This window comes from Neoalteromonas flava, from assembly GCF_002807685.1.
GTDB classification, from domain to species: domain Bacteria; phylum Pseudomonadota; class Gammaproteobacteria; order Enterobacterales; family Alteromonadaceae; genus Alteromonas_E; species Alteromonas_E flava.
On record NZ_PEAX01000008.1, the window covers coordinates 56,962 to 114,632 of the forward strand.

Annotated in this window: 60 protein-coding genes (2 of these 60 only partly in view); 38 read left to right on the top strand and 22 right to left on the bottom strand. The window is 46.7% G+C overall.

Features of this window, described 5'->3' with window-relative positions; translation table 11 throughout:
* Both hslV and hslU read left to right on the top strand, forming a co-directional pair.
* A protein-coding gene (gene hslV, locus CSH92_RS16030) for an ATP-dependent protease subunit HslV (protein WP_100658664.1) crosses the window boundary here: on the top strand, positions 1-510 show its 3' portion. Its footprint begins 15 nt before the window's first position; only the last 510 of its 525 coding nucleotides appear in the window; the start codon falls outside the window, past its left edge; the stop codon is at positions 508-510.
* A 30-nt stretch (positions 511-540) separates the two neighbouring features.
* The gene (gene hslU, locus CSH92_RS16035; protein ID WP_100658665.1) at positions 541-1,869 is read left to right on the top strand and encodes an HslU--HslV peptidase ATPase subunit; all 1,329 of its coding nucleotides are present in this window, start codon (positions 541-543) and stop codon (positions 1,867-1,869) included.
* Here hslU and CSH92_RS16040 read toward each other — a convergent pair.
* The 6 genes from CSH92_RS16040 to CSH92_RS16065 form a co-directional block, all read right to left on the bottom strand.
* Positions 1,859-2,782: an ATP-grasp domain-containing protein gene (locus CSH92_RS16040; RefSeq protein ID WP_164084775.1), complete on the bottom strand. Its 924-nt coding sequence runs from the start codon at positions 2,780-2,782 to the stop codon at positions 1,859-1,861. The two genes, hslU and CSH92_RS16040, sit on opposite strands and share 11 nt — an antisense overlap.
* 55 nt (positions 2,783-2,837) lie before the next feature.
* A complete protein-coding gene (locus CSH92_RS16045; protein ID WP_100658667.1) occupies positions 2,838-3,059 on the bottom strand; it encodes a hypothetical protein in 222 nt (73 codons plus the stop codon).
* Between the two features lie 165 nt (positions 3,060-3,224).
* Positions 3,225-3,482: a hypothetical protein gene (locus tag CSH92_RS16050; protein WP_100658668.1), complete on the bottom strand. Its 258-nt coding sequence runs from the start codon at positions 3,480-3,482 to the stop codon at positions 3,225-3,227.
* Positions 3,483-3,548: 66 nt separating this feature from the next.
* A complete protein-coding gene (locus CSH92_RS16055; protein ID WP_100658669.1) occupies positions 3,549-3,776 on the bottom strand; it encodes a helix-turn-helix domain-containing protein in 228 nt (75 codons plus the stop codon).
* Between the two features lie 31 nt (positions 3,777-3,807).
* Positions 3,808-5,985, bottom strand: coding sequence for a peptidase domain-containing ABC transporter (locus CSH92_RS16060; RefSeq protein ID WP_100658670.1), 2,178 nt, complete (start codon positions 5,983-5,985; stop codon positions 3,808-3,810).
* On the bottom strand, positions 5,985-7,256 hold the full coding sequence (locus CSH92_RS16065) for a beta-barrel domain-containing protein (RefSeq protein WP_100658671.1): 1,272 nt from the start codon (positions 7,254-7,256) through the stop codon (positions 5,985-5,987). The genes CSH92_RS16060 and CSH92_RS16065 overlap by 1 nt, the downstream gene beginning before the upstream one ends.
* Before the next feature lie 500 nt (positions 7,257-7,756).
* Between CSH92_RS16065 and CSH92_RS16070 the strand changes: the two genes are divergently transcribed.
* Complete coding sequence (locus tag CSH92_RS16070; RefSeq protein ID WP_100658672.1) at positions 7,757-9,301, top strand: hydroxymethylglutaryl-CoA reductase; 1,545 nt, start codon at positions 7,757-7,759, stop codon at positions 9,299-9,301.
* A gap of 180 nt (positions 9,302-9,481) precedes the next feature.
* Here the strand turns inward: CSH92_RS16070 and CSH92_RS16075 are convergent, their stop codons facing one another.
* From CSH92_RS16075 to CSH92_RS16090, 4 genes are all read right to left on the bottom strand, one after another.
* Entirely contained in the window at positions 9,482-12,832 is a 3,351-nt protein-coding gene (locus CSH92_RS16075) for an amidohydrolase family protein (protein WP_100658673.1), read from the bottom strand.
* 136 nt (positions 12,833-12,968) lie between these two features.
* A complete protein-coding gene (locus CSH92_RS16080; protein WP_240612848.1) occupies positions 12,969-14,507 on the bottom strand; it encodes a DUF3369 domain-containing protein in 1,539 nt (512 codons plus the stop codon).
* 306 nt (positions 14,508-14,813) lie between these two features.
* Positions 14,814-16,163 (bottom strand): glutathione-disulfide reductase, encoded by a 1,350-nt coding sequence (gorA, locus tag CSH92_RS16085; RefSeq protein WP_100658674.1) that lies wholly within the window; start codon positions 16,161-16,163, stop codon positions 14,814-14,816.
* 221 nt (positions 16,164-16,384) lie between these two features.
* Complete coding sequence (locus CSH92_RS16090; RefSeq protein ID WP_100658675.1) at positions 16,385-17,773, bottom strand: HD domain-containing phosphohydrolase; 1,389 nt, start codon at positions 17,771-17,773, stop codon at positions 16,385-16,387.
* A 205-nt stretch (positions 17,774-17,978) separates the two neighbouring features.
* Between CSH92_RS16090 and prlC the strand changes: the two genes are divergently transcribed.
* From prlC to CSH92_RS16125, 7 genes are all read left to right on the top strand, one after another.
* Positions 17,979-20,012: an oligopeptidase A gene (gene prlC / locus CSH92_RS16095; protein WP_420807516.1), complete on the top strand. Its 2,034-nt coding sequence runs from the start codon at positions 17,979-17,981 to the stop codon at positions 20,010-20,012.
* Positions 20,009-20,698 (top strand): DNA-3-methyladenine glycosylase I, encoded by a 690-nt coding sequence (locus tag CSH92_RS16100; RefSeq protein ID WP_100658677.1) that lies wholly within the window; start codon positions 20,009-20,011, stop codon positions 20,696-20,698. Before prlC ends, CSH92_RS16100 begins: the two co-directional genes overlap by 4 nt.
* 248 nt (positions 20,699-20,946) lie before the next feature.
* On the top strand, positions 20,947-21,735 hold the full coding sequence (ubiE, locus tag CSH92_RS16105; protein ID WP_100658678.1) for a bifunctional demethylmenaquinone methyltransferase/2-methoxy-6-polyprenyl-1,4-benzoquinol methylase UbiE: 789 nt from the start codon (positions 20,947-20,949) through the stop codon (positions 21,733-21,735).
* Complete coding sequence (locus CSH92_RS16110; RefSeq protein ID WP_100658679.1) at positions 21,735-22,364, top strand: ubiquinone biosynthesis accessory factor UbiJ; 630 nt, start codon at positions 21,735-21,737, stop codon at positions 22,362-22,364. The genes ubiE and CSH92_RS16110 overlap by 1 nt, the downstream gene beginning before the upstream one ends.
* 8 nt (positions 22,365-22,372) lie before the next feature.
* Positions 22,373-24,007 (top strand): ubiquinone biosynthesis regulatory protein kinase UbiB, encoded by a 1,635-nt coding sequence (ubiB, locus tag CSH92_RS16115; protein ID WP_100658680.1) that lies wholly within the window; start codon positions 22,373-22,375, stop codon positions 24,005-24,007.
* Between the two features lie 345 nt (positions 24,008-24,352).
* On the top strand, positions 24,353-24,562 hold the full coding sequence (gene cspE / locus CSH92_RS16120) for a transcription antiterminator/RNA stability regulator CspE (RefSeq protein WP_100658681.1): 210 nt from the start codon (positions 24,353-24,355) through the stop codon (positions 24,560-24,562).
* A 358-nt stretch (positions 24,563-24,920) separates the two neighbouring features.
* Positions 24,921-26,102 (top strand): acyl-CoA dehydrogenase, encoded by a 1,182-nt coding sequence (locus tag CSH92_RS16125; RefSeq protein WP_100658682.1) that lies wholly within the window; start codon positions 24,921-24,923, stop codon positions 26,100-26,102.
* Between the two features lie 22 nt (positions 26,103-26,124).
* Here the strand turns inward: CSH92_RS16125 and CSH92_RS16130 are convergent, their stop codons facing one another.
* The 5 genes from CSH92_RS16130 to ubiD form a co-directional block, all read right to left on the bottom strand.
* Positions 26,125-27,135, bottom strand: a complete 1,011-nt coding sequence (locus CSH92_RS16130) for a type 2 periplasmic-binding domain-containing protein (protein WP_100658683.1) — start codon at positions 27,133-27,135, stop codon at positions 26,125-26,127.
* A gap of 91 nt (positions 27,136-27,226) precedes the next feature.
* Entirely contained in the window at positions 27,227-28,078 is an 852-nt protein-coding gene (locus CSH92_RS16135; protein WP_100658684.1) for a DUF2797 domain-containing protein, read from the bottom strand.
* Complete coding sequence (locus tag CSH92_RS16140) at positions 28,078-29,484, bottom strand: M28 family peptidase (protein WP_100658685.1); 1,407 nt, start codon at positions 29,482-29,484, stop codon at positions 28,078-28,080. The genes CSH92_RS16135 and CSH92_RS16140 overlap by 1 nt, the downstream gene beginning before the upstream one ends.
* A 131-nt stretch (positions 29,485-29,615) precedes the next feature.
* Positions 29,616-30,311, bottom strand: coding sequence for an NAD(P)H-flavin reductase (gene fre / locus CSH92_RS16145; protein WP_100658686.1), 696 nt, complete (start codon positions 30,309-30,311; stop codon positions 29,616-29,618).
* Positions 30,312-30,366: 55 nt separating this feature from the next.
* Positions 30,367-31,836, bottom strand: a complete 1,470-nt coding sequence (ubiD, locus tag CSH92_RS16150; RefSeq protein ID WP_100658687.1) for a 4-hydroxy-3-polyprenylbenzoate decarboxylase — start codon at positions 31,834-31,836, stop codon at positions 30,367-30,369.
* Positions 31,837-31,960: 124 nt separating this feature from the next.
* Between ubiD and CSH92_RS16155 the strand changes: the two genes are divergently transcribed.
* From CSH92_RS16155 to CSH92_RS16180, 6 genes are all read left to right on the top strand, one after another.
* Positions 31,961-32,479 carry a hypothetical protein gene (locus tag CSH92_RS16155; protein WP_100658688.1) on the top strand — a complete coding sequence of 173 codons (519 nt, stop codon included), beginning with the start codon at positions 31,961-31,963 and terminating at the stop codon, positions 32,477-32,479.
* Positions 32,480-32,492: 13 nt separating this feature from the next.
* The gene (locus tag CSH92_RS16160) at positions 32,493-32,735 is read left to right on the top strand and encodes a TIGR02647 family protein (protein ID WP_100658689.1); all 243 of its coding nucleotides are present in this window, start codon (positions 32,493-32,495) and stop codon (positions 32,733-32,735) included.
* A gap of 144 nt (positions 32,736-32,879) precedes the next feature.
* Positions 32,880-33,506 (top strand): tetratricopeptide repeat protein, encoded by a 627-nt coding sequence (locus tag CSH92_RS16165; RefSeq protein ID WP_100658737.1) that lies wholly within the window; start codon positions 32,880-32,882, stop codon positions 33,504-33,506.
* A 75-nt stretch (positions 33,507-33,581) separates the two neighbouring features.
* Positions 33,582-36,017, top strand: coding sequence for a ribonuclease R (gene rnr / locus CSH92_RS16170; protein WP_100658690.1), 2,436 nt, complete (start codon positions 33,582-33,584; stop codon positions 36,015-36,017).
* A 2-nt stretch (positions 36,018-36,019) separates the two neighbouring features.
* Positions 36,020-36,760, top strand: coding sequence for a 23S rRNA (guanosine(2251)-2'-O)-methyltransferase RlmB (gene rlmB, locus CSH92_RS16175; protein ID WP_100658691.1), 741 nt, complete (start codon positions 36,020-36,022; stop codon positions 36,758-36,760).
* A 1-nt stretch (position 36,761) separates the two neighbouring features.
* Positions 36,762-37,289 carry a DUF1569 domain-containing protein gene (locus CSH92_RS16180; protein ID WP_100658692.1) on the top strand — a complete coding sequence of 176 codons (528 nt, stop codon included), beginning with the start codon at positions 36,762-36,764 and terminating at the stop codon, positions 37,287-37,289.
* Between the two features lie 206 nt (positions 37,290-37,495).
* On the opposite strand, the gene CSH92_RS16185 is transcribed toward CSH92_RS16180, so the two are convergent.
* Both CSH92_RS16185 and CSH92_RS16190 read right to left on the bottom strand, forming a co-directional pair.
* Positions 37,496-37,714, bottom strand: a complete 219-nt coding sequence (locus tag CSH92_RS16185; RefSeq protein WP_100658693.1) for a hypothetical protein — start codon at positions 37,712-37,714, stop codon at positions 37,496-37,498.
* Positions 37,707-37,928, bottom strand: a complete 222-nt coding sequence (locus CSH92_RS16190) for a hypothetical protein (protein ID WP_100658694.1) — start codon at positions 37,926-37,928, stop codon at positions 37,707-37,709. Before CSH92_RS16190 ends, CSH92_RS16185 begins: the two co-directional genes overlap by 8 nt.
* 243 nt (positions 37,929-38,171) lie before the next feature.
* Between CSH92_RS16190 and CSH92_RS16195 the strand changes: the two genes are divergently transcribed.
* A complete protein-coding gene (locus CSH92_RS16195) occupies positions 38,172-39,689 on the top strand; it encodes a hypothetical protein (protein ID WP_164084776.1) in 1,518 nt (505 codons plus the stop codon).
* Positions 39,690-39,716: 27 nt separating this feature from the next.
* Here the strand turns inward: CSH92_RS16195 and CSH92_RS16200 are convergent, their stop codons facing one another.
* Complete coding sequence (locus tag CSH92_RS16200) at positions 39,717-41,291, bottom strand: sensor domain-containing diguanylate cyclase (RefSeq protein WP_100658696.1); 1,575 nt, start codon at positions 41,289-41,291, stop codon at positions 39,717-39,719.
* 222 nt (positions 41,292-41,513) lie between these two features.
* On the opposite strand from CSH92_RS16200, the gene CSH92_RS16205 reads away from it, so the two are divergent.
* Entirely contained in the window at positions 41,514-42,071 is a 558-nt protein-coding gene (locus CSH92_RS16205) for a hypothetical protein (protein WP_100658697.1), read from the top strand.
* An 86-nt stretch (positions 42,072-42,157) separates the two neighbouring features.
* Here CSH92_RS16205 and CSH92_RS16210 read toward each other — a convergent pair whose 3' ends face one another.
* Positions 42,158-42,367, bottom strand: coding sequence for a hypothetical protein (locus CSH92_RS16210; protein ID WP_100658698.1), 210 nt, complete (start codon positions 42,365-42,367; stop codon positions 42,158-42,160).
* Positions 42,368-42,384: 17 nt separating this feature from the next.
* A complete protein-coding gene (locus tag CSH92_RS16215; RefSeq protein ID WP_100658699.1) occupies positions 42,385-42,690 on the bottom strand; it encodes a hypothetical protein in 306 nt (101 codons plus the stop codon).
* 373 nt (positions 42,691-43,063) lie between these two features.
* Here CSH92_RS16215 and rplN point away from each other — a divergent pair, with 373 nt between their 5' ends.
* The 17 genes from rplN to rplQ all read left to right on the top strand — a co-directional run bounded on the left by rplN (position 43,064) and on the right by rplQ (position 51,567).
* Positions 43,064-43,432 carry a 50S ribosomal protein L14 gene (gene rplN / locus CSH92_RS16220; RefSeq protein ID WP_100644285.1) on the top strand — a complete coding sequence of 123 codons (369 nt, stop codon included), beginning with the start codon at positions 43,064-43,066 and terminating at the stop codon, positions 43,430-43,432.
* A gap of 12 nt (positions 43,433-43,444) precedes the next feature.
* Positions 43,445-43,759, top strand: a complete 315-nt coding sequence (gene rplX / locus CSH92_RS16225; RefSeq protein WP_100658700.1) for a 50S ribosomal protein L24 — start codon at positions 43,445-43,447, stop codon at positions 43,757-43,759.
* 17 nt (positions 43,760-43,776) lie between these two features.
* Entirely contained in the window at positions 43,777-44,316 is a 540-nt protein-coding gene (gene rplE, locus CSH92_RS16230) for a 50S ribosomal protein L5 (RefSeq protein ID WP_100658701.1), read from the top strand.
* 11 nt (positions 44,317-44,327) lie between these two features.
* Complete coding sequence (rpsN, locus tag CSH92_RS16235) at positions 44,328-44,633, top strand: 30S ribosomal protein S14 (RefSeq protein ID WP_100658702.1); 306 nt, start codon at positions 44,328-44,330, stop codon at positions 44,631-44,633.
* 12 nt (positions 44,634-44,645) lie between these two features.
* Positions 44,646-45,038, top strand: coding sequence for a 30S ribosomal protein S8 (rpsH, locus tag CSH92_RS16240; protein ID WP_100658703.1), 393 nt, complete (start codon positions 44,646-44,648; stop codon positions 45,036-45,038).
* Between the two features lie 13 nt (positions 45,039-45,051).
* Positions 45,052-45,585: a 50S ribosomal protein L6 gene (gene rplF, locus CSH92_RS16245; RefSeq protein ID WP_100658704.1), complete on the top strand. Its 534-nt coding sequence runs from the start codon at positions 45,052-45,054 to the stop codon at positions 45,583-45,585.
* A gap of 12 nt (positions 45,586-45,597) precedes the next feature.
* Positions 45,598-45,951: a 50S ribosomal protein L18 gene (rplR, locus tag CSH92_RS16250; protein WP_100644395.1), complete on the top strand. Its 354-nt coding sequence runs from the start codon at positions 45,598-45,600 to the stop codon at positions 45,949-45,951.
* A gap of 9 nt (positions 45,952-45,960) precedes the next feature.
* Positions 45,961-46,461, top strand: a complete 501-nt coding sequence (gene rpsE / locus CSH92_RS16255) for a 30S ribosomal protein S5 (protein WP_100658705.1) — start codon at positions 45,961-45,963, stop codon at positions 46,459-46,461.
* Positions 46,462-46,467: 6 nt separating this feature from the next.
* Positions 46,468-46,647 carry a 50S ribosomal protein L30 gene (gene rpmD, locus CSH92_RS16260; RefSeq protein ID WP_100644263.1) on the top strand — a complete coding sequence of 60 codons (180 nt, stop codon included), beginning with the start codon at positions 46,468-46,470 and terminating at the stop codon, positions 46,645-46,647.
* Between the two features lie 3 nt (positions 46,648-46,650).
* The gene (gene rplO, locus CSH92_RS16265; protein WP_100658706.1) at positions 46,651-47,085 is read left to right on the top strand and encodes a 50S ribosomal protein L15; all 435 of its coding nucleotides are present in this window, start codon (positions 46,651-46,653) and stop codon (positions 47,083-47,085) included.
* Between the two features lie 5 nt (positions 47,086-47,090).
* Positions 47,091-48,410 carry a preprotein translocase subunit SecY gene (gene secY / locus CSH92_RS16270; RefSeq protein ID WP_100658707.1) on the top strand — a complete coding sequence of 440 codons (1,320 nt, stop codon included), beginning with the start codon at positions 47,091-47,093 and terminating at the stop codon, positions 48,408-48,410.
* Positions 48,411-48,446: 36 nt separating this feature from the next.
* Positions 48,447-48,560 (top strand): 50S ribosomal protein L36, encoded by a 114-nt coding sequence (gene rpmJ / locus CSH92_RS16275; protein ID WP_013343810.1) that lies wholly within the window; start codon positions 48,447-48,449, stop codon positions 48,558-48,560.
* 153 nt (positions 48,561-48,713) lie between these two features.
* Positions 48,714-49,070, top strand: coding sequence for a 30S ribosomal protein S13 (rpsM, locus tag CSH92_RS16280; RefSeq protein WP_100644257.1), 357 nt, complete (start codon positions 48,714-48,716; stop codon positions 49,068-49,070).
* Positions 49,071-49,085: 15 nt separating this feature from the next.
* Positions 49,086-49,475, top strand: a complete 390-nt coding sequence (gene rpsK, locus CSH92_RS16285; protein WP_100658708.1) for a 30S ribosomal protein S11 — start codon at positions 49,086-49,088, stop codon at positions 49,473-49,475.
* A gap of 24 nt (positions 49,476-49,499) precedes the next feature.
* Complete coding sequence (gene rpsD, locus CSH92_RS16290) at positions 49,500-50,120, top strand: 30S ribosomal protein S4 (protein ID WP_100658709.1); 621 nt, start codon at positions 49,500-49,502, stop codon at positions 50,118-50,120.
* 20 nt (positions 50,121-50,140) lie between these two features.
* Positions 50,141-51,130: a DNA-directed RNA polymerase subunit alpha gene (locus tag CSH92_RS16295; RefSeq protein ID WP_100658710.1), complete on the top strand. Its 990-nt coding sequence runs from the start codon at positions 50,141-50,143 to the stop codon at positions 51,128-51,130.
* 38 nt (positions 51,131-51,168) lie between these two features.
* Entirely contained in the window at positions 51,169-51,567 is a 399-nt protein-coding gene (gene rplQ, locus CSH92_RS16300; protein WP_100658711.1) for a 50S ribosomal protein L17, read from the top strand.
* Positions 51,568-51,629: 62 nt separating this feature from the next.
* Here rplQ and CSH92_RS16305 read toward each other — a convergent pair whose 3' ends face one another.
* A complete protein-coding gene (locus CSH92_RS16305; protein ID WP_100658712.1) occupies positions 51,630-53,171 on the bottom strand; it encodes a methyl-accepting chemotaxis protein in 1,542 nt (513 codons plus the stop codon).
* Between the two features lie 382 nt (positions 53,172-53,553).
* Positions 53,554-54,363 (bottom strand): hypothetical protein, encoded by an 810-nt coding sequence (locus CSH92_RS16310; RefSeq protein WP_100658713.1) that lies wholly within the window; start codon positions 54,361-54,363, stop codon positions 53,554-53,556.
* A 230-nt stretch (positions 54,364-54,593) separates the two neighbouring features.
* On the opposite strand from CSH92_RS16310, the gene CSH92_RS16315 reads away from it, so the two are divergent.
* The 3 genes in view from CSH92_RS16315 to CSH92_RS16325 are tightly spaced (at most 19 nt apart) and all read left to right on the top strand, a layout consistent with a single transcriptional unit that may run on beyond the window.
* Complete coding sequence (locus CSH92_RS16315; protein WP_100658714.1) at positions 54,594-55,613, top strand: acyltransferase family protein; 1,020 nt, start codon at positions 54,594-54,596, stop codon at positions 55,611-55,613.
* 19 nt (positions 55,614-55,632) lie between these two features.
* Complete coding sequence (locus CSH92_RS16320) at positions 55,633-57,081, top strand: lipopolysaccharide biosynthesis protein (protein WP_164084777.1); 1,449 nt, start codon at positions 55,633-55,635, stop codon at positions 57,079-57,081.
* On the top strand, positions 57,078-57,671 hold the 5' portion of the coding sequence (locus CSH92_RS16325; RefSeq protein WP_164084778.1) for a glycosyltransferase family 4 protein. The gene runs 540 nt beyond the window's last position; 594 of the gene's 1,134 nt are visible here — the first part of the coding sequence; the start codon lies at positions 57,078-57,080; its stop codon lies beyond the right edge, outside the window. The genes CSH92_RS16320 and CSH92_RS16325 overlap by 4 nt, the downstream gene beginning before the upstream one ends.

The following is a 57,671-nucleotide window of genomic DNA, read 5'->3' on the forward strand; positions in this document are numbered from 1 at the left end:
TCTGTGCGACGTGATAACCAGGTCGTCATCGCTGGAGACGGCCAGGTCTCCTTAGGTAATACGGTGATGAAAGGTAATGCCCGTAAAGTACGCCGCCTCTATCATGATAAAGTTTTGGCTGGTTTTGCCGGTGGTACTGCTGATGCTTTTACCTTGTTTGAGCGCTTTGAAAGCAAACTAGAGCAGCACCAAGGACACTTGACCCGAGCCGCCGTTGAATTGGCCAAAGATTGGCGGACTGATCGCATGTTACGACGCCTAGAAGCGCTATTGGCGGTCGCCGATCATACAGCTTCCTTCATTATTACTGGCAACGGTGATGTGGTGCAGCCTGAAGATGACCTGATCGCGATTGGGTCGGGCGGCCCCTATGCACAGGCTGCGGCAACAGCTTTATTGAAAAATACACAGCTTAGTGCTGAAGAAATTGCACAAAAGAGTTTATCTATAGCTGGGGATATTTGTGTGTACACCAACCACAGTCAAACTATCGAAAGTTTAAGCTACTAATCCCGAGCTACAAAAAGAGAAGAATTAATTATGTCGGAAATGACGCCAAGAGAAATCGTTCACGAGTTAGACCGTCACATTATCGGCCAACAAGACGCCAAGCGAGCGGTATCAATAGCATTGCGTAACCGCTGGCGACGCATGCAGTTGGAGCCAGAGCTACGTCAAGAAGTTACCCCAAAGAACATATTGATGATTGGTCCTACTGGTGTAGGTAAAACTGAAATAGCACGGCGCTTAGCCAAATTGGCAAATGCACCGTTTATTAAAGTTGAAGCTACCAAGTTCACTGAAGTCGGTTATGTGGGTAAGGAAGTAGAGTCGATTATTCGCGATTTAGCGGATATTTCGGTAAAGCTCACCAAAGAACAAGAGACTGCTAAGGTTAAGTTTCGTGCCGAAGAAGCTGCTGAGGAGCGTATTTTGGATGCGCTGATCCCTCCGCCGGAGAATTCGTGGGGTGAGAAAGAGGATGTGCCGAATAAATCGACACGCCAGGCCTTCCGTAAGAAGCTCCGCGAAGGGCAGCTTGATGATAAAGAAATCGAGATCGATGTGGCACAGCCACAAATTGGTGTCGAAATAATGGCTCCACCGGGCATGGAGGAAATGACCAACCAATTACAAGGCATGTTCCAGAACCTGTCCGGTTCGCAAAAAAAGAATAAGAAATTAAAAATTAAAGACGCTTTCAAATTGTTGGTTGAAGAAGAGGCATCTCGCCTTGTTAATCAAGAAGAGTTGAAAGAGAAAGCACTATTTAATGTCGAGCAAAACGGCATTGTGTTTATCGATGAAATCGACAAAATTTGTAAGCGAGAGGGCACTGGCAGTGCAGACGTATCGCGCGAGGGCGTGCAGCGTGATTTGTTACCGCTGGTAGAAGGCTCCACTGTATCGACCAAACACGGTATGGTGAAAACCGACCATATTTTGTTTATCGCGTCAGGGGCATTCCAGATGAGTAAACCATCTGACCTTATCCCAGAGCTACAGGGTCGCTTGCCCATACGAGTCGAGCTGGCGGCGCTTAAGGTTGAGGATTTTGTACGGATCCTGACTGAGCCGAGCGCGTCACTGACAGAACAATATGTCGCTCTGATGAAAACTGAAGGAGTTGATGTTGAGTTTGCAGAATCTGGCATCGCTCGTATTGCCCATGCTGCATGGCAAGTAAACGAAAAAACCGAAAACATTGGCGCTCGTCGTTTGCACACTGTACTCGAGCGTTTGATGGAAGATATTTCCTTTGATGCCTCGGAGCGCACCGGTGAAAAATTTGTCATCGACGAAGCCTATGTGAATAGCCATCTTGAGGCTCTGGTCGAAAATGAAGATTTAAGCCGTTTTATCTTGTAGCGGGCATACGGCATTCATTATACGGTTCCAGTAGTAAGTCGATAAATGTTTCGGTCAACGGGATCCCAGTGCCTTTCTCAGCTTCGATAAACATCGGGCTGGGATTGGCTTCTAGAAAATAATAGCGGCCTTCGTGGTCACAGCGCCAATCAATTGCACTCCATTGCATTCCGAATGAGTAGGTTATCCGTCGAGCAAGATTTTTCACCGGATCAGGAATCGAAACTGCTCCTGCGATAGTGTAATTGTCATCGCGGAAATCCACTTCAGCGCTATTGAATTCGATACTGAAGATGTCATTGCCGATGACGTAAGTACGAATATTGGTACCAGGGATGTATTCTTGCAGAGTGACAGGACTGCTCTGCAACACACTTTCGAGATATTCCTGGCTACGGTGGTCGGGTTGTACAAACTCGGTAAATGCCCCGCCATGGACTGGCTTGAATATCGCTTCACTGTGGCGCAGCAAAAAATGAAATGCAGCATTAGGACAATTGCCCGTAAACGATTTTGGAATTGTTGCCCCCATTGCCTTAGCGAGTTGCAGCTGGCGCGGCTTCATTTTGTGATTTTGAATGGATGCGTATGGGTTTATCCAGTTCAGACTCGGCTCAGCGAAGAATGTCTGTAGCATACTGATGGCATCTTGCGTGGCTATGCTGTTTTTGGTGCTAAGTGGCATAAGACTGCGCCAATACACCGAACAAATTTGATCAAAGTAAATGACTTCATGCGCAATCACAAGATGCCCATCCCCTAGGTTAGGGCTATAGCCAATCTGGCTGTAGCGGGGAAACAGTTGGGTATCAAAGACACGTGTTTGTCGGTTCCGTTTAGCCAGTTGCACTTCCACATGCTGTACGTGCGGATCGTCGCCATCACCAATGATTAAAGTTATCGGGGTTCGCACGGGGTGCTCCATTACATATTGCTGCAGGCCCGCAGGCCTGCAGTTTTGGTTACTATCAGGTTAAATCGGGCTCAGGCACGTATCCACCATCCTCGCCCAGTGCTTGGGTGTAGTATGTGGGGGGTCGGAGTAATTCGCGTTGAATTGCGCGCGCTTTACCATCATTCGGGCTCGTATTTGGGGTGGAATTGTCTGAAACCTTTGCACCTGCATTTACAGTCGTAGCAGTTTCTGCATCTAGAGTAGCAGTGCAAGGCGTAGCAAAAGGGTGTCGCATAGTAGTTCTCCAATTTTAAACAATTGAAGGATGCTGGCATTGAGCATGCAGCTTCAACACAGCTCCTTGTGTTTTCTCGCATTGCGAGAGTTCACACCTTGTGAACATGCCTAGATTAGCAGTTGTGACCCCGAGTGCTACTGGCCCTATGACTAGTCTTTGGGCTTATTGCATGCGCTCTTGCAGTCGAGGATCAGCCTGAATGCTGTCATGGAGGCCTTGCATGTAACTGTATTTGACCATTGAATAAGTGCCAATTACCCAAATCGTGTTGTAGACAACGGCGGTAAGCAAAAATGGGGGCGCATGGCGTGTGGCCAAAAAGTAAAAAAATAGGAAAACGCTGGCAATAATGAAAAGCATTATGGAATAGCCAATTACTAAATAATGCAAGCGGTGAATTTTGCCAAGTGGATTATCCATGTTACGTCCTTTGGGATTGAGTGATAAGGCCTGAGTACAGCTTAAACTCAGGTGCTCTGGTAGAGGTTAGGCTGCATCGGCATTATCGTACAATGCTTTAAAATACGCTGCCATTAAACTCGCACGATTAGTAATGTCCAGTTTGCGATAAATATTCGCGCAATGAAACTTTACCGTTCGCTCACTGATAAAAAGTTCACGTGCGATCAGTTTATTGGGTAAGCCTTCCATGATTTTCATGGCGACTTGGAGTTCACGCCGTGAGAGTTGTTCTAGTTGCGTTGATATAGTCATATTAGTCTCCTGGTTCTTCTTCCATTGAAGGTTAGGTTGGTTTATTAATCAGCGAGTTAGGCTCAACCTGCCGCAGCTCACCATTGATTAATTCATAAATCACATCTGCTTGTTGTAAAGTTTGCAACCGGTGTGCAATGAGTACGCGGGTAATCTTCAAGTTTGCGATATTGGCTGTGACCTGTTGTTCATTGGTCAGATCGAGATGGCTCGTCGCCTCGTCCAGAAACAAAATAGCGGGTTGGCGGTAGAGTGCACGAGCCAGCAGTATGCGTTGTTTCTGACCACCACTTAAAGTCGTTCCCATATCACCGACTAAGGTGTTGTATTGCATTGCCATAGTCATTACATCGTCATGGATACAAGCGACTTGAGCGACAGCGACAACTTTGGCCATGTCGACTTGTTCAGCAAAACAGGCAATGTTGTCAGCAATTGAGCCTTGTAATAGTTGATCATCTTGCATCACTGCGGCAATACGTTGGCGGTAGTCAGGTGATTGCTGAAGCGGTTGCTCATCTATTCGGACATTGCCTTCTTGCACCGCAAGTAAGCCCATCATGCATTTCATCAAGGTTGTTTTGCCGCATCCGCTGGCGCCTATGATAGCCACAGTTTGTCCTGGTTCAACGCGCAAAGACACTCGTGAGAATAGGGGGGCTTCCACTTGGCTATGGCGGTAGGTGATATCATCAACACTCAATGCTCCTGACCCCTGTGCTATTGATTTTAGACTGTTTGTGTAGCCAGAGTGATTTGGACTTAACGCACCAAGAAGAGGATCTTTTGGAGTGTAGACAATATCACTGAGGCGCGCGAAGTGCAGGTCGAGCATCTTAAAATCGATCCATTGTGTGATCAGGCTGTCCATGGCATTAATAAAGCGCGACTTATAGCTGATAAATGCATATAGCATTCCCACCGATAGCACACTGTCCATTACTGCAAGGGCCGCAAGATAAATGACAAGAAGATTCTCCAGACCAAATAGCAGCTGATTAATGCTTGCAAAACTAATATTCCAGCGACTGATTTGAATGTGTTTATTCATGCTGTTAGTGAGCTTATTCAGCCATTGATTCTGGCGTTGATTTTCTTGCGCGAACAACTTTACCGTTTGCAGCGCTCGAACTGACTCCATGAAGTGGCTGTTTTCATTCGCGGCAGCGACGATGGCTTCTTCATTTAAGCGTCGAATAGGGCGATAAAAGGTATATCGTACCAGTGCATAGAGCATAACAATGGCAATCACCACGGTTGCCAGTTTTACACTATAAATAAACATGACAATCAAAGTGACTGCCGCCATGAGCCCGTCCACAATTGCGGTGATAAGGCCGGTGGTAAACATTTCTCGAATTGCTCGCAAAGAGCCGAAGCGACTGACAATGTCGCCAACATGCCGTTTTAAGAAGTAATCCATCGGCAGTCGAATGAGGTGCTGAAACACGTTGCTCGACATTTGCAAACTGAGCCGATTGGACAAGTAAATAATACTAACTTGACGGAGCACTGAGACACCGACTTCTATCACCAGTAATAAGCCAAAACCTAGAGCAAGCGTGGTCAGGATCTGGTGGTTACTGCTTACAATGACATCATCAATCACGATCTGCATATAGAACGGGCTTGCGATTGCGAACAGCTGGAGCATTAACGAAAGCATGAGGATGATCACTAAACTACGCTTTAGGCCATGAATGCGTGACCAAAAGTGCTGCAACGTCAATTGTTGGCGCTGTTTTTGTGGAGTGAAGTCTTGATTCGGTGAAAGTTCTAATGCGATACCGGTAAAATGCTTGTCTGCCTCTTGCCAAGTCAGTTGTTGCTCACCACAGGCAGGATCATTGATCGTCAGCAAACGCTTGCGCGAGTTGACACTGACCAACACGACGAAATGATTCATATTCCAATGCAAAATACACGGTGTTTGCAGGGCAGCTAATTGTTCAAGTTCGAGTCTGAGTGCTCTGGAGCTAAAGTTTAAATGACTAGCAACGTCCATGACTTGTCGCAGAGTTGCTCCGTGCGCAGAAAGGGCAAACCGATGGCGCAATTGAGTTAAATCTGTTTGATAGCCATAGGTACCGGCAAGCATTGCTAAACAAGCCAACCCGCATTCACTGGCTTCTGTTTGCAATACCAAAGGTACTTTGGGTTTGGCTCGAAACGAGAACCAAGGAGAAAAATCAAGTGCTGCAACTGTCATTATAAGCGTCCTTGCAAACTGAAAATGGGTTCAAGCAACCATTCCAATAAAGTACGTTCGCTGGTGGCGATATCTGCGCTAAAGGTCATGCCTGGCTTCAACCTAACTTGCTGACCGAAAGCGTCGATAATGTCCTGCTGTAGCCTAGCACGAGCCACATAGACGGGCTCGTTAATAGCCACTGGTGCTTGGTTTAGTTCGTTGGGCAGGAGCACTGAAGCAGCAATTTCAGTTAATTCGCCCTGAAACAAACCAAACTTTTGGTACGGAAACGCATCATAGCGGATTTCAATGGACTGGCCGGCTTGCGCAAAACCAATGGCTCGGATAGGTAGCAACAGACGCGCCTCATAGTGACTATTTGGCGGCACAATATCGAGCACGTGCTGTTGAGCTTTAACCGCTTGCTCAACACTCACTTGAATACTGGTCACGAGCCCGCTGCGGTTGGCGATTAAATTGGAAGAACGTTGCCCTTGTAGTTGGAGAATTTTTTGCATCAACTCACTCTGCTCGCGGGTACGTTGAGTCGCTGCGCTGGCTTGTTGTTGCGGCAGCACTAAACGCTCTTGCTGCAGTTGCTCTAATACGCTTTGCTGGTTTGACCGCGTTAATTGCAAGGCGTGTTGTTCACTTTGCAAAGAGAGCTGCTGCTCACGTAATAACTCTATGTCATTGGCTCGGATTAAACCCTTTTCAAGTAAGCTCTGAAAGCGTGCTATCCGCTGCCCAACAAGGGTGATTTGTTGAAGCAATGTCTTCTCTTGACCTGCCATGTGGGTAAGCGCAACCCGAGCATGGTTGATCTTTTGCTGCAGCACCGTCTCGTGTAGTTCATCGATTTCTGCTTGTCGTTCTATGAGTTTCTGCAATTCTTGCAATTGTTGCTGATATTCAGTCAATAACTGAGCTTCTACAGTTTCGCCAGAAGGCAAAGGGGTCGCGTGTGAAATAGTCATCAACACGTCGCCTTTCTCAACGATTTCTCCTGGTTTCACATAGACCTGGGTAATAATTCCTGGCTGCAATGAGGTGAAGTGCCGGGCAATGCCGCCTGAAGGTTCTATCCAGCCGACCACTCGCTCTTGACGCGCGTAGTTGTGCGTCGACAGAAAGACAATAACAACGAGCAGCCAAGCAATCAGCACTAGCGTGATTACACTGTGCGATAATCTAGGCAGTACTAAAACATCACCATGTAGGCGATTGTTCTGGTGCGCCACAGCATTCGCTCTGAACAAGCTCCTCTCTGTTGTCTTATTGGTTGTCATTTTGCTCCTCGCAAAAATCTGTTGATGGTGAGTTATCCATCCTTGGATTATTTGGCGAACCCTGCCATTTCTCACTTCATCCTTGTTGCACCCAACACTATGGCTAATCGTCCGTAATTATTAGCGAACTCCCTGACATCACTTCCCTGACATCTCTTTGTTCTTTCCATACCACTGGGTACAGTGGACCGTTGTCATTCACGCTCCTTGCGATACTGCTACAACTCTCCCGCCAGCATTCCGTGCTGACGAAATTAGATTAGGTGGTGATGGTTTTTTGTACTACATGCGGAGGGACTCGCAAACAGCAGACTGCTAAGGCAGTGCTTTTTGTCTCGATGTTTAGACCCATGTCCTAATTTTTAGACTAGGTGTTATTGTTTTAAATCAATGTTTTAGCTAAGAAGTTATGACAAAAAGGGCAATAAATTAGGGATGTGCTATACCTTATATTTCACCGCTAACCTTATGTAAAACAGGTACCAGTAACGAGGTCATTTATGTTTATACCCAGTATTTTGCTTAAACAGTTGTATACCCATGGGAGTCTTACCAAGACCGATTCGGGCATTAGTTTCATGTTAAAAAACCGCCTAAAAGATGCGGTTGTTAATGAACTTCATTGGGTCAGTATTGACGGTAAGCAAATCGACAACGACAAAGTTAAAATTCAAGTCGGGCCTGACTCTGTGTTAACGGTTGAAGAGATCAACAACGGTCCTGATATCCCCTTCGAATTAAAGCAAACCTATACTGTATTTGTTGAGTTTGACGCCGACGTTAGCCATGAGAAACGTAAAATCGGGATTTCATTTAAAGCCAGTCCGTTTGGAAAATTGAAATTTGAAGTTGAAGATGTTGTGTCTGCAAGCGATAAAAAGCCTTCGCATATTCCGCGTGACCCACATGATGATTACGGTCCTGCGATGATCAAAGCCCGTCAAGAATATTTTGCTTCACGTACCGGCAACAGCATTAATCATGTAGGCAAATATTCTATTGATCCTAACTCGTTAAAAGGCAACGTAGAGCACTTTATTGGTGTTGCCCAAGTTCCCATCGGTATTGCTGGCCCTGTGACCATCGACGGTGAATATGCCAAAGGAGATTTTGTGGTGCCGCTGGCGACCACGGAGGGCACGTTGGTAGCGTCTTATAATCGTGGTATGAAGTTACTTAATATGAATGGTGGGGTCAAAACGACGGTGGTTGATGATTGTATGCAGCGAGCGCCTGTTTTCGTCTTTTCTGATGCCCGCGGCGCCCGTGACTTCGCCAAATGGTTGCAGGAGAATATAGCAATTGTGCGGCAAGAGGCTGAGGCCACTTCTAGTGTGGCGAAGCTCACCTATATTGATACTTACTTATCGAATAAATTTGCATTTTGCCGCTTTAACTATCACACCGGAGACGCGGCTGGCCAGAACATGGTTGGTCGGGCAACGTTTGCCGCCTGCGGTTGGATCTTGGATCACTACCCAGGTATCGAAAACTTTTACTTAGAAAGTAACTTTGCTACCGACAAGAAAGCATCGCAGATCAATATCATGCGTACGCGGGGTAAACGGGTAACCGCCGAGGCCACAATTAAACGTGAGCATTTGTTGAATGTTATGCGGGTTGATCCAAAACAGATTGATTACCATGGTCGCGTGGCAGGTATTGGTTCATTTTTATCAGGCGTGAATAATACCGGTTTGCACTCGCCTAATGGGATCACCGCAATGTTTATAGCTACGGGGCAAGATGTGGCGAACGTCTCGGAGTCATCAGCCGGCATTTTGTACTCTGAACTTACCGATGCGGGAGACTTATATCTTTCATTGACTATTCCTTCATTGATAGTCGCAACCTATGGTGGCGGCACAGGTATTGGCACTCAAAAAGAGTGCTTGGAGTTACTCGACTGCTTTGGCCGTGACCGGTGTAAGAAATTTGCTGAGATTGTGGGTGCAGTCGCACTTGCGGGAGAGATATCTCTGGCTTCAGCGATTTCTTCGCAAGATTGGGTATCGTCACATGAGCAGTATGGACGCAACCGTTAAGAGGCCTTCTTAATAGCCACAGAATATGTGCATTAATTCGAGCCAAAAAAAGCCCTCATATTTTTTTGAGGGCTTTTATTTTTGCTAGTTCTGACTAAGGAACTTGGTTAGTAACGGCGCCTATTAATAACGCCGCTTACGTTTTTTACCAACAATCTGACATTGCCAGATTAGGTTCACTTAGTGTTTCCAATGATATTTGTGAGCTTTCGCCTCAACTTCGCTAGCTGTTTCAGCAGGCATAAACAATTGGTTATTGCGCTCGAAGAAAAACGGCATGCGCTTTTGCTTACTGCCCACTTCGTTCATGGTTGCCGCTTCGTACACTCGGCCGTTAAGCACTGTGTAAGTAACATATTCACTGCGGCTCAGATCATTGAGCACATCACCTTCAATGACCGCCAAGTCAGCTAATTTACCTACTTCGATGCTGCCCAAATCTTTATCCATGCCTAAATGGACCGCACCGTCAATCGTGCCGCCACGCAGCGCTTCCCAAGGTGTGAAGCCCCCTTGCTCCATGATCCATAATTCCCAATGTGCAGCCAAGCCTTCGCGTTGACCGTGGGCACCGATATGCACACCGACACCATTGTCTCGCAAGACTTTGGCGTAGCTGGCAATATCTATATGGTTGTATTGATTATCCGGCGCCGTTGGGCGACGGATGGAACGGCTTTCTATTAAAAAGTTGGGGGTGTAACGCATTAACCGCTCGTTTTTCCATACTTCGGTGCGGTCATACCAATATTCTTCTCCCATGAGTCCGCCATAGGAAACCACGAACGTTGGGGTATAGCCGAAACGCGTAGCTTTCCAAAGTTGAGTCAGGTCATTGTAACCATGGGCAATAGGTAAGGAGTGCTCTAATCCAGTATGACCATCCACTAACATTGAGATGTTTTGCTGGAACTTACCACCACCCTCAGGTACTACCATCATATTTAATTCACGCGCGGCTTGCAGTACTTGCTGACGTTGATCGCGACGCGGCTGGTTATAACTTTTTACTGAAATCGCACCGACATCCTGTAGGCGGCGAACATGGAAGTAAGCATCATCATAATCGTTGATGATGGCTTTGTAACCTAATGCCTCTGCACCGTAGAGAATAGTCCCTGTCGAGTAAATGCGCGGTGCAACAATTTTCCCTGCGCGTTGCAACTCTGCCGCAGCCATTATTTCGGTGGTGTCATTCGATGGGTCATGAATGGTAGTCACACCAAATGCCACATTTGAGTATTGGCTCCAGTTTTGTTGCGGGATAATTTCATTGCGGCCTTGCGCCCCATGAGCATGGGTATCAATGAGCCCTGGAATAACAGTATGACCAGTAGTATCAATGACTTTTGCTGCTTGCGGAATATCAACCGATTGTCTATCGCCAACAGCAACGATCCGATTGCCTTCGATCAACACCACACCATTCTCAATGACTTCTTGAGATTGGTTTGCATCACGCATGGTTACTACCTGACCGCCAACCAATGCAATCGTCTGGTTAGGCACGTCAGTGCGTTGACTAAAGGCTAAATTTAGGCCGTTTTCTTCGGCCTCAGGTAAGTCCTCAGCACCGCCGACAAATTCAAATGCCTGCTCAAGCGCACGTTCGAAGTAATAGGGGCCGTGGAACCAGCCAACACGAGTGTTGTCGGGGGACCAGTTCAGATACTCGCCGGCCCGCGCCGACAGTTGCTTGACCGGTAACGAGGTCATATCTGGTCCGATCGTAACCTTCTTACCATTATCTGCAAATGGAGCAACGTATGCGTTGTACTGATTTACAAAGGCTACCCATTGCTTATCATGTGACAAACGATATTCGCTGACTTGGTCGGCACCATACAAATGCACACGCTTGTCTTCACCATTTAAGTCTACGGACGAAAACTGGGTTTCTGGATACGGTGTTCCACCGACAGATTCGGTGAAGTAAACTCGCGAGTTATCGCCTGCAAAATGTGGATTTATACCGGATTTTGCAACACGCTTGGTTGTTTCTTTATCCAAGTTAAGAACGTAAATACCGCTGTCGACTGAATGGGTCGGATCCAATAAATAACCGCCACTGAACTTACGATAAGTAATGAGTTCGCCGTCGGTAGAAAAGCTTGGTTCAATATAATGACCTGGTCCTTGGCTAACTACTTTACCTTTACCACCGCGTGCCGAGACCACGCGAATGTCGCCAAGCGATTGATCATTCCATGTCGTGTATACAATCTGTTTGCCATCGTTGGAATAGCGCGGAAAGTACTCATCGTGCTCATTTTGTTTAGTCAGACGCTTGACCTTGCCAGACTTAATATCATGCACATACAACTTACCCAACGCTTGGAACACTACCGATTTACCGTCGGGAGATTTTTGCGACCAACGAATGGCTTTAACGTCAAATTCCTTTGGCGCAACATCCACAGGAAAGCGCACAGCATCGGCATACTGCAGTTCCGCCTTTACCGTTACGTCTAAGGTCGTAATTTGCGGCGCATCAGGCTGACTCTTGGCCACATCTATACGATGGAATTTACCGTCGGTCCAAAATACAATTTGTTTGCTATCTGGTGTCCAATCAAAATAGGCGTAATAGCCTTCGCTACCAAAGCCTTCTTGCATGTCACGCTCCATACCTAAATAAATCGGCGTTTCAGAGCCAGTGGCAATGTCTTTGATGAATAGAGCAGTACGATCCGTCACGCGGCGAATATAAGCGATAGATTTACCGTCCGGTGATGGTGTTGCTACCACTGCGCCGCCGCTACCAGAAATATAGCGTTCTTCTTCGCCAGTTGTGCGGTCGAAGCGGGTAATTGCAAAGATCGATTTTAGCGGGTCGCGATTGTAGCTGAACGTACTACCTGGACTAATGTCTTGGGTGTAATAGATATACCGACCATCCGGCGAGAAGGCTGGATCGGCTATGTTTTTCTGGTCGGCTTTGCCATTTACGCGCTCTTTGATGGCAAGACCGCTGCCACCGCTTTTGTGATACAGCCAAATTTCACCCGCTGGAATGCTGCGGCTAGACATGATCCCTTTGGTCGCAGCAATGTATTGTCCATCCGGACTCCACGCAGGCGAGTGAATAATATTTTTTTTCTCTTTGGTGACTTGGCGTAGATTTGTGCCATCAATATTCATCACCCAAACGTTACTTAGACCGTCGCGATCGGAGATAAACGCCACTTCTTTGCCATCTGGGCTAACCGCTGGATGAATGTTCCAGGCAAAGTCTTGAGTTAGTGCTTTGGCTTCGCCACCGTCTGCGGAGACAATATAGATGTCGCCAAGCATATCAAAAACAAAGTGCTCTCCATCGGGAGTCACGTCGAGACTGGACCACGTAGTTTCATTGGTTTCAAAGGATACGGTATTGAGTGGAAAGGGGGGATTTAATATATCCCACTCTGCATTTTCTTTATCTGCGGTAGTCCCCGCATGATTGTCAGCGTGGCTAGGCAAAACACTGGTAAGCGTCAGGCAGAACGCCAACCAGCTGGCCAAACCCATGTGTCGTTTAGGTGTAGTCATGATAGTTCCTGGATTTTTTTAATTTGCACCTGTGATCAGTGCTTATACGAGCGTCAGCTCAAGAGTACCGCTATACAGTAACACAGCTTCCACAAAATCAAATCTATGCTTGCGCTAGATTGCGTGGTTACCGCGATTAAGTTGGGTCAGGGAAGCGTGTTCTGATTTGAGTAAACTGTTCTAAATTTTCCAATAATAGGTCAACCAACTGGGGGTCAAATCGCTTACCTTTTTCGTGTTTAAAATAGCCGACAATATCATCAAGTGACCATGGTTCTTTATAACAACGGGCGCTACCCAATGCGTCAAACACATCAGCGATTGCCGAAATGCGCCCAGCAATGTCAATATTTTCACCGCTCAGGCCATTAGGGTATCCACTGCCGTCCCAGCACTCATGATGCTCATGGGCGATGGTAGCGCCAAGATGTAAAATTGGATTGTCACTTTTAATCAGCATGTCATGCCCAATCGCGGCGTGGGTTTTCATAATTTCCCATTCTTGCTCGGTGTGCTTGCCAGGTTTGTTCAAAATGTAGTCAGGTATACCGACTTTGCCTACGTCATGTAATGGTGAGGCAAGCTTGATCATTTCCGCATCATATTCACTCATACCATAAAGCTTGGCTAGCATATGGCTTATATGTGCGACACGCTTAACGTGACTGCCGGTTTCCTTAGAGCGCATTTCGACCGCTTCGCCAATCAAGTATGACAATTCTCGTTGCGATTCTTTGATCGTCTCACGCAAGTTAAGGTTTTCATGCGCAACTGCGATGTTGTGAGCAAAATATTCTAGGAGGTGATGTTGCACAGGATCTATAGCATTGTCGCGTGACACATAGAGCAAATTTTCGGTGCCCCTATTGGTCGTAAAATACCCAATAAAATAGCTTTCCTCATGCATGCTGCGTTTTTGTTTTATGGCTTCTGCAATTCTGGCCAAAATGGTCGGATTGATATTTTCACTTGCACTGCAGTCGCCTTGGTTATTCGCCAAGACATTAAGTCCCGCCGTCGGTTCTTGACCGTGTTTATGAGTGACTGCGCAGCAAACAATGTCTTGCGATTCCAGCCCCAGTATCACCGCAATCTGGCGTAAGATGGTGCTAGCAAACTGCGGTAAGGTGTCACACTCGATAAACTCAGCCGTGGCCGCAATGATACGTTCTAGACCACAGCGATGGCGCTCGATAATTTTGATGTCGCGGTAGCTACGCAGGGCGGAAAATGTGACCGTTTTTAACCGTAAAGCGGTTAATTCAGTTTTGTTTTTGTAGTCGTTGATGTCGTAATCACGGATGACACTTTCTTCTGGTGCCTCACCCGGCTGACCTGTGCGCAACACCAAGCGAATGGTGTGGTTGTTCAGCTGTTCCCGGGTCCACTGGATAAATTCCAGTCCCGCATTATTGGTCTCCATGACTACGTCGACAATCGCTAACGCGATGTCGTGATTGTCGTCGCTGGATAAAATCTCTCGTGCCTCTTTGGCAGAATAAGCGCTGATACAGTCAATGCGTCGGCCATCAAACTCGATGTCTGATAAAACCATGCGCGTAATAGTGTGGATTTCAGGCTCATCATCAATGACTAACAACTTCCATCGAGCACCTTCAGGAAGCATCGGTTCTTGATATTCATCACTAGCAAAAACGAGTTCGTCGTCCATCATACCTTCTTACGACTGCTTACGTGATTTAACTATAGAATATGGTTACGAAAGCGCGAATATTTTAGCTCAAAACTTGAACGTTACTGGCGAGTCATACGCTATTGAGTTGCGCAAAGTTGAGCCCTCATCTTACGATTTTTATCGCTCGCATGTAATTTTCTCAACGAATGTGTTGAAAACTTTGTATAACCGCGCTTTAAGCTAACTTGGGTTTAGAATTAAGTGAGGATAGGCTGAGGATTTTAGTTGTATTCAGGGGCTTAGATAAATCTTGTCCGCAGCACAGTGTGCTGCGGACAGCTTGTATTAAGTCATTGTCACAAACTCTTCGGCGCTGGTGGGGTGAATAGCCACACAGGCGTCAAAATCAGCTTTAGTCGCGCCCATTTTCATCGCGACGCCAAAGCCCTGTAAAATTTCGTCCATGGCAAAACCAATGCCGTGTAGACCCACGACTTTTTCTTCAGGTCCAGCGCAAATAAGCTTCATCTTGGTTATCTGACGATGCGATGTCACCGCGGTATACATGGCAGCAAAACTCGATTCATAGACATTGATGTTGTTATCGCCATAGCGTGCGATAGCTTCTGGTTCAGTTAAGCCGATGGTTCCGATGGGCGGATGACTGAACACCACAGTAGGTATCAGTTCGTAATCCATGTGTGCATCAGGTTTATTATTAAACAATCGTTCCGACAGCAGACGCCCCGCTTTTACTGCGACTGGGGTTAAGTCAATTTTGCCAATACAATCACCCACGGCATACACGCCTTCGGCATCAGTATTTTGGTATTTATCGACCAGGATGTGGCCACGAATATCGGTTTTAACATCAGTGTTTTCTAGGCCGATTTTGTCGGTAGCTGGACTGCGTCCAATCGCCCAGATCAAGCAATCGGTTTCAATCCGCTCACCATTGGTTAACACCACACAAAGAGAGCCGTCATCTTGTTTGACGACTTCTTTAATCACATGGTGCTTATGCAGGCGTGGACCATCCATTTCGATAAGCTCGGTTAAGGTTTCAGTCAACATGGGGTCGAAGGATCGCAGCGGCGCATTTTTACGCACCACCAAATGAGTTTCGCTACCTAAACTGTGCATCACTCCGGCTAACTCGACAGCGATATAACCGGCTCCGGCCACCACCACCCGTTTGGGCTGTTCTTGCAGCGCAAAGAAACCATCTGAGGTTATGCCGAGTTCAGCACCAGGCACATTGTCGATATTGGGGCGGCCACCTGTCGCAATGAGGATATGTTTGGCACGATACTGCTCGCCATCAACTTCAACGGTGTGATTATCAACAAAGCGGGCAAAACCCTCGATGCGGGTGATTTTATTGTTCGCTAGGACACGATCGTAAGAACCATGGATCCGCTCGATATAAGCTTCGCGACTCGCTACCAATTGTTGCCAATTGAATTGATTGACGGTCACATCAAAGCCGTAGTCCTTGGCATAGACATTAATAGCTTCAGCGACTTGAGCACCGTACCACATGGCCTTCTTGGGCACACAGCCTACGTTTACGCAGGTACCACCAATCTGTTTGGCTTCGATTAAGGCCACGCGCTGACCGTATTTAGCAGCTCGATTAGCAGAGGCAATGCCACCGCTTCCACCACCAATACATATGTAATCAAACTCTTTCATGTCGCTCCTAAAGATAAACTTTGCATGCTGATACAGATAGCTTTACACAGAAAATTCTTTCAAACAAAAAAGTTTGTCGGCATTTGGGTATAGGGTTGCGCTGATTTATTCTTGCGTTCTTGAGCTATCCTTTAGCCGTCCTTGCTATTGAGAGGCTGTTACTGGATCCGACCAGCGTTTACTAACCAATTAACTGACTTAACCCGAGGCCAATATCTGTCTTATTGCGGTTCGCTGGGATCGGACGGCTCCCTTTCAGCATTGCTGGCAAGCGATTCTTGTGGGTTATTTTGAGGACTAGTTTTCGTACTGCCATTTTCGCAATTCTCTGTCGCTTCCTGCGTTTTTTCTTCATCAACAATATCAATCGACAGTGCCAAATCCCAACCTGTCTCAATGTGGATTAGCTTGGCAATGCTTGCTTCGGTGAAGACGTGTCCTTGAGGCAACAACAAAAAGTGCTCCGCGTTATACAAATCACTACGTAATATCATACCGGGCAAGAGCTGACGCGTTGTCAGCTGACCTTCATGAGCAGTGGCAAGCAACTTGATGTCCTGTTGAATGAACTGCCTTAAAATACTTTTGTCGTATTTTACGCCTTGATATTTTTGCATTTCTTTACGGGAATCTTTTGCCGAAAGCTTACGCGGTAAAATACGCCCGGTACGGTAACGCCAATAGTCGCGGCAGATAGCAATAATTCGAGCTCCGGTGGGCGGGCTCGGTTTGGCATGCACAGAGTCGAATTGTTTAGCGATTAATTCGATTTCGCTTTCGAGTGATACCAGTGGTGCGAGGATTAGCTTTGCTTGCTCAACCTGACTGATATAGCGTTGTTGTTGTTGAATATTTAATTCGGCAAAAGGGCGATCAATAATATCAGCTGGGATCCCAATGAGACCAATCTCACAAATTAGTCCTGCAAGTCGGATAACAAATTGATCTTTAGTATTTAAACCGAGGGTTGCCGCCAGCTGCTGGGCTGACTCACTGACTTGCCGGGCAAATCCACCATCGATACTGGGGTGCGAAACGATCAAGTTATATAGTACGCGCTCTAATGCTTGCGAATGTTGTTGCGTGCTGTTGAGGGCTGCTTTGATTTGGCGGGTACGCAGCTTTACTTTGCTGCTGAGTGTTTGATTAATCGTGGCAAGACGTTCGTTTTGCGCGCGGGTAAGCGCGAGAAGACGTGCATTTTCATTGCGCAGATGTGAGCGTTCAATACCCTCAGCGATACTTTCTTTTAGTACCTTGTCCTCCCAAGGCTCAAGCAAATAGCGATGAACTTTATTATCATTGATGGCTTTGAGCATAGCATCTACGTCGGCCCGGCCATTGAGTATAATCCTAAAAGCATTAGGCTGGATCTGGGCCGCTTGGGCTAGAAATTCAGCGCCATTGGCGCCCGGCATGCGCATGTCAGCAATAATAACATCCACAGATTTCGATGTTAGCAGCTGTAATGCTTTAGCTGGCGAATCGGTAAGCAAGAGACGTGCGTTTAGCTGCGGTAATACCTTGCGAATAGCCCCTAAGCTATTGGACTCGTTATCTACCGCTAATACCACGGGTTGTTTAGCGGCTTGTGCCGACTGCGCATTCACTACACTTCTCCATTGTCTTAACCTTCAGGATAGTGCGAAATGACAGGGAGTACCAGCCTTTGGAGTAGCCGGGTATAAGCATGTTGTTGGATACGCGGTGTCGCTTGCTAGCATTGGAACTCAAATTGGACGAATACCGCGGCATTGTTTTTTTCGATAATGTCCTTACTTATTGAGCATGCAATAGAATTAGAGAGTGACCACTTTGAACCCGATCATTGAATCTCAACAACAGCCTTTACCCCATTTTTCGGCAATCCAACCTGACCAGATCAAAGCTGCAGTCGAAGCATTGATTGAAGAATCCAAAAAGGTGATTGAAGAGGTGGCAGCACAGACTTCGCCTACCTATGCATCTGTTGTTGAACGCCTAGAGGCACAAGATGATCGCTTGAGTCGATTTTGGTCACCTGTTTCGCACATGAATTCTGTAGTGAGTTCTGAGGCGCTGCGACAAGCTCACGATAGTTGTTTGCCGCTGTTGTCAGAATACGGAACCTGGGTAGGTCAGCACGCGGGTTTGTATAAGGTTTATGTTGCGCTCAAAAATAGTGAAGAATATGCAACGCTCGATCAGGCAGCTCAAACAGCGATTGACAATACTTTGCGCGATTTCAAATTGTCCGGAGTGGCACTGTCAGGGGAAGCTAAGCAACGTTACGCGGAGATCCAAGCTCGTCTGAGCGAACTTGCCTCGACGTTCAGTAATCATGTTTTAGACGCTACCATGGCCTGGACCAAACTTATTACACGGGAAGAGGAATTGACTGGGCTGCCAGAATCTGCTTTGGCGGCGGCAAAGCAAGCCGCAGAGCGCAAGGAGAAGCAAGGTTGGCTGTTCACTTTAGATATCCCGAGTTATCTCCCGGTAATGATGTATTGCGACAACCGCGAGCTGCGTGAAGAAATGTATCGAGCTTATACCACGCGTGCTTCAGAGCTTGGTCCTAACGCAGGCCAGTTTGATAATACAGCGATTATTAATGAAACCTTGAAGCTACGCGAGGAAGCGGCACAGTTGCTAGGTTTTAGTCATTATGCTGAGCGTTCATTGGCAACCAAAATGGCGGATACGCCTGAGCAGGTGTTGCAGTTTCTGAATGACCTTGCGCGCCGTTCAAAGCCACAAGCGGAGCAAGACTTACACGATATCCGTGAATTCGCGCAATCAGCCTATGGAGTGAGTGACCTACAAGCGTGGGACCTAACCTACTACAGTGAAAAGTTGAAACAACAGCGCTATGCCATATCTGACGAGCAATTGCGGCCGTATTTCCCAGAGCACAAAGTGGTCAGCGGTCTGTTTGCGGTAGTGCAAAAGCTCTATGGACTGCGTATAGAACAGCGTGAGAACGTGGATGTCTGGCATACCGATGTGAAGTTTTACGATATCTTTGACGCTGACGATAATTTACGCGGTAGTTTCTATTTCGATTTATACGCGCGCGAAGGTAAACGTGGCGGTGCTTGGATGGATGAGTGCCGGGTTAGGCGTAAAACTGATGACGCAATGCAAACGCCAGTGGCCTACTTAACGTGTAACTTCAATGGTCCTGTTGGCAACAAACCCGCACTGTTTACTCATGATGAAGTAGTAACACTGTTCCATGAATTCGGTCATGGTATTCACCATATGCTAACTCAGGTTAGCGTCGCTGGCGTTTCTGGTATTAATGGGGTGCCATGGGATGCTGTAGAGTTGCCTAGTCAGTTCCTCGAAAACTGGTGTTGGCAAGAAGAAGCGCTGGCATTGATTTCTGGGCATTATGAAAGCGGCGAGCCATTACCTAAAGAGTTGCTCGATAAAATGCTCGCAGCACGCAATTTCCAAAGCGCGATGCAAATGGTGCGGCAATTAGAGTTTAGCTTATTCGATATGGCAATACATGCTGCGCCCGCGGCGGATGTCGATGTTCAAGCTATATTAAATACCGTGCGCGATCAGGTAGCGGTGGTTAAGCCACCTGAGTTTAATCGTTTCCAGCATAGTTTTGGACATATATTTGCCGGTGGTTACGCGGCAGGGTACTACTCTTATAAATGGGCCGAAGTACTGTCATCAGATGCCTTTAGCCGGTTTGAAGAGGAGGGGATTTTTAATCCACAAACCGGTCGAGATTTCCTGACTAACATTCTGGAAAAAGGCGGGAGTCAACCGCCAATGGAATTGTTTACGGCGTTTCGTGGGCGCGAGCCTCAGGTGGATGCACTACTCAGACACAGCGGGATTGCCGCGTGAGTAGCGAGAAATTTGCCGCCATTTATGCTCGTGCGGCAAAGCGTAAAGGCGGTGAGCAAGCCCTTGAAAAGTTGCTCGGCGAACCATTAGCGCCAAAAGAATTAGCCCAAGTGGGAGACGACCGCTTTCTCGCTGAGTTCACTAAAAAGGTATTTCAATCCGGATTTGTTTGGCGCGTGGTGAGACAAAAATGGCCGGATTTCGAGGAACTCTTTTTTGGTTTTGATATTGAGAAAGTCTTGTTGATGCCAGATGAAATGCTAGAGCGCAAAGCGGCTGACCCTCGGATCATTCGCAACTACAACAAGGTTAAAACCATTCGTGACAATGCCCTTATGATCGCCGACGTGCGGCAACAACATGGCTCCTTCGCCAAGTTTGTGGCGCAATGGCCAGCGGATGATGTAGTTGGTTTGTGGGACTATCTAAAAAAGCGTGGCGCACGTTTGGGTGGCAACACCGGACCTTATGCCCTGCGTTTTTTAGGTAAAGACACATTCTTGCTTAGCAAAGATGTTGAGGATTATTTTACCCAGCATAAACTTATTGAAGGCTCCGCACGTTCCAAGCGCAGCCTAACGACGATCAATCAGACTTTCCTTGAATGGCAGCAACAAAGTGGCCGTTCGTTACAAGCCATTAGTCAGGTGGTGGCATTTAGTTGTGGCGATAATCACATCAATTGAGCGATTTCTGGGGTACTTCATTAGCCGTTGAAGTCAGCGTAATCGCATGGATACCAGGTTGAATCGGCAACCCTGTGGTTAGTTGCCCTTTACTCTGTAATGCTCTGCGCTTAGTGCCAGAGCATGGTCAATTAAGCTGGAGTATTCATGATTTCAAGTTCATAAAATCACTTTTATTGCTGTCGTTACCCAGGGCTTTTCGATAGACTTAGGCCATTAAAGTTTCACAGCTTAGTTGAGCATTAGACATGACGTCAGAAACCCATTCGGCCCAAACCGACAATCAAGCCCCGGCAAGCGAAACTACCCATTTCGGTTATAAGCAAGTCGCGACTCAGCAAAAAGCCTCTATGGTGGCTGAGGTTTTTGACTCCGTTGCCGCCAAATACGACTTAATGAATGATTTGATGTCAATGGGGATACACCGCGTTTGGAAACGTTTCACCATTGATTGTAGCGGTGTGCGAGCTGGCCAACGAGTGCTTGATTTAGCGGGTGGAACTGGCGATCTGGCAGCTAAGTTTTCACGTTTAGTCGGAGCCAACGGACAAGTTATTTTGGCTGATATTAATCGTGAGATGCTCAAAGTTGGCCGCGACAAACTGCGTAATATGGGCATTGTGGGCAACCTTGATTATGTTCAGGCCAACGCTGAAGCTTTGCCTTTTCCGGATAATCATTTTGATTTAATTACCATTGCGTTCGGTTTACGTAATGTTACCGATAAAGATAAGGCGTTAGCGTCGATGTATCGGGTGTTGAAGCCAGGCGGACGATTGTTGGTGCTGGAATTTTCAAAACCGACACAAGATTGGTTAAGTAAAGTGTATGACGCCTATTCATTTCACGTATTGCCTAAAATGGGGCAGTTAGTCGCCAATGATGCTGATAGTTACCAGTATCTTGCTGAATCGATCCGCATGCATCCTGACCAAGACACTTTAAAGGGCATGATGGACGCGGTTGGCTTTGAGCAAACCGAATACTTCAACTTGACCGGTGGAATTGTCGCGCTGCATCGAGGATTCAAGTTCTAATGCCGACCGCACAGGTGCTGCACGCAATTGCCGAGGCAGTGGTTAATCCTTTGCTTAAACTGGATCCTGAATCACAGGCACGGATAGATAAATTGCGCGGCAAGCGCTTAATCATTTGGCTCGACGAGCTGGCGTGGCCAGTTGAGATGGTGTTTGAGCAGACATTATCAATTCACCAAAGCGAGCTAAGTTGGGAGCAAGCTCAAGCAGCACTCAGTGACGAGCAATGTTTGCTGAAAACCGCATTGAGCGTACTACCTGAATTAAAAGACACGCGGAAGATCACGCAACTGATCCGCGCTAACAAACTTGACCTGTGTGGAGATATGCAGATCGCACAGCATGTCAGTCAATTGTTTCTGCAGTTATCGATTGATTGGGAAGAAGTACTTTCGCAGCATATCGGTGATGTGCCGGCTTATCAGATAATGCGAGGATTAGAGCGCGCCAATCACCAAGCAAAGCAACACGCTAGCCAACTGGGTGAAATCATTAGTACCGCGCTTATTGATGAGAAACGCCTTGCGGTGCATCGCTTGCAGGTGCTTCATCATGGTGATCAGGTCAGTGATATCCGGGACGCAGTGGCCCGCTTAGAATCCCGAATTCAACGCTTAGAGTCAAAGTAGTAAAGGTTATGCGGTTTTTCAGACTATATAAAATCAATAAAGTCTTGCTCCAGCATGGTCTGGATGACTGTATTCCCAATCGTTTTATGCCTTGGTATGCGCGTATGGCGCGACATGGGTTGTTTTGGATCAGGAATCAGCATAAGAATGAACCGCAAGGTAAGCGCATCCGTTTGGCGTTGCAAAGCCTTGGGCCGGTATTTATTAAGTTTGGGCAAATGTTGTCCACGCGACGTGATCTATTACCGCCTGATATCGCTGATGAGCTAGCGTATTTACAGGATAAAGTTCCTCCCTTCGATAGTCACCAAGCTCAAGCGTTGATCAAGCAAGCGTTGGGTCTTCAGCATATGGATGAACTTTTCAGTGAGTTTGATCCACAGCCTCTAGCTTCAGCATCTATCGCGCAAGTGCACGCAGCGAAATTACGAGTGGATGATAAAGATGTTGTGGTTAAAGTTCTGCGTCCTGACATTGAGGGCACTATTGATGCGGATATTGATCTCCTGCAGAGCTTTTCCCAGCTGTTACAAAAGTGGCTACCTGACGGTAAACGATTGCGTCCAGTAGAAGTGGTTGCCGAATATCGCCGCACTATCAAAGATGAATTAGATTTACTCCGCGAGTCAGCTAATGGGATCCAGCTAAGCCGCAATTTCATTGATTCTGAGGCGCTATATGTGCCGCACATATACAGTGATCATTGCCGTGAAAACGTGTTGGTGATGGAACGCATCTATGGCATTCCGATTGCTAATGTCGAGGCGCTCAAGGCTCAAGGTACTGATTTTAAGCTTTTAGCCGAACGCGGCGTTGAAGTATTTTTCACTCAAGTATTCCGGGATAGTTTTTTTCATGCGGACATGCACCCCGGTAATATCTTTGTGTCGACTAAGCATCCTGAAAACCCGCAATACATCGCGATTGATTTTGGTATTGTGGGTACGCTTAATCGCGAGGATAAGCGCTATCTTGCGGAAAATTTTATTGCTTTTTTCAATCGCGATTACCGCAAAGTCGCACAACTACACGCGGATTCTGGATGGGTGCCGCATGATACCAATATTGACGATTTTGAAATGGCCATTCGTAAAGTGTGTGAGCCGATCTTTCAAAAACCTTTGGCAGACATTTCCTTTGGCCATGTGTTAATGCAGTTATTTAACACTGCGCGTCGCTTCAATATGACCGTACAACCGCAATTGGTATTACTACAAAAAACCTTGCTTTATGTGGAAGGTTTGGGCCGCCAGCTGTATCCGCAGTTGGACTTGTGGCAGACCGCGAAACCGTTTTTAGAGAATTGGATGAAACAACAAATTGGGCTTAAAGCCATGCTGAAAAAAATTCAGGAGAATTTACCTTTCTGGTCAGAGAAACTGCCAGATATGCCCGACCTTTTGCACGACAGTTTGAAACAGCTTAAAACTCTCCCCGAAATGCAGCAACGCCACAATGAACTGCAGCTCGCCCAGCAGCAAGCTCAGCATCGTGCACAATTAACCACGATTGTTGGGGCAACCTTATTTATTCTTGCAGCCTTGTTACCCTTGAATGGCCTGAGCTGGTGGCTATCAGCTGGTTTTGCCAGTGTCGCTGCGACGTGTTGGCTGTATGCTTACCGAAAGGCTAATTCGGACTGAATGTTGCTGGGGTTTTCAGCACATTTGTGGAAATGAGCTGAAACGTTAGCAATCACTGACTAACAGATCCGAGGAGTCTTCAAATACAGTGGTTTTTGTGACTTTTTTATGAATTTCAAGCAAATAAGATAGCTATATCGCCAATTGATGGTATAGTGCGAGTGTCTTTGATAGACGAAATTATAGAGTTACAAGCTGCAAGTGTTTTTAAACATCTCAAGTTACTTAGTAATTGTTGTAAGACGTTTTCCATTTCGTACGTGTTGACCCTCAGAATAATCCAGTTAATCAAAGGCGTAAGAACCGCGCGTTTTGCGCAAGAAACAAATTTTATTGAGGTTTTACATGTCTAAAGTAACAGGCACCGTTAAATGGTTTAACGCTGATAAAGGTTATGGTTTCCTAACTCAAGATAACGGTGGGAAAGATGTTTTCGTACACTTCCGCGCAATTCTTGCTGAAGGTTACAAAACACTTCCAGAAGGTCAAAAAGTTCAGTTCGACGTTGAAGAAGGTCAAAAAGGTCTTCAAGCAGCAAACGTTGAAACGCTCTAATTGAGTTTCATTGATGGTGGTCGCCTGACCACCATCATATTTATACCAACACCAACACCAACACCAACACCAACACCAACACCAACACCAACACCAACACAGCAGCTATGAATACAAACATGGTTGGTTCTGTGGACTCAGAATGTGTATAACTTTCCTATTAAGATCGCGATTAAGTTCTCTTGCTAGGGAGACGAATCCATTGATGAGACCGCAGACAAGTTGTTAGACAAGACCTCATTATTCCACAGCATATTGATCCCGATCACATTGTCTGACATAGGAATTGGTATTGCTAAAAGCGCAGTTCAGGTAGACTTACTCCATATGAAAGAGCGAAGCATTTAGGTACATATCTATGTCACAACCCCTCGCGATTTGGGATGATATTTTCTTACTCGATAAGCAACTGAGCGAAGAAGAGCGCATGTTGCGTGATAGCGCCCATGATTTTTGTCAGACGGAATTGATGCCGGGCATTTTACAGGCCAATCGTGAGGGGGTGTTTGATCGTAATATCATGCACAAGTTCGGTGCTGCAGGTTTGCTCGGCGCGACCATTCACGGCTACGGTTGTGCTGGTGTAAGTTATGTCAGTTACGGACTTATTGCGCGCGAAGTTGAACGTGTAGACAGTGGTTATCGTAGCGCCATGAGCGTGCAGTCCTCTTTGGTGATGCACCCTATTAATACCTTTGGTTCAGAAGCACAAAAAGAGCGTTTTCTGCCGAAGTTAGCGAGCGGTGAATGGGTCGGCTGCTTCGGCCTAACCGAACCTGATGCAGGTTCAGATCCAGCATCCATGCGCACGCGCGCGGAAAAAACCGAGGGCGGGTACCTGCTCACTGGCAGTAAAATGTGGATCACTAACTCTCCCATTGCCGATGTATTTGTGGTTTGGGCTAAGAATGTTGTAGAAGACAACGCCATTTGTGGTTTCATTCTGGAAAAGGGCATGGCAGGTTTAAGTGCACCTGAGATCCACGGCAAGTTATCGCTCAAAGCCTCGATCACTGGTGAAATAGTGATGGATAAGGTGTTTGTACCAGATGAAAATTTATTGCCTAAAGTACGCGGCCTAAAAGGCCCCTTCAGCTGCCTAAACGTTGCGCGCTACGGTATTTCATGGGGCGCACTTGGTGCGGCTGAGTTCTGTTGGCATGCAGCGCGGCAGTACGGGCTCGATCGTAAGCAATTTGGTCGCCCGCTCGCCCAAACCCAATTGTTTCAAACCAAATTGGCTAATATGCAAACTGAAATAACGCTTGGTCTGCAAGGGTCTCTACGTGTGGGTCGACTGATCGACGAAAAGCAATTTGATCCTGCCATGATCTCGCTAGTGAAGCGCAACAATTGTGGTAAAGCATTGGATATTGCGCGTCAATCACGTGATATGCATGGTGGTAATGGTATTGCCGATGAGTTTCATATTATGCGTCATATGCTCAACCTTGAAACGGTGAATACCTATGAAGGCACTTATGATGTTCATGGTTTAATTTTGGGTAGGGCACAAACCGGTTTACAGGCGTTCTTCTAATTTTCTTGCGTTATCTGATGGCCTACCAAGTACGCAAAATGCCTTGGTAGGCAGCAGGGTCGAGAAAACTGTCGCGCTCTTGTTGCAGAACAGTGCGGCTATTTGTACGAATGTAGTCGGTCGCGGCTGTCCAGCTTGGAAAAACCTTACCATCAATACGGTAACTTGCGATCGCATTGTCAGCATTGCCCCACGGGTAGGCGTGATAGAGGGCTAATTCGCCATTATCAGCAAGCATGTCGGCTCGGTGTTGCACTTCAAGGCTGGAAATTAACTCCGCTTCAGAATCACTGCCGTTAGAGGCAACAATCCAGGCGACACCCAAAAGTTTATTCATACTGCCGTCCAATAACATCTGCTGGATCTGCTGATTGAAGTCATTAATGATTTGTTGGGCGTTAGGGACAGTTTGGCTAAGGCTCAAGTGCAATGCCGTCTGAAAAATTGCTTGTTGTGATCGATGCAATAGTTCTTCATTTTCACTTTGTAACAAGCGGTTAAATTCATTGAAGAACAGGAGATCGGTGAGCAAATAATTGCTGCGCTCATCGGCGAGATTATTAATGCTTTCAAAGGTATTAGGATTGCGTGACCATTTGATGTCACGCACTAAGCGTAACGGCGGCGTGGCGGCATAACGATTTTCAATCGCGACGCGACTATTGCGGACCTGAGCAAAGCTGCGTACCGTTTCGACGTCGGCGGTTTTACTCACTAAATGTAGATATAAAGGCAAGTATGGGGCTGAGTAAATAAAGTTTACGCGTTGCTCGTTTAAATCGATGAAATCGATCCGCCCATCATAACGACCTGAATTCAAACCACTACCAGCAAACGCAGGGCGTTCAGTGGTGATCCTTACTGTATGTCCGGCACGTTGGAGCGCGGTTTTTACGATTTCATTTAGGCGCTCAGAGTGGGCGCCTTGATTGGTGAATGACTCCCATTCAGTGGTAACGAGTTTCAATGTGTCCGCCGACACGGCGCAACTAAAAGTGAGCCAGATAAATAACAAGCTAACGTAACGCTGCATGATAATTAGACATCCTTATATCGACGATTACTCAATCATTTACGCGGTTGTGACTAAAAGGATCGCGTTAGCTATGCGCTTTGCAACTTAATTAATCATGACTCAAGGTTACTTCATAACCGGCATATTTGCGCATATTAATAACGCGATCACCATCTAACATCCAGTATTGACCTTTTATCCCGGTCAGCGTTCCAGCGAATTCAGGCGTTTTATCCAGATTAATTGATTTAATCTTGTCCGGGTAGTGCACTACAGGATAGCGAATATTGATAGGTTCTGCTTGAACAGGCTGCACTGCGGTTAGGCCATGCGTTTCGGTGACCGACGCAATATCTTCATTTATGGCGGCCAGGATGGTCTCTGCTGTGCCCGCAATATCCAGTGCTTCCGGTTCACCTTTGAGCATCGTGCGCCAATTGGTTTTGTCGCCAATATGCGCCTTGGCTGCATCCTCTACCAATCCGCTCACCAGACGTTGCGAAACGCGTAATATCGGCAGTGCTTGAGTCGCACCTTGGTCAATCCAGCGCGAGGAGACCCCATCTGTAACATGGCGTGTTATGCCAATTTTCATTGCGCCTGTATTAGATAGATATACAAAATGATCGGTTAAGCAATTAGCTTCACCCCACTCGGGTTCCCGGCAAGTACCAGCATGATAGTGACAAAGTTCGGGTTTAATAATGCAACTATCGCACTGTGCCAGCGTGATCAGGCAGCGATAACAATACCCTTGATTAAAACTCTTTTTGGTTTTACTTCCACAGTGCACGCAGTGAATATTGCCACTGCAACTGACATTGACCGTTTGGCCCACCAGTGCATTCATCGGTACCAGTTCATCACCCACGGGCAGTTGGTATTGGGCTAAATGACTGCCGTCCGCTTGGGATTCGGTACTGACTTGCATTTTTCTTATATTGCCGGTAAGCATTGTCATCACTCCGCGTTAGGGTCGGGCAAGAACGCGCCTGCTGCGCCAGGGAATACCACAGGACTCTCATAGCCATCGGTGCTGATACTGGCAACGCCAAAGAAGTAGTTATCGATGACAATATTCTCCAGGGTATATTCATTCACATCACCAACCAAGCGGCTGAATTGCCATTGTGGGGCGTCAGTGTAGCGCCAATAAATTTTATAGCCAGCCAGATGGGGGTTAGTCGCTTTGTCTACTGCAGTCCATGACAGTGTGGTGCTAGGCTGCACTGCGCCCTTTATAGCCACGCCAGTTGGTGGTTGTGGGGCCCAAGCCAGACTGGCGAGACTGGCAGCGTTTAAGCCGGTCAGCTTAGCGGCATAATCAAAGTCGACACCATCAATGGTATCGCCGTATACAATGCCATCTTCAGTGCGCAGATCTTGATGTTGACGGTGGTAATGTTCGTTGGTTTCCATGATGCGGATCCCGGGGTAGCCAAGGTCGTTAAATGGGCGGTGGTGGCCACCTCGGCGGAAGCGGTCTAGGCGATAGATCACCATAGTGTCGAGATTAGGCACGTAATCGTCGGCGATTTTATCGATGTAGCGCGCAAGGTTACGACTTGGAGAATCGACTTCACCACCGGTGAAGCGACGCAGACGAGCTTCCTGCTCTGTCTCCAGCATGCGCGTGCCTTCTGCAAAAATGCGTGCGGTCGTGTTGTTGACCACACCATTGATCCCCTCAATGTTGCCAATCATGTCGTTATTTAACACGCCAACGATGCGCCAACCGTCTTTTTGGGCTTGTTCGGCCATTATTTTGCCACCGAACAAGCCTTGTTCTTCACCGGCCAGAGCCGCATATACAATACTGCCATTAAACTCATATTGAGTAAGTACGCGGGCCGCTTCTAAGGTGCCAGCAACCCCTGAGGCATTATCATTAGCGCCCGGAGAATCAGACGTAAAATCCATTACATCACTGACTCTGGAATCAATATCACCAGACATGATCACGTAGCGACCTGGGTCAGTTTTACCCCGCTGAATGGCTATAACACTTACCACCTCGGTAGGATCAGGAATGCGCGGTTCATCACTAATGGTAGCGCTTTGAAAATACACTTCTAAGCAACCGCCGCAAGCCTCGCTGATACGCTCAAATTCTGCTTTGATCCAGCGTCGAGCTGCGCCAATACCGCGCGTGTCAGATTCGGTTTCGGAAAGGGTGTGGCGGGTGCCAAAATTAACCAAAGTTTGAATATCGCTCTCGATCCGTTCAGCCTGTGGGGCAATAGCGATTTTATGCAGTAAATGTGTTTGTTCAGATTCGCTAACAGATGCTGAAGCAACAGTGCAGGTAGCTAACAGCGCTGCGCTGACCGTGGTTAAACAAGGGCGTCGCAAAGCAGATAAAAACATAGCAGATCCTTAAATGTCTGGCGGGCCCTAGGGCCGCAATAAGTCGTTTACCTTAACCAATACGTACGTTATCGCAAGTTGGCTTATCGTTGGATCTGCGTTAGTTATCGAGTAACCCGAGTTTACTCGCATTACAGATAATCGAATGCATCACCGTATAATTGATCAGCAGGTAAGCCGAGGGCGGTGTAGTCATCGCGCACAGTCTTAGCCATATCAAATCGGCCAGCAACGTAGACATCGTGTTGGATCAAGTCAGATTGATTAGATATGACGGCTTGATGCACCCAGCCAGTGAGGCCGCGCCAGTCGTCGTTAGGGAATTCCACCACAGGATAGAAGATGAAACCCTTGTGTTGTTTGGCCAGTTGATTCAATTTGTCGATGTAATAAAGATCGTCAATGTGGCGCACGCCCCAGTATAGTGTGACGGCTTTTTGCGGGTATTGATGCAAAACAGACTGCACAATAGAGTAGGTATAAGAAAATCCGGTACCGCCTGCAATTAAAAGTAGTGGCCGCTCACTGTCACGCACAAAAGCGTTGCCAGCCGGCTCGGTGATGGCAATTTCATCTTCGCTACGTAGCCGCTCCATCACTTCCCACGCATAGGGATTTTCTGGTGTTGCCCCAATTTGTAGCATCAGACTTTCAGTTTGATGGGGCGCATTGGCAATAGAAAAGGGGCGCTCATCGCCTTCACTCATGACCACTTTAATGTACTGACCAGCAGTAAATTCCAGCGGCGCTTCTGGGCTAAGGGTTACTTCAAATACCACTTGTGTGAGCGGTGAAATCTTTTCAATCTTACAGGTAATATGCGCCATTCAGTGTACTTCTCACGTTGAATTAATTTTATTCGGCCAGATAAGTTGTGCGGTATTATGACAACAAATCCAATTCATCCCAAATTGCATCGACTTTGGCTTTGACTTTTTCGTCCATGACGATAGGCGTTCCCCATTCACGATCCGTTTCGCCAGGCATTTTATTCGTGGCATCGAGCCCCATTTTCGAACCTAAGCCAGACACCGGAGAGGCAAAGTCTAAATAGTCGATTGGGGTATTGTCGATCAACGTCGTGTCGCGCGTTGGGTCCATACGAGTGGTAATGGCCCAAATCACGTCTTCCCAGTTGCGAGCATTAACATCATCGTCACACACAATCACAAATTTGGTGTACATGAACTGGCGCAAAAATGACCAGACCCCAAGCATCACGCGTTTAGCATGGCCCGGGTATTGTTTCTTCATGGTCACGATCGCCATACGGTAGGAACACCCTTCCGGCGGCAAGTAGAAGTCGACAATTTCAGGGAATTGTTTTTGCAGGATGGGCACAAACACTTCGTTCAAGGCAACCCCTAATATCGCTGGCTCATCCGGCGGACGCCCGGTGTAGGTTGAATGATAAATTGGATTGTGGCGATGAGTGATGTGCGTCACCGTAAACACGGGAAACTCATCAACTTCATTGTAGTACCCAGTATGATCACCGTAGGGCCCTTCGGGTGCGACTTCGCCCGGTTGAATGTAACCCTCTAGCACGATTTCAGCCGAGGCCGGAACTTGTAAATCATTACTGATTGATTTGACAACCTCAGTTTTGTCGCCGCGCAATAGACCCGCAAAAGCATACTCTGATAGTGTGTCTGGCACTGGGGTGACTGCCCCTAAAATGGTTGCAGGGTCGGCACCGAGAGCAACCGATACTGGGTAAGGTTGGTCCGGGTTTTGTTGGCAGTGCTCACGAAAGTCTAATGCACCACCACGGTGAGATAACCAGCGCATGATCACTTTATTCTTCGCAATCACTTGTTGGCGATAAATACCCAAATTCTGACGTTTCTTGTGTGGCCCTTTGGTGACCGTTAGCCCCCAGGTTATCAAGGGCGCGGCATCACCCGGCCAACAACGTTGAATGGGTAATTTGGATAAATCGACGTCGTCACCACTAATTACATTCTCTTGACAGGGCGCTTTTTTCAATACCTTTGCAGGCATATTCAAGACTTGTTTGAATACCGGAAGTTTTTCCCACAGGTCTTTTAGTCCTTTGGGCGGCTCTGGCTCTTTTAAATAAGCCAGCAATTTGCCGACGTCGCGTAACGCGGCTACCGAGCTCTGCCCCATACCAAGGGCAACGCGTTCGGGCGTACCGAACAAATTCGCCAGCACAGGAATGTTGCTGCCTTTCGGGTTTTCAAACAGGATTGCAGGTCCACCAGCGCGCAGCGTTCGATCGGCGATTTCGGTCATTTCCAAATCGGTATCAATCGGCATAGCAACGCGTTTGAGTTCACCTCGTTCTTCCAGTTTTTCAATGAAATCGCGCAAGTCTTTGTATTGCATATTGAATAGGGTCGGTTTTCTGACTACATTTTTAATGTACCGAGTATACCAGTTAAAGCCAGTTTCTGATCAAACAGAACGATATTTAACGTTAACTGTGGCCCACTTGCTTAGGAGCAACGTTATGCGTGTGTTACTTCGCTTTCTTTTTATCGCACTTTCTATCTTGCCTAGTGTAAGTGGTGTGCATGCTCAATCCGCTCCTCCCCCCTGCCAATCAGAGGAGTATCGACAGTTTGATTTTTGGTTAGGTCATTGGCAAGTGACCCAACCGGATGGCACAGTGGCCGGTACCAACCGCATTTCTGCTACCTACAACGGGTGCGTGTTGCAAGAGGATTACGCGGTCAATGGTCAACCGTTTGGGGCTAGTTTAAATGCCTATGATCGTGTGACGGGGCAGTGGCATCAAACCTGGATGGATAAAAATGGCACGGTTTTGAAATTATCCGGTGGCATTGAGCAAGGAAGTATGGTTTTATCAAGTCACGTTACCGCAGCTGATGGTAAGCCAGCGACGCATAAGATCACCTGGCAACCCCAACCCGACGGCACAGTGACGCAGCATTGGCAATATAAACTTGATGAGAGCGAGGAATGGTCTACCTTGTTTTTGGGGATCTACACGCGGCAGTCATCGTAATGTGGAGCATTGAATGTCTTTTAACTCTGATATGCTGGATGAGCTCAACCTTTTATTGAAATTTCCTACCGAAAGCCTGATGCAGGGGCTCAAAATCCACCATGACGCCAATCAATCGGTGATTGATGCTGCCGAGCGTTTGTATGCGAAAGGCATCATTACGCAGCGCGATGGCGGCTATTTAACCGATCTTGGGCATGACTTAATCGAACAGGCTCAGCGCCTGCGCTTAGCGTTGAGTCCGAAATCACACTAGTCAAAGTGGCAACTTTCTTGGCTCAAGTCAGCGCTTTCAACGCCGATACACTAAAAGTTACCAGTCAACATTGCCGTTGATTGGTTTAGAGTTGAGCAAAAAGGGTTGGTTAGCATGTTTGGCAATACAGATACAGCAGCTTGGATGAAACGCATTACCTTAGGGTTAGGTGTGTGTGCAGCGGTATTTGCGAGCACCTCATTGCAAGCGCAAGAAGTCCGTGCAGTGCAACTATACTCGCAAGATGAGTTGATTCGACTGATTAACGCCAATCAACACCTTGACCGCGTTGTGCTTGACCGCTGTCAGCTAGTCCAAGACATTCAAGCTCGCGCGGAGGTGCTGACCGTTCCGGCCTATCAATTCTTATGGGGTGACATGCTGGCCTGGGGCGTTTGTGTAGACGCAGAGCCTGAGCGTGGCGTTGCGCTCATGCGCGATGCCGCCAATCAAGGCTTACCTGCAGCTTTAGAGCAACTCGGGCGTTATTATGCCAATGGCACATTAGTGCAGGAAGACAAAAAACGTGCAGTTATTTATTTACGTGAAGCCTCTGCACTGGGCAATATGAAAGCACAAATGCAATTGGCCGACCTGTTTATCGCCGGGCATGGCAGCCCGTATGATTATCAAGATACCTATCATTGGTTATACAACGCCATTACCGCGGATAAAGATACCCATGCGCGCATCGCTGAGCAGCTTAATGCACTGGAAAAACTAATGCACCCCAAAGCTGTGCAAGCGGCGCGTAAACCACTCGATAGCTAGTCGCGAAGATAAGATCACGTTAAGCCAGACAATAGGTTATAATGGCGCTTATGCAAGTAATTAGCGACCCAATCAATGAGTGACGATCCGCACTATCAGCGCGAGAAATCCCAATACGAAAATCCGGTAGCCAGCCGCGAATACTTAATCGAAATACTTAAAGACAGTGGTACACCTCTGTCGTTTCTAGAGATCTGCCAACGGGTAAATGCCAATAACGAATCCGAGCGCATTGGTGTTCAACGCCGCTTGCGTGCCATGGAGCGTGAGGGGCAGGTGCAGTTTACGCGGCAGAAGAAATACGTTGTTGCAGATATTAAACAAACCGTTATTGGTCGGGTGATTGGTCACCGCGACGGGTTTGGTTTTTTGCGCCCTGAAAACGGTGAAAAAGACTTGTTCATCAGTGCTGGGCAAATGCAGGTCCTATTGCATGATGACGTTGTTGAAGCCCACGAATCCGGAACGGATCGTAAAGGTCGCTCTGAAGCGCGTATCATGCGAGTGGTAGAACCTCGTTCAGAGCCGCTGGTTGGGCGTTATTTTGTGGAGCATGGGGTTGGTTTGGTGATCCCCGATGACAGTCGCATTCCTTTTGAAATTCTTATTCCACCGGAAAATAGCCACGGCGCACGTCAAGGGCATGTGGTTGTGGTTGAAATCACTCAGCGTCCGCGCCGCAGCATTAATCCCATTGGCAACGTAACCGAAGTGCTCGGTGAGCATATGGCGCCAGGCATGGAAATTGAAATGGCGCTGCGTAGTTTTGATATCCCCCATGTGTGGCCAGATGCAGTGACCAAACAGGTTGCTAAATTGTCGCCAGAGGTGGATGAAAAGGCCAAGAAAAATCGGGTTGATTTACGCTCTCTTGGATTGGTCACCATTGATGGTGAGGATGCGCGAGATTTTGATGATGCGGTGTATTGTGAGCCCTTAGATAACGGTGGCTGGCAACTGTGGGTAGCGATTGCTGACGTGAGTTATTATGTGCGCAATGGCACAGCATTAGATAACGAAGCGCAGCAGCGCGGCAACTCGGTGTATTTCCCCGAGCAAGTTGTTCCTATGCTACCTGAAGTCCTGTCTAATGGGTTGTGTTCGCTAAATCCCGAGGTTGACCGTTTGTGTATGGTGTGTGAAATGACCATCAGTGCACAAGGTAAAATTCAGAACTACCAGTTCTACGAAGCGGTAATGAATTCTAAAGCGCGACTCACCTACAATAAGGTGTGGAGTATATTGCAAGGCGATCCTAAGCTGACGCAGCGTTACGACGCGAACGTGAGTAACTTGCAAGAGCTCTATCAACTCTTTAAAGCGCTAAAGAAAAGTCGTAATCAACGCGGTGCCATTGAATTTGAAACCAATGAATCCAAGTTTGTATTTAATGCGCAACGAAAAATCGAAAACATTGTGCCTTTAGTACGCAATGATGCACATAAGTTGATTGAAGAGTGCATGATCGCAGCCAATGTGTGTGCGGCCAAATTCCTTGAAAAACATGAAGCACCCGCGCTGTATCGGATCCATGATCGACCAGACGCTGACCGGCTCACCACGTTCACTTCGTATCTAGCTGAAGTTGGGATCCATCATCGTATTAACGAAGATGCCGAACCGCGTGACTTCACCGAAATTGTAACTCAAATTCAAAATCGTCCCGATCAAGAATTGATCCAAACCATGCTATTGCGTTCAATGAAGCAAGCCGTATATGACTGCGACAATATTGGTCACTTCGGCTTAGCGCTGGAGGCCTATGCGCACTTTACCTCGCCTATCCGACGCTACCCAGATCTTGTAGTTCATCGTGCGATTAAAGCGGTTATCGCCAAGCAAGCGGGCAAACGGCCAACGTCAGGCGGTAAGAGTTACACTGTAGAAGAAGTCGAGCAGCTCGGTGAGCAGTGTTCAATGACTGAACGCCGCGCTGACGATGCCACCAGAGACGTAGCTGATTGGCTCAAATGCGAATTCATGTTGGATCATGTCGGCGACACCTTTGAGGGCGTTGTTGCTTCAGTAACCAACTTTGGGCTATTCATTCGTATCACCGAATACCATATTGATGGCCTGGTACACATTACCTCACTGGAAAATGATTATTATCATTATGATGAAGTAAAACAGTGCCTCGTTGGTGAGTCACTGGGTCGCGTTTATCGTTTGGGAGACTCGGTGCTAGTCAAAGTAGCAGCGGTGAACTTAGATGAGCGCAAGATTGATTTGCTACTGGATTTACCGCACCGTGAGCGTAAACGCTCAAGTGGAAAACGTAGCGTTAGTACCAAGAGCACGGGCAAGCGGCAAGCACCTGCGCAATCTCAGCGCAAAGGAGCAAGTAAAAGCAGTGATGACTCATCGCGCCGTCCAAAAGGTGGTAATAAAACCAAGCCGCGGAGCGAGAATAAACCAACTCGAGGTGATAACAAGCCGAGTGGTAAACCCCCTGCCCGTAAGGGTGGAAGTAAGAAGAAAAAATCCAATGCGAAGAGGCGTCAAGGCTAAGTATGGCGAAAACTGATTGGTTGTATGGCATCCACACACTAACGAGTGTGCTGAGCAATGAACCGGAGCGAGTACTGGAAGTATTTGTACTTAAAGGGCGTGATGATGATCGTTTACACGCACTGATCAATTTGGCCCGCAAAAATGGTTTGTCGGTACAGTTTTGTGCCCGCAAGACTTTAGACGATTTTGTGCACGGCGAACAGCATCAAGGTATCGTGGCAAAGGCAAAGCCGGCGCGAGTGTTGGATGATGCAGATTTAGATCGCTTGCTAGATAATGTTGAGCAGCCATTGTTACTGGTTCTCGATGGCGTAACCGATCCACACAACATTGGGGCGTGTTTGCGCACCGCCGATGCGGCGGGTGTTACCGCAATGATTGTGCCCAAAGATAAATCCGGTGGTTTGACCCCCACAGCACGTAAAGTGGCGGTTGGTGCTGCCGAATCAATGCCGTTTATTCAGGTGACTAATTTGGCGCGTACGTTAAAACATCTGCAGCAACGCGGCATTTGGATTGTAGGTACTGCGGGCGAAGCAGAGCAATTAATTTATCAGCAAGACATGACTGGCCCAATGGCACTGGTCATGGGTGCGGAAGGTAAGGGCATGCGCCGCCTTACCCGCGAGCACTGCGATAGCTTGGTTAAGTTGCCAATGGCAGGCAGTGTGAGCAGTTTGAATGTTTCCGTAGCAACCGGGGTTTGCTTGTTTGAGATTGTGCGCCAGCGGGGGCTTTAAAATGCAGCGGAGAACTTTTCTTAAAAGCGCTGGGTTAGCAGCATTGGTTGCAACGACCACCGCTTGCGCTGATGAAAAGGCGAGCCAACGTCTGAACGTCACTGCCATGATCGATTATTTACGTAGTTTAAAATTGCGCCAAGCGTTGTTGTTTAATGGGCCGTGGCCTGCATTTGCTACCTTTACTCATCTTGCCCAAAGTATTGAATTTGCGATGACAGGATTCCCTGAGCACAAGTCAGATGGATTTAAGCGCTGGGTCGGTCAGCCGGCTTTTTGGGTGTTTAAGCAAGCAGGGGCTATGCAGCATGACACGGCTGAGGCCATCCCTGGAGCACCAGCGTTGGATGTAATGAATACCGACCCAGTTGCGATTAACCAGTCTATTGATCGCTTGATACTAGCCCTTTCAACCTTCGCAACGTTCACTGCTACTCAGCCGCATTTTGCCTATGGTGATTTATCCCACGATGACTATATGCTCGCCCAACTGATGCATATCAACGATCATCTCACGTTGCTCAATTAAGACTGTTGAGATTGAGCGAATAGTCGCCAGCAAACAACTGCACCAACGCCTGCGGCAAGCAACGCTTGCATGGAAAAATCAACAATCGCAGATATCAAAGCGCAGATTGTAAGAGTGAGAAAGACAGCTAACGCTATTTGGGTTTTATAAATTTGATTCATGATTTGCCGGCGCGAGTCAATTTTGCTCGCCCCAAACTCCGCTCTTTATTCATCATCATTGCTGGAGCAAAAAAATTCCCCAGCGTCTTGACCTAAAGTGACACCTAAACTAAAGCCGCCTGCCGCAGCTAATCCTCCAGATAAATAACCGCCTACAGCTCCGCCAACGAGTCCGCCAGCTCCCATAAACGCAGCTGTGCAAAGATCTCCTCCAGATACGTGCACTAATAAAGTGTTATTTACCCCGGTAAGTTTATTATTCATCGCTTTCATTCCCCTTATCACAAGCCAATTCGGCGAGAATGCTTCCGGCTGAGTAGCCAGCACTAAATCCAGCCATTCCACCAGCGGGCCCAAATATAAACCCTAAAGAGCCACCAATAATGCCGTAACTGAGCTCAAACGCATTGGTGCAGGTGTTGGCTCCTGATACTAGATTAAGTTGTTGCTTATCAATTTCAGTGATTGTTTCGTCCATAAAACTATTCCTCTATTCCAGTATGAACACGATTGTTCATAGTTCGGAGTATAGTGTTAACTCCCGTGAATAATACTGACCTAAGAGCGGGAATTATTGGGCATTTAAATAATTGTGCGAATGCCGGAATGAGCGCAAAGAAAGCCTTTGTGTAAAGCTAACGTAAGCGTGTGTAAAGTTATGTAAAGCTGTTGAACCTTCCCTTCTTATTGCGGACTCACCGTTGATTTCAATGACCTGTAAATGGAGATTATTACCGTGAGTAACATGCAACTAGAGAAATGGTGCAAGTTTATTTTCCTACCCATACTTTTGCTCATCATGAGCGGCTGTGATTCAAGTGACGACGAAAGCGAAAGTGGTTGGGTGAAGTTTTATAACGCTTCACCTGACTCCCCTGCAATCTACCTAACCCTGGATGAAGACTTGGAAGAAGACTTCGATGATGAGTTTGAAGAAACTTTTTCAGCGGTCAATTTAGGCGATGCGCTAAGCAATCGAGAAGTGCCTACCGGCAATTACTTCTTTGAACTAGGGTGGAATGATGAAGGGAGTATCGTGCGGGCTGATCTCGATGTACTGGCCGATGGGAGCTTAAATGTGCGGGCTGAATACATTAGCTTAATAGTACTCGCTCAGTCAGCAGAAAGCCCGGAAGTCGAGGTCTTTGATATTCCCATTATCGATGAAGAAGATGATACTACGAATGATTTGTTCAACCTGCGGTTACTAAATGTTACGCATCAAGCCGCTGGCGTTGACGTGTATATTTCAAGTGCAGACGAATCGTTTAATGAAGCGGTTTTGTTAGCAACTGCGAACTACATGACGCTCACAGATAATCTCAAGCTTAGCGAGGACACGTACAAGTTTTACCTGACAGAACCGGGCGCCACCGAGGTCGTATTTGAATCTACCGACGTTCAGTACTTGTACAGTTCTCAGTATGTCTTGATGATTCGTAGCAATGACGGCGCGGGGAGTTCGCCTTACGTCATCGATAACGTCGGCAACACTTCGACAACTAGTTATTACGACAGTGATGCTGAAGCTCGTCTGCGAATTTACAACGGGTTGCAAACCTCATCTTATCTGCCTGAATATTCTGGTGCATTGAATGTCTCCATCGCGCCTGCTGCTACACAGGAGGTTTTTACCTTTAGCGAATTAGCCGTTGGCGGTGTGAGTCCTTCAGAGCTCTTTACTAATGGTGACTATAGCTTATCGTTGTACGACACACTCAATGCTGAAGCGCTAGCGAGTAATGTTTTGTTGAGCTTGCCAGAGAATAGTAATCAAACGCTGTTTGTGTATAGCACAGAAGAATATCTCGATGATGATAATGACGGCAACTATGACGAAGATGAAGACGGGATCATCGATGGGGTCGAAATAAAAGTGAAAACCTTATTGGTTGAAAATAGCGATAGGGAACGGGTTTATGATCATGAAGTTAAAACGGTAAATCTTGCCTACAGTGAGGACTTCACTCGCGTCACTTTTTACTTTGTTAAAAGTAACGAAAGTATTGCTAATGCAGAATACCGGCGCACAACGATCACGGGTAACGCAGAAAGCATTGTATTGCCCAACAATACGTATGATGTATTCGCTATTGCAAGCGTCGATGGTACTGACATTATTCTAGACAGTGGTGTATTAACCTTGGATGAAAACTCCAATGAAATGTATCTATTGCTTGAGTCAGATCCGACGCGTAATAGTGGTGTAGCAATGCATCTAACCCCGCAAATCGATTAGCCTTGTACCAATCGTTTCACTCCGCGATCAGCTAGATTTTTCTAATACATGAAACTCGATCTGATCGCGACCATTCTGCTTCGCGACGTACAATTTCTTGTCCACCAACGACAATAATTCAGAAAGCGTCACGCCGCGGTAGCTAATGTTTGCTTGAGGTATGTATAGCACGCCAATACTGGTAGTTAAAATGTTAGCGATCGGCGAAGCCGGATGCGTAATAGCGAGTTCTCGAATGCTGTCTCGCAGCGCTTGGGCTCGAGCAGAGGCTACATCGGCGTTTTCTGCTTGCACGATAAGCGCAAATTCTTCACCGCCAACACGGGCGCATATTTCACCGGAACGGCGAGCAAAGTCCTGCAGTTTTTCTCCGACCGCTTGCAGTGCCTTATCCCCTTCGGGGTGACCGAGTGAATCGTTGAAAGTTTTAAAATAATCAAGGTCCATCGTAATTAAACAAAAGGGTTCATGCATTCGAACTGCATGTCGCCATGCCGCTGAAGCATGTTCATCAAAAGCGCGTCGATTCGCGATGCCCGTTAGACTATCGGTCATGGATAATGCCAGCAGTTGTTGCTGCTGATGTTTCACCAAGTCGATGGATTTGTTAAATGCTAAGCGCATGTGTTCGAGTTCGACAACCGGCATGGGTTGCGCTAATTGTGTAAGATCTTCTTTTTCCACCATGGCTTTGATTTGATTGGTATTGCGCCAGAGTGGCTTGATCAAGCGCCGGTCAATAGCCAGCATCAGAATTGCAGGAACCAAAATTAGCAAAAGCAGCGTGAACACTTCGGACCAACCGAGCAATTCAGGTACGCTTAGAGGATCATGAGTAATGGTAACCAACATTATTGGTGTGCCTGCAAAATCGTCGAGCAAGCGTTTACGCTGCAATTGAAACCCTTCTACCAGCGCCGGCGTTTTTAAACTCACGACCCCATGGGTAGCGGGATCAGATAGTGAGGTCGAGGTAAATTCTAGTTGTAATCGGGTGATAGATTCTAACGCTGCTTCCTGCTCGTTGGTAATGGCTTGAACAAACATTAAGTAGCCTGCTGGATCTGCATCCTCATTGCTATTCGTTATGTACTGAATAGCAAACGCGGCAGGTCCGTGCTGGGTTGCTAACCAGCCGCTGTTTTGCCAAGCATCGCCTGGGGAAACGCCATTGCTAAATAGGCTTGAAAGTGCTGTCTCAAAAATAGTGTCGGCGTTAACTAACATTGCGTTATTTGGATCATAGCCTTGCGCGATCACGGGATTGAAGTCGCGATCAAAGATAACAATGGCGAGCAACTCAAAAGTATCAAACGTGCTGGAGAGGATATTGTCATCAACAAAGCTTTGATTATCCTGCGGTGCTAGCACGTAATCATAGGTATCAGTCCAGTGCGCCCAATCGGTGACGATGGCTTGTAAGCCATCAAGACTTTTATCAAATCCCTTATTTAAACTCTCCAGTTCACGCCTTTGGTGCTCTTCGATGGTGGCGATATCACTTGGGTACTCAATAAAGATTCGGTAGGAAACGAATACGGCAACGACGAGGGCGCTGTAGATCAATAGAAAATATAAAATGTAGCTACGAATCGAATACAAATCGCAGGCTCATGCTGATACTTATATTGTTAAAAGCATAGTTTAAAAAACCAAGGAATGTACAGTTGCAATATGCGAATTGCTTAAATGTAAAAGCCTATGTACATGTTCGAGAAACATCGAGTGGGAACGGCCGTCAAGATTTTCTCAAGGTTTGCGCTTTGCAATCAAGTGATGGATAAATTAACCTCAGATTGGATTTTCGAACAGTAGGTATGCGTGATGGTGCGTTTCAATTTGCAAGACATTGCCAGTTTCGTCGCAGTATTAGTGGCCGTTGTTGCGCTATATGTTGGCTGGGACCAATCCAGGATCATTCGCAACCAACAACATGCTGATGTATATCCCGTGGTCGAAATCAAAAGTCAGTTTGTCACCAAAACGTTGGACGATGGTAAACAATATCGCATGTTGCAGCTCGATTTACTCAATGCGGGTGTCGGTCCGGCTTTCATTGAATCGGCCAAGTGGAAAATTGGAGATAATACGATCAAGCATACGGCTGATCTGGCAAATGCGTTACCACAAAACTTATCACCCGCGGCAGAATATCAAGGCTCGGTCTCTGGTTTCGTGTTGGCGCCAGGCAATAGCGAGAATGTCTGGCAGGTGGCCTTTCCTTTGGATGAACAAAGTAAAGCGTTGACGGATGTTTTTATGCAGGATTTCTGGGCCATGGATTTAGAGGTTTGTTATTGCTCATTATACGAACGCTGCTGGGTTAGCGATTACAATGCAGCTACGCCGCGCCCAAGAGAAGTTGCTGCTTGCAAAGGGTAATGGTTAGCCTGTTGAATAAGGTTGCTCAATAAAGTCTGGCGCAGAAGAATGTGGCAGCACTTGTAGCCGGCACATTCGAATTCCGGTTAGACTTGCTTGGATGTAGTAAGCAGCCAGCGTCGCAATTTTGGATAAAGCTCAATGACCGTTGCTGCGCTCAGTATTGCTGCCCATGTCAGCATTGTCGCTGGGTCGCCAACATCGAACAACCATACCAACAAGCCGATAAATGCAAGGCTGATTAAGGCGGAAGCAAAAACGGCTAATCCTTTTACTCCGGCATTACTAAATTTCACGTTATCACCTCGCTTTGTTATTCATCAGTTGTTGCAGACTCGACCCACTCTTTTACTGCACCATTAGCTGCTGCGCCAGCGTAACCACCCACGGCATTAAAACCACTAGCACCGTATATAAAACCACCAACTGCGGACCCAGCGAATCCGCCAAGACTCATGCTACCAGAAACACCTCCTGCAATGGAGTAGGTTGCCATTGCGCCAAGCGCGCCAGCGATTCCCATCCCGATATTTGCTAGAAAGGCACCGTTAACTTTATTTAAATCATCATCGCTAAGTACCAGTAACTCTGAAGAGTGTAACTTAAAATCCATGTCCATAATCAATTTCCTTTTTTTGGGCGCACCTCCTTATTGAGGTCGTCCCAATTATGCGTGAATACTCATCAACATCGACTGTACTTAAAGTCGGATTATTAAGCTTTAAAGCGAGCTATATGCTTCCCTTGTTCGCAAACTAACGCGATTGGCTGCAACCACATTAATACTGCGGATTTCGACGATTCCACCGTGGACGCATGGGAAGCGACGGGTTGTTTAAAAATAATTCAAAATTCGACTGTCACTAGGATTTCTTTTCTGTTATCATTTCGCGCCCTTTTTATCGGGGTACGGTTAAAAATTGGCCGCAAGGTCCCGTTTTTAGCAGCTTTAGTGGCTCATATGAGTCGTAATTTAACAGCGGAGCACTAACATGATCCAAATGCAAACTAACCTGGATGTTGCCGACAACAGCGGCGCTCGCAGGGTTCAGTGTATTAAGGTTCTTGGTGGCTCGCATCGCCGTTATGCACATATCGGTGACATCATCAAAGTTACCGTCAAGGAAGCAATTCCTCGCGGTAAGGTAAAAAAAGGTGACGTACTGAATGCAGTGGTGGTGCGTACGAGGAAAGGCGTTCGTCGTCCAGACGGTTCAACTATCCGTTTTGATAACAACGCAGCTGTCTTGTTGAACAACAACAAGCAACCTATTGGTACGCGTATCTTTGGCCCGGTTACCCGTGAGCTTCGTGGCGATTCGTTCATGAAGATTATCTCACTGGCCCCAGAGGTACTATAAGGAGTCACGATAATGGCTAATAAAATTCGTCGTGATGATGAAGTAGTCGTATTGGCAGGTAAAGACAAGGGCAAGACTGGTAAAGTCAAAAAAGTCCTAACGTCTGATAACCGTGTCATTGTAGAAGGTGTGAATGTGATCAAGAAACACCAAAAGCCAAACCCACAATTGGGCGAAGCTGGCGGTATTATTGAGAAAGAAGCATCAATTCACGTTTCAAATGTAGCGATCGTTAACCCGGCAACGGGCAAAGCTGATCGTGTTGGTTTCCGTTTAGAAGGCGAGAAGAAAGTTCGTTTCTTCAAGTCTAACGGCGAACTCGTTTAATTTAATTGGAGAGTACGATGGCGAAACTGCATGATTTCTATAAAGAAACAGTAGTAGCTGAACTTGCGAAGCAGTTCGGGTACAAAAGCGTCATGCAAGTCCCTCGGATTGAAAAAATCACTCTAAACATGGGTTTAGGTGAAGCTGTAGCTGACAAGAAGGTACTTGAGAATGCTCAAGCTGACATGACTGCAATTGCAGGTCAGAAGCCGATTGTTACTGTAGCACGCAAATCTGTCGCGGGTTTCAAAATCCGTGAAGGTTATCCGATTGGCTGTAAAGTAACCCTGCGCGGCGAGCGTATGTGGGAATTCCTTGAGCGTTTAATCTCAATTGCAATCCCACGTATCCGCGATTTTCGTGGTTTAAACCCGAAGTCGTTTGATGGCCGTGGAAACTATAGCATGGGCGTTCGTGAGCAAATTATCTTCCCTGAAATCGATTTCGATAAGGTTGATAAGATTCGCGGTATGGATATCACTATCACTACCAGCGCGAACTCGAACGAAGAAGCGCACGCATTATTGTCTGCGTTTAACTTCCCGTTTAAAAAGTAAGGTGTAGGGTTATGGCAAAAGAATCAATGAAAGCTCGCGAAGTGAAGCGTTCTAAGCTTGTTGCTAAGTACGCAGAAAAACGCGCAGCATTAAAAGCGATTATCAGCGATGTTAACGCCTCTGAAGAAGAGCGTTGGGATGCTGTTCTAAAGCTACAATCATTACCGCGTGATTCAAGTCGTGCACGTCAACAGAATCGTTGTCGTGTAACGGGTCGTCCACACGGTTTCCTACGCAAATTTGGTCTGAGCCGTATCAAGCTTCGTGAAGCTGCGATGCGCGGTGAAGTCCCTGGCCTTAAGAAAGCCAGCTGGTAAGGAGTAGCTGATATGAGTATGCAAGATCCTATCGCGGATATGTTCACCCGCATCCGTAACGGCCAAATGGCGCAGAAAGTTGCTGTGACTATGCCTTCTTCAAAACTTCGCACTTCTATTGCGAAAGTATTGAAAGACGAAGGTTATATCACTGACTTCGCGGTATCTGGTGACGTTAAGCCTACTTTAGAAGTAACACTTAAGTACTTCGAAGGTAAGCAAGTAATCGACACAATTGAGCGTGTAAGTCGCCCTGGTCTACGCATCTATAAGAAAAAAGATGAGTTACCAAAAGTAATGGGTGGTTTAGGCGTTGCTATCGTGTCTACTTCTAAAGGTGTGATGACTGACCGTGCGGCGCGTAAAGCTGGCATGGGCGGTGAAATCATCGGTTATGTAGCGTAACGGGAGAAGTAGAATGTCACGTATAGCTAAAGCTCCAGTCGACGTTGTATCAGGTGTAGAAGTATCTATCGCTGGTCAAGAAGTCACTGTTAAAGGTAAAAACGGTACGCTAACTCGCGTATTCAACGATGCAGTAGAAGTTGTTCAAGAAGAACAGCAACTTAAAGCACTTCCTCGTGAAGGTGTTGCGAATGCATGGGCCCAAGCGGGTACTGCGCGTTCATTGTTGAATGCAATGGTTGTTGGTGTATCAGAAGGTTTTGAGAAAAAACTTCAGTTGTTAGGTGTTGGTTACCGTGCGCAAGCTCAAGGTAGCAAACTAAACCTTACACTAGGTTTCTCACACCCTGTTGTTTACGAAATGCCTGCTGGTATTTCGGTAGAAACTCCTAGCCAAACTGAAATCGTCGTCAAAGGCGCTGATAAGCAGGTGGTAGGACAGGTTGCAGCCAACATTCGCGGCTATCGTCCACCAGAGCCTTACAAAGGTAAAGGTGTTCGCTATGCAGACGAGAATGTTCTGCGTAAAGAAGCTAAGAAAAAGTAGGTGGGTGATACGATGGATAAGAAAACAGCTCGCTTACGTCGCGCAACTCGTGCACGTAAGAAGATCAGTGAACTGGCCGCGCATCGCTTGGTAGTTAACCGCACACCTCGCCACATTTATGCTCAGTTAATCGCTCCAAACGGTTCTGAAGTATTGGCGGCGGCTTCTACTGTTGAAGCAGATCTTAAGAAAGGTCTTAAATCAACAGGTAATGCAGAAGCAGCGGCGGCAGTCGGTAAAGCAATTGCTGAGCGCGCAATCGAAAAAGGCGTCAAAGACGTTGCTTTCGATCGTAGCGGATTTAAATACCACGGTCGTGTGAAAGCATTGGCTGACGCGGCTCGTGAAGCCGGTCTTCAGTTCTAGGAGATAACCATGGCTAAACAAGAAGTTCAAAACGGTGAACTGTTAGAAAAGCTCATTGCCGTAAACCGTGTATCTAAAGTAGTTAAAGGTGGTCGCATCTTTAGTTTTACTGCTTTGACAGTGGTTGGTGATGGTAATGGCCGCGTAGGTTTCGGTTACGGTAAAGCACGTGAAGTGCCTGCTGCTATCCAGAAAGCTATGGAAAAAGCACGTCGCAATCTTGTTGACGTTGACTTGAACGGTCACACTCTACAGCACCCTATTAAAGGTCGTCACTCTGGCTCTAAAGTTTACATGCAGCCTGCATCTGAAGGTACCGGTATCATTGCCGGTGGTGCGATGCGTGCAGTACTTGAAGTAGCTGGTGTACAGAACGTACTTTCAAAATGTTACGGCTCAACTAACCCAATTAACGTTGTACGCGCAACAATCAATGCCTTGGTAGATATGAACTCTCCAGCGCAAGTTGCTGCTAAGCGTGGGTTATCCGTAGATGAAATTTTGGGGTAATTGAAAATGGCAACTTTAAAAGTCAAACAAACGAAAAGTGCGATCGGTCGATTGCCAAAGCATAAAGCCACTTTGACTGGCTTAGGTCTTGGTAAGATTGGTCGTGTACGTGAGTTGGAAGATACCCCAGCCGTTCGTGGCATGATCAACCGTGTATATTACATGGTTGAGATCGTGGAGGAGTAAAAGATGCGTTTAAATACTCTTGCTCCTGCTCCAGGAGCGAAAAATTCGGGTAAGCGTTTGGGCCGTGGTATCGGTTCTGGTTTAGGTAAGACTGGTGGCCGTGGTCACAAAGGTCAAAAGAGCCGCTCTGGTGGTTCAGTTAAGCCAGGATTCGAAGGCGGACAAATGCCAATCCAACGCCGTTTACCAAAGTTTGGTTTCACATCACGTGTAGGCTTGGTTTCTGACCAAGTGACACTATCTGAAATAGCTAAGGTAGAGGGTGACACTGTTTCTCTTGAAACTTTGAAAGCTGCAGGTCTGGTTAAGAAAGACATTCAGTTCGTTAAAGTTATGAAGAGCGGTGAAATCTCTCGTGCAGTAACGGTTAGCGGTGTAAAGGTTTCAAAAGGTGCGCGTGAAGCGATTGAAGCTGCCGGCGGTAAAGTAGAGGAATAAGCTAGATGGCTAAACCAGGATTGGATTCAGGCGCGAAAGGCGGTTTGAGCGAGCTTAAATCAAGATTGTTGTTCGTATTCGGTGCGATCGTTGTATTTAGGCTTGGTTCTTATGTGCCGATCCCTGGCATTGACCCAGCTGTGCTTGCTCAATTATTTGAGCAGCAAAAAGGTACTATCGTAGAAATGTTTAACATGTTCTCCGGTGGTGCTCTAGAGCGTGCGTCAGTGCTAGCCCTGGGCATTATGCCTTACATCACAGCTTCCATTATTATGCAGCTATTGTCGGTGGTACACCCACCGATGATAGAGCTTAAGAAAGAAGGTGAGGCAGGGCGTCGTAAGATCAGTCAATATACCCGTTACTTAACGCTAGTATTGGCGACTTTCCAGTCAATTGGTATTGCGACCGGACTCCCCAACCTAATCCAGGGTTTGGTGATTGCCCCAGGCTTCGCGTTCTACTTTACAGCCGTAGTGAGTCTAGTGACAGGAACTATGTTCCTCATGTGGCTAGGTGAGCAAATTACTGAGCGAGGTATCGGTAACGGTATCTCTATTCTGATCTTTGCGGGCATTGTTGCCGGTCTACCTACAGCGTTGGGTCAGACAGCGGAACAAGCACGCCAAGGTGATATTAACTTATTGTTCTTGTTGTTGATTGGCGCGATTGTTATGGCTCTAACGTACCTAGTGGTATTTGTTGAGCGCGCACAACGTCGCATCGTAGTTAACTACGCTAAGCAACAAAAAGGCCGCAAGGTATTTGCTGCTCAAAGCACGCATTTACCGCTTAAAGTTAATATGGCTGGTGTTATCCCGCCAATCTTTGCATCGAGCATTATCTTGTTCCCAGGAACAATTGCTGGATGGTTTGGTCAGAATGAATCCACGGCATGGTTAGCCGACGTAGCTTTGTTGCTATCGCCAGGTCAACCGTTGTACGTGATGTTGTATGCAGCAGCGATTATTTTCTTCTGTTATTTCTATACTGCGTTGGTATTTAACCCACGTGATACAGCTGATAACTTGAAAAAGTCGGGTGCGTTCATCCCGGGTATCCGCCCAGGTGAGCAAACTTCTCGCTACATCGACAAGGTAATGACTCGCCTCACATTAGCTGGTGCGCTCTACATAACCTTTATTTGTTTAGTGCCTGAATTCATGTTGATCGCTTGGAATGTTCCATTCTATTTCGGCGGTACTTCACTACTGATTATTGTAGTGGTCATCATGGACTTTATGGCGCAGGTGCAGACTCATTTGATGTCACATCAATATGATTCTGTTCTCAAGAAAGCCAATCTGAAGGGCATCGGTCGTTAAGGCCGGCCTGACGATTGCGTACTACGGAGTGATGTAATGAAAGTTCGTGCATCCGTTAAAAAGATGTGCCGTAACTGTAAAGTCATCAAGCGCAACGGTGTTGTGCGCGTGATTTGCAGTGAGCCAAAGCATAAGCAAAGGCAAGGCTAATCAACGTTGCGTTCAATTTACTTTGCGTGGCCTCGGCGATTGAAGCCACGCAAGTTGCATAGTAAATGAGCGTTTAAATTGCAATTTGGTCGACGGGTAAGTATCCTATCGGGCTTTTTAGGTCGTCGACATTAATTTAGAGGAGTGCTGTTAATGGCCCGTATCGCTGGCATTAACATTCCGGAACACAAGCATGCTGTGATTGCAATCCAAGCAATCTTCGGCATCGGTGCTACTCGCGCAAAGACTATTTGTGCAGCAGCAGGTGTTGCAGAAACTACCAAGATCAAAGATCTTGATGAAACAACTATTGATAAGCTGCGTGACGAAGTAGCGAAATTCACCGTTGAAGGTGATTTACGCCGTGAAGTCTCGATGAGCATCAAACGTTTGATGGACCTTGGTTGCTTCCGTGGCATTCGCCACCGTCGTAGCTTGCCTCTACGTGGACAGCGCACTAAAACTAATGCGCGTACTCGTAAGGGTCCTCGTAAACCTATTAAGAAGTAACGGGGAGAATAAGTTATGGCAAAAGCACCAGCTCGCGCACGTAAGCGCGTAAAACGTCAGGTTGCTGACGGTATGGCTCATATCCATGCGTCTTTCAATAATACAATTGTGACTATTACAGATCGTCAAGGTAATGCCTTGGCATGGGCGACTTCTGGTGGTTCTGGTTTCCGTGGTTCACGTAAATCTACCCCATTTGCTGCTCAGGTAGCTGCAGAGCGCGCAGGCGTTGCTGCACAAGAATACGGTCTGAAGAACCTAGAAGTGTTCGTTAAAGGTCCAGGTCCAGGCCGTGAGTCTGCGATCCGTGCACTTAATGCGACTGGGTACAAGATCACGAACATTACCGATGTGACCCCTATTCCTCACAACGGTTGTCGTCCACCGAAAAAACGTCGCGTTTAATCGACGGACAACAGGAGAAAGATCATGGCAAGATATTTGGGTCCTAAACTCAAACTTAGCCGTCGCGAAGGCACAGACTTGTTCCTTAAGAGCGGCGTTCGCGCAATCGATTCTAAATGTAAAATCGATACTGCGCCTGGTCAACATGGTGCCCGTCGTGGCCGTTTGTCTGACTACGGTGTTCAGTTGCGTGAAAAGCAAAAAGTACGTCGTATGTATGGCGTATTAGAAAAACAGTTCCGTAACTATTATAAAGAAGCGGCACGTTTAAAAGGCAACACCGGTGAAAACTTGTTGCAACTTCTTGAACAGCGTCTTGATAACGTTGTTTACCGCATGGGTTTTGCAAGTACTCGCTCTGAAGCGCGTCAACTTGTTAGCCACAAAGCAATTCTTGTGAATGGCCAAGTGGTAAATATCCCATCGTTCAACGTTAAAGCTGATGACGTGGTGTCTGTTCGTGAAAAAGCGAAGAAGCAAGCACGTATCGTGGCAGCTCTTGAACTAGCTGACCAACGTGAAAAGCCAACGTGGATTGAAGTCGACAACTCGAAAATGGAAGGTACGTTTAAGCGTATTCCTGAAAGAACTGATTTGTCAGCCGAAATAAACGAACAGTTGATCGTCGAACTTTACTCTAAGTAAAGTGTAACTAAAGAGGATACATTGTGGGTTCTGTAACTGAATTCCTTAAACCAAGATTGGTTGAAATCGAAAACGTTTCTCCTACGCGTGCAAAAGTAACACTGGAGCCACTTGAGCGTGGATTTGGTCATACTTTAGGCAATGCGTTACGTCGTATCTTGCTCTCTTCTATGCCGGGTTGTGCGGTAACTGAAGTAGAGATCGATGGTGTTTTGCATGAGTACAGCACCAAAGAAGGCGTGCAGGAAGACGTCATCGAGATCTTGCTAAACCTAAAAGGTTTGGCTGTGAAGTTAGAGGGTAAAACCGAAACTACGCTAACCTTGGTGAAATCTGGAGCGGGCCCGGTAACGGCTGGTGATATCCAGCACGACGGTGATGTAGAAATCGTCAACCCTGAGCATTTGATCTGTACGCTTACTGGCGACACAGAAATCAGCATGCGCATAAAGGTTGAGATGGGCCGTGGTTATGTTCCAGCGGCGACGCGTCGTTCCTCTGAAGAAGATGATCGTCCTATTGGTCGTTTATTAGTTGACGCTTCATACAGCCCAGTTGAGCGTATCTCTTATGCGGTTGAAGCTGCGCGTGTTGAACAACGCACAGACTTAGACAAGCTAATCATTGATATGGAAACTAACGGTACTTTAGACCCTGAAGAAGCTATCCGTCGTTCTGCAACCATCTTAGCTGAACAGCTAGATGCATTCGTAGAATTACGCGATATTTCAGAGCCAGTAGCGAAAGAAGAGAAGCCAGAGTTCGATCCGATCCTGCTTCGCCCAGTTGATGATTTAGAGTTAACGGTTCGTTCTGCAAACTGTTTGAAAGCGGAAGCTATCCAATACATAGGTGACTTAGTACAGCGCACCGAAGTTGAGTTGTTGAAGACTCCTAACTTAGGTAAAAAATCGCTTACTGAGATCAAAGATGTGCTCGCATCACGTGGACTTTCACTAGGTATGCGCCTAGAGAACTGGCCACCAGAGAGCATCGCTGAAAGAGATTAATCAGCCCCTAGGTCTGATTTTTAGAGAAGGATAAAACTATGCGCCATCGTAAAAGTGGTCGTCAGTTGAATCGCAACAGCAGCCATCGCCAAGCAATGTTTAAGAACATGGCTGGTTCATTGGTTAAGCATGAAGTGATCAAAACTACGTTGCCAAAAGCGAAAGAATTGCGTCGCGTTATCGAGCCTTTAATCACACTTGCGAAGCAAGACAGTGTAGCTAATCGTCGTTTGGCGATGGCCCGCACAGGTGATAAAGAAGTTGTAGGTAAATTATTCAACGAACTTGGACCTCGCTACGAAGCACGTCCAGGTGGCTATATCCGCATTTTGAAATGTGGTCTACGTACTGGTGACAGTGCGCCAATGGCTTACGTTGAATTAGTCGACCGTCCAGTTGTTGAAGACGTTGAAGAAGTCGAAGCAATTGAAGAGTAAGCAATTACTGAATTAAAAAACCCGGCTTATGCCGGGTTTTTTATTGTCTATGAGTAAATTCTTTAAACTTTAAAAAACGCCACCATTTGTTTCAACGAATCCGCTTCTTTAGATTGCTTAACGGTCTGTTGCGTAATGTTGTGTAAGGCCTGCGTATTACTATCCGAGAGTTGTTTAATGGTTACAACATTCTGGCTCACTACCTCGCTAACCGACGCTTGCTCTGCGGCGCCGACTGAGACTTGGGTATTCAAGTCAGCAAGATTATTAATTAACTCGATGATGCTTGTGTATGCCTTCGATGCGTCGTTGGTCAGTGCTTCAACGCCACTAGACTCGGTATTAGCGGCTTCAATTACATTCACAACATCTGTTGCACCTTGCTGAATCACTTCGACTAATTGATTGATTTCCGTCGTCGAGGTTTGCGTTCGTTGAGCAAGTTTCCGTACTTCATCTGCTACTACCGCAAAACCTCTCCCTTGCTCACCGGCTCTAGCGGCTTCTATTGCCGCGTTTAGTGCAAGTAAGTTGGTTTGTTCAGCGATTTCTTGAATGACCTGAACTATTTTGGCAATCGCTTTGGAGTTATTATCTAGCCGAGCCACGACTTCTGACGCGGTTTGTAAAGCCTGAGATAATTTTTGCATGGCATCACGCGACTGCTTAACAACGGCATCTCCGCTCAGTGCTTCTTTCTCTGTCTTCGCACTGGACTCCGCTGCTCCATCGGCATTACGAGCAATTTCCTGAGTAGACGCGGCTAATTCCTCCAACGCAGTTGCTAGTTGCGCGGTTTCAGATTGTTGACCTGCCACTGATGCGTTTGCGTCCTTTACCGAACGTTCAACATCAACGCTGATATCATGCAAGCGGTGCTGCACATCGACGATATTGGAGACTGTAGATTTGAGGGTTTCTATAGAACTAAGTAACGCTAAATTGAGGGATGCAAACTCATCGCTTCCTTCAACTTGCACAGAATAAGTGAGGTCTCCGTCAGCTATAGCTTTGGCAATTCTATTGCTAAGCTTTAAGGGCTGGATGATATTTTGTACCAATCGAAAGGCAATAATAGTGCTCACTATCATTGCGATGACTACAATCCACACGATGACACTACTAACACTATCGCGAACCTGCTGTGCAATTAGTGTTTCTTCTGCCAACAAGCTATCTGAAGTTCTAGAGGCTTCATTCGCAGCACCTAGTATTTGTTCGGTCAATGCTGCCGATCGATTGGCTGAATCTGTTCTTACCAATCGGTCAAATAAGCTTTGATAGTTACCTATGGCATCTTTAATTTGAGCAACTTGGTCTCTGCTTGCTTCGACCTCCATCATCGATAGCACGTTGTCTAGTTCAGTATTAGCTTGGGAAAGGTATTTGCCCACTTTGTCCACAAATTCTGGCTGTTGGGTAATGATGTAATCCGCTTGAGCGAGTCGTGCTTGATATAAACGTAAATCTGCGGTTGAGATTGATTGAAAAATCTTATCCTGTTGTCCTAATCTCGATAAGCTATTGAGCGACATTGCACCAATGCCAATAATAATGAGGGTTAAAATAGATAGGGATAAGATCAGTTTTGTTTTTATATTCACACCATGGCCCCGAGCAATTAAACAAAAATACAATAAAAGTTTAGTTTTGTAGTATTTGAAAATTTATGAAAAATTTTTTGTCCATTACGCCGGCCCATAGCAACTTATGTAACTTATGGATTGCTTTCCATGTAGCGGCTGCAAAATCCGTACATCCAATGAAATATATACGATTTAAAATCTAAGGTTATCCACTCTTTATAGAGTGTTTCGTTTAGACGTAAATGAGTATAGATAACAATCTATATTCTTGCATTTATATGAATACATTATTTTTCTTGTGCAACTCAATCCGGCGCGAAGCGATATAGGCATATGAGTGCAAACAAATTACGGGATAGTCTCAACCTAGGAATAATTTGCAGTGGGTGTTGGAAACTGACTATTTATTTCGGTTCGTCGCCAAAGCAATTTCTTCTTCAGTGGCTCCGCCTTTGCGCGCTGAAGCTTTCAATTGTTCAGCGTCTACTCCGCGATTCTCTGCAGTTTCAATGATGCGAATGATTTGTTCACGCTGTTGTGATGATTCACGTACAGCAGTTTCGACCACCGTTTCCGCTTTCTCGGGGAATAATGCCAAAAGCCCGTCAACAATATATTCACCGACGAATGGCACCGCTCCAATCGCGGTGGTCAAGATGCTCACCATATCGTCTGGGTGCTCTTTTGACAGGGTTTGTACGATGCGGTCAGCACTATCGGGCTCGGTTACAACTGCAACCCTAACAATGTTTTGTAATTCTTCAGGTGTTGTGTCGGCCGCGGCTGTGACTACAAAGTTTACATAACTTGGCTCAGCCAAAATCGCCAACTCAACAATGTTAGGGCATTCACTCACGCCTTTTTCAATCGCAATTTTAACTATTTCTTCAGTCGCAGTGGGCTGAGTTGAAATTGCGGCGTAAATAATTTCACGATATTTATCTGGGTAGGTATCTAAAGCAACATCAACGATTGTTGCGATTTCTTGTGGGTAATGACTGGCAATACTTTTTATTGCACGACCTATACTCGCGTTATTCTCCATTTGGCGATGAATGAATGAAGCTTTAAGTGCAGTTCTTTCATTCGGCGGTTGAGCTTCGCTTGCCTGTGCATCTTCAATAATCGGCTCTGGCGGAGGCACCGCTAATGCGGGGGCACTTAAGCCTATTGCCAATAGCAAGGTAGTTGAGATAACAGATTTACGCATACTTCATTACACCATTTACTGATACTGCATCCTTGCAATAAAGCTTCATCGACTAAGGTTGACCCCAGAGAGCAACGTTAGTTCATAAAATTGTTAAAAAATGTTAATAAATGTAAAGTACGCAAAGTGAGCAAAAAACGCAACTTTGACGCGTATTTTCACCTATGGATACGTCTCAATCGTTAGTGCAATTGGTTCACATCTTTCAGGCCTTAAAAAGAGAATAATACGTGCCTAGTAATCGCCTTACCGAATTAGATGCCTTGCGCGGCATCGCAGCCCTCGCAGTGGTTATTTACCACATGGTTTATCGTTATCATGAGCTATACGGTCATCAGGGTTTGCCGGTTTATTGGTCTTATTTTGGCCAATACGGGGTGCAATTATTTTTCATGATCAGCGGCTTTGTAATTTACTGGACAGTTGATCGAATAACTGTTCCGCGTGAATTTGTTATCTCCAGGTTTGCACGTTTGTATCCGGTTTATTGGGTCGCGGTAGGATTGACGTTTGCGGTTATCAGCTTAGTGGGATTGGCTGGTAGGGAAGTGTCTTTGCTGCAAGCTCTCGCCAATTTATCTATGTTTCACGAGTACTTCGCAGTTGTGCATGTCGACGGGGTGTACTGGACGTTAACACTCGAATTGACCTTTTATGCCTGGATCCTGCTGTTGTTGGTGTTGCGTTGGCAACAGTATGCTTCCTTGTGTTTGCTCATTTTGGTTTGTGCGAATGGGTTGCTTAACCTTATAGAGATTACCTGGCGCCCATTGCATTTGCTGACGTTGGATGGCTACGGCCACTTTTTTCTACTTGGCGTGCTGGTTTTTGATTGGGAGCAACAGCGTAATCGCATGCTTTGCTATATGGGCATAGGCGCAGTACTAGCAGCGACTGTTATTAATAACAATATATTGCAAATTGCAATTTATCTAACTTTGATTGGGCTGTTTGTTTTGGCAGTGCGCAGTAGGTTGAAAGCGTTACGTCAACCGGTTTTAGTTTGGCTAGGGGCGATTTCATATTCGTTATACTTGATCCACCAAAATATCGGCTATGTTTTACTCAATCAGTTGCCGATTGCATGGCACAGTGTGCTCAAGATTAGCATCGTAACCCTTGGCGTAATCGCAGTTGCTTATGGTCTCAATCGATGGATTGAAGTACCATCAAACAGATGGTGTAAAAATCGCTTACGCGCACGCTTCGTGACGCATGAAAAAGCCGTGGCAAGCGACATCGCAAAATAAAAACAATACGATACCCATAATGACAACTTCTGCAGCGCAACGGTCGAATACCAATAAAAATGCCTCCTGGTCGGTATTTCATCAGGTTGCTACCTATGCCTCGTCCTTGATTTTTACCGCAATTCTGGCTCGCATCATTGCCCCGCATGATTTTGGTATCTTTGCCATGGCCATGACGGTATCGGCGTTTTTCCTGATTTTCGCTGATGGCGGTATGGTCTGGTCGCTCATTCAGCGCGAGAAAATCTCGCAAGCTGAAGTCGTCAATTTGCGTTGGCTTAATGGTGGGTTAGGCGCTTTCATGACACTCGCCGCTGTATTGATTGCGCCGTTTGTAGCCGCATTTTACGGCTATCCCGAAATTACCTGGGTGCTAGCGATTCTGGGGCTTAACTTTTTCATTTCCGGGGTAAGCACTCCCAGTATTATGTGGATGAAGCGCGAACAGCGTTTTAAAGCCTTAGCGCTGATCGATATCAGTGCGACATTGGTTGCCGGAGCCCTAGCGGTAACCAGCGCCATATACGGCGCTGGCGTTTGGGCCTTGGTATTGCAAGCAGTGGCCAAGTTTTTATTGCAAGCGCTAGCGGTTAGCGCGTTGGCAAAATGCCCAAGTGGTTGGTTTCAGCGTCAAGTTGATATGCGCAATTTGACTCTGTTTGGCGGCTCTTTAATTGCCTTTGGTGCAGTGAATTATTTTGCTCGCAATTTAGATAATGTTTTGATCGGAGCGGTGATCAATGCTGAATCGTTAGCCTACTATAGTCGAGCGTATTTTCTGATGACGTTACCGAGTATGCTAACCACCGGCGCGCTGAGCGGATTGATGATCAGTATTCTTTCACGCATGCAACATGATACTGCGTTGCTGCAGCGTCAGTATGCCCATACCCTGCGTTTTCTATTTATCATTTGTGCCCCGGTCGCGATGTACTTTGTGCTGTTCCCTCAAGACCCAATTGCGCTGTTATACGGAGAACAATGGGATGCGGTGGTGCCACTGTTACAAATCCTAAGTTTAGCCTGTTTAACCCAACCCATTCACAATACTATGGGGTGGATTTTTACTGCATCGGGGACGGCCAACAAAATGCTTAAGTGGGGAATTTTTGCTTCGCTTTTGCTTAGTCTCTCGTTCGCCGTGGGCGTTCAATACGGGGTTGCTGGTGTGGCGTGGGCCTACACTAGCGTTATGGGGATTGGCCTCACGATTGGGGCTGTTGCTTACGCGCATCGTAGTGCCAATTTGGCGTTCGCTTCTACTCTACGATATTTATTCAAGCCATTCATTGCCGTTACTTTGACACTGGTGCTGGTGACGTTTGTTACCACAAATTTGGCGTTGCCGCCCATGGAACTATGGTTAGCAATTATTGTTCACGGCAGTTTGCTGGTTGGGATCTATTGTGGATTACTGGTAGCGCTTTATCGTCGGCAGTTACGGCAAATTTTGCAGGTGTCAGTATGAAAATAGGTTTTGTGTGTAACGAATACCCCCCGTACACCTGTGGTGGAATTGGTACTTTTACGCGCGAATTGGCCGAACGGTTAGTGGCACAGGGGCATGAGGTCACGGTATTCGGTGTATATGCAGACGTTACATCCCCCCTTTGTGAATCTTTGCAAGGCGTCACGGTGTATCGCTTGCCTGCCACCTCGGGTTGGCTGGGATTATGGCGCAATCGGCGCACGCTCTATCATGCTATTAAGGCAGCGGCAGATAAGGGTGAAATTGAGGTTGTTGAAGTACCTGATTTTGAAGGATACGCAACGTTCTGGGGAGCGTTACCAATCTCGGTTCTGGTGCGTTTGCATGGCACGGTAACCTATTTCAATCATGAATTGAATAAGCCCCACAGTCGAGTGATCAAATGGTTGGAGCAGAAGACGCTAGCGCGTGCTGACAGGTTATTATCGGTGAGCCAGTATGCCGCTGAAAAAACGCTCAACATATTTGCCCTAGACAAACCTTTTACCGTTATTCATAACGGTATTGCTTGGCCGGACGCAAGTGCGTGTAAGCAGGATTATAGCTATTCTGGATTGGTCGTCTTTACC

Coding starts and splice junctions, on each gene's coding strand:
- CSH92_RS16075 (WP_100658673.1), bottom strand. CDS start 12,832: ATGACTACACCTAAACGACACATGGGTTTGGCCAGCTGGTTGGCGTTC.
- CSH92_RS16320 (WP_164084777.1), top strand. CDS start 55,633: ATGACAACTTCTGCAGCGCAACGGTCGAATACCAATAAAAATGCCTCC.
- CSH92_RS16180 (WP_100658692.1), top strand. CDS start 36,762: ATGCAGCGGAGAACTTTTCTTAAAAGCGCTGGGTTAGCAGCATTGGTT.
- rplF (WP_100658704.1), top strand. CDS start 45,052: ATGTCACGTATAGCTAAAGCTCCAGTCGACGTTGTATCAGGTGTAGAA.
- rpsM (WP_100644257.1), top strand. CDS start 48,714: ATGGCCCGTATCGCTGGCATTAACATTCCGGAACACAAGCATGCTGTG.
- CSH92_RS16060 (WP_100658670.1), bottom strand. CDS start 5,985: ATGACAGTTGCAGCACTTGATTTTTCTCCTTGGTTCTCGTTTCGAGCC.
- rplE (WP_100658701.1), top strand. CDS start 43,777: ATGGCGAAACTGCATGATTTCTATAAAGAAACAGTAGTAGCTGAACTT.
- CSH92_RS16195 (WP_164084776.1), top strand. CDS start 38,172: ATGGAGATTATTACCGTGAGTAACATGCAACTAGAGAAATGGTGCAAG.
- CSH92_RS16190 (WP_100658694.1), bottom strand. CDS start 37,928: ATGGACGAAACAATCACTGAAATTGATAAGCAACAACTTAATCTAGTA.
- ubiE (WP_100658678.1), top strand. CDS start 20,947: ATGACGTCAGAAACCCATTCGGCCCAAACCGACAATCAAGCCCCGGCA.
- CSH92_RS16155 (WP_100658688.1), top strand. CDS start 31,961: ATGCGTGTGTTACTTCGCTTTCTTTTTATCGCACTTTCTATCTTGCCT.
- rplR (WP_100644395.1), top strand. CDS start 45,598: ATGGATAAGAAAACAGCTCGCTTACGTCGCGCAACTCGTGCACGTAAG.
- CSH92_RS16070 (WP_100658672.1), top strand. CDS start 7,757: ATGTTTATACCCAGTATTTTGCTTAAACAGTTGTATACCCATGGGAGT.
- rlmB (WP_100658691.1), top strand. CDS start 36,020: ATGGCGAAAACTGATTGGTTGTATGGCATCCACACACTAACGAGTGTG.
- rnr (WP_100658690.1), top strand. CDS start 33,582: ATGAGTGACGATCCGCACTATCAGCGCGAGAAATCCCAATACGAAAAT.
- rplN (WP_100644285.1), top strand. CDS start 43,064: ATGATCCAAATGCAAACTAACCTGGATGTTGCCGACAACAGCGGCGCT.
- ubiD (WP_100658687.1), bottom strand. CDS start 31,836: ATGCAATACAAAGACTTGCGCGATTTCATTGAAAAACTGGAAGAACGA.
- CSH92_RS16065 (WP_100658671.1), bottom strand. CDS start 7,256: ATGACAACCAATAAGACAACAGAGAGGAGCTTGTTCAGAGCGAATGCT.
- rpsE (WP_100658705.1), top strand. CDS start 45,961: ATGGCTAAACAAGAAGTTCAAAACGGTGAACTGTTAGAAAAGCTCATT.
- rpmJ (WP_013343810.1), top strand. CDS start 48,447: ATGAAAGTTCGTGCATCCGTTAAAAAGATGTGCCGTAACTGTAAAGTC.
- CSH92_RS16185 (WP_100658693.1), bottom strand. CDS start 37,714: ATGAATAATAAACTTACCGGGGTAAATAACACTTTATTAGTGCACGTA.
- CSH92_RS16050 (WP_100658668.1), bottom strand. CDS start 3,482: ATGGATAATCCACTTGGCAAAATTCACCGCTTGCATTATTTAGTAATT.
- gorA (WP_100658674.1), bottom strand. CDS start 16,163: ATGAAAGAGTTTGATTACATATGTATTGGTGGTGGAAGCGGTGGCATT.
- rpsN (WP_100658702.1), top strand. CDS start 44,328: ATGGCAAAAGAATCAATGAAAGCTCGCGAAGTGAAGCGTTCTAAGCTT.
- CSH92_RS16135 (WP_100658684.1), bottom strand. CDS start 28,078: ATGACAATGCTTACCGGCAATATAAGAAAAATGCAAGTCAGTACCGAA.
- CSH92_RS16165 (WP_100658737.1), top strand. CDS start 32,880: ATGAAACGCATTACCTTAGGGTTAGGTGTGTGTGCAGCGGTATTTGCG.
- cspE (WP_100658681.1), top strand. CDS start 24,353: ATGTCTAAAGTAACAGGCACCGTTAAATGGTTTAACGCTGATAAAGGT.
- CSH92_RS16310 (WP_100658713.1), bottom strand. CDS start 54,363: ATGCGTAAATCTGTTATCTCAACTACCTTGCTATTGGCAATAGGCTTA.
- rpsK (WP_100658708.1), top strand. CDS start 49,086: ATGGCAAAAGCACCAGCTCGCGCACGTAAGCGCGTAAAACGTCAGGTT.
- CSH92_RS16130 (WP_100658683.1), bottom strand. CDS start 27,135: ATGCAGCGTTACGTTAGCTTGTTATTTATCTGGCTCACTTTTAGTTGC.
- CSH92_RS16140 (WP_100658685.1), bottom strand. CDS start 29,484: ATGTTTTTATCTGCTTTGCGACGCCCTTGTTTAACCACGGTCAGCGCA.
- CSH92_RS16110 (WP_100658679.1), top strand. CDS start 21,735: ATGCCGACCGCACAGGTGCTGCACGCAATTGCCGAGGCAGTGGTTAAT.
- CSH92_RS16055 (WP_100658669.1), bottom strand. CDS start 3,776: ATGACTATATCAACGCAACTAGAACAACTCTCACGGCGTGAACTCCAA.
- hslU (WP_100658665.1), top strand. CDS start 541: ATGTCGGAAATGACGCCAAGAGAAATCGTTCACGAGTTAGACCGTCAC.
- rplQ (WP_100658711.1), top strand. CDS start 51,169: ATGCGCCATCGTAAAAGTGGTCGTCAGTTGAATCGCAACAGCAGCCAT.
- ubiB (WP_100658680.1), top strand. CDS start 22,373: ATGCGGTTTTTCAGACTATATAAAATCAATAAAGTCTTGCTCCAGCAT.
- CSH92_RS16045 (WP_100658667.1), bottom strand. CDS start 3,059: ATGCGACACCCTTTTGCTACGCCTTGCACTGCTACTCTAGATGCAGAA.
- CSH92_RS16080 (WP_240612848.1), bottom strand. CDS start 14,507: ATGATGGACGACGAACTCGTTTTTGCTAGTGATGAATATCAAGAACCG.
- secY (WP_100658707.1), top strand. CDS start 47,091: ATGGCTAAACCAGGATTGGATTCAGGCGCGAAAGGCGGTTTGAGCGAG.
- CSH92_RS16205 (WP_100658697.1), top strand. CDS start 41,514: ATGGTGCGTTTCAATTTGCAAGACATTGCCAGTTTCGTCGCAGTATTA.
- rpmD (WP_100644263.1), top strand. CDS start 46,468: ATGGCAACTTTAAAAGTCAAACAAACGAAAAGTGCGATCGGTCGATTG.
- CSH92_RS16125 (WP_100658682.1), top strand. CDS start 24,921: ATGTCACAACCCCTCGCGATTTGGGATGATATTTTCTTACTCGATAAG.
- rplO (WP_100658706.1), top strand. CDS start 46,651: ATGCGTTTAAATACTCTTGCTCCTGCTCCAGGAGCGAAAAATTCGGGT.
- CSH92_RS16215 (WP_100658699.1), bottom strand. CDS start 42,690: ATGGACATGGATTTTAAGTTACACTCTTCAGAGTTACTGGTACTTAGC.
- rplX (WP_100658700.1), top strand. CDS start 43,445: ATGGCTAATAAAATTCGTCGTGATGATGAAGTAGTCGTATTGGCAGGT.
- CSH92_RS16160 (WP_100658689.1), top strand. CDS start 32,493: ATGTCTTTTAACTCTGATATGCTGGATGAGCTCAACCTTTTATTGAAA.
- fre (WP_100658686.1), bottom strand. CDS start 30,311: ATGGCGCATATTACCTGTAAGATTGAAAAGATTTCACCGCTCACACAA.
- rpsH (WP_100658703.1), top strand. CDS start 44,646: ATGAGTATGCAAGATCCTATCGCGGATATGTTCACCCGCATCCGTAAC.
- rpsD (WP_100658709.1), top strand. CDS start 49,500: ATGGCAAGATATTTGGGTCCTAAACTCAAACTTAGCCGTCGCGAAGGC.